General features: G+C 71.4%; 48 protein-coding genes, 1 tRNA gene and 1 rRNA gene (1 of these 50 running past the window's edge). 19 read left to right on the top strand and 31 right to left on the bottom strand.

All coding sequences use genetic code 11. From position 1 onward, the window contains the following. On the bottom strand, nt 1-846 hold the 5' portion of the coding sequence (gene miaA / locus ASD48_RS33565) for a tRNA (adenosine(37)-N6)-dimethylallyltransferase MiaA (protein ID WP_057605656.1). It extends 93 nt beyond the left edge of the window; 846 of the gene's 939 nt are visible here — the first part of the coding sequence; it begins with the start codon at nt 844-846; its stop codon lies beyond the left edge, outside the window. Between the two features lie 181 nt (nt 847-1027). Here miaA and ASD48_RS33560 point away from each other — a divergent pair, with 181 nt between their 5' ends. Together ASD48_RS33560 and ASD48_RS33555 are read left to right on the top strand one after the other, a co-directional pair. Beyond that, entirely contained in the window at nt 1028-1351 is a 324-nt protein-coding gene (locus ASD48_RS33560) for a hypothetical protein (protein WP_057605655.1), read from the top strand. 24 nt (nt 1352-1375) lie between these two features. Further along, nucleotides 1376-1645, top strand: a complete 270-nt coding sequence (locus tag ASD48_RS33555) for an antitoxin (RefSeq protein WP_057605654.1) — start codon at nt 1376-1378, stop codon at nt 1643-1645. Between the two features lie 195 nt (nt 1646-1840). Here ASD48_RS33555 and ASD48_RS33550 read toward each other — a convergent pair whose 3' ends face one another. The 4 genes from ASD48_RS33550 to ASD48_RS33535 all read right to left on the bottom strand — a co-directional run bounded on the left by ASD48_RS33550 (nt 1841) and on the right by ASD48_RS33535 (nt 5982). Then, entirely contained in the window at nt 1841-2554 is a 714-nt protein-coding gene (locus ASD48_RS33550; protein ID WP_057606089.1) for a class III extradiol dioxygenase subunit B-like domain-containing protein, read from the bottom strand. A 62-nt stretch (nt 2555-2616) separates the two neighbouring features. After that, a complete protein-coding gene (gene miaB / locus ASD48_RS33545) occupies nt 2617-4146 on the bottom strand; it encodes a tRNA (N6-isopentenyl adenosine(37)-C2)-methylthiotransferase MiaB (protein ID WP_199876097.1) in 1530 nt (509 codons plus the stop codon). A 151-nt stretch (nt 4147-4297) separates the two neighbouring features. Beyond that, a complete protein-coding gene (locus ASD48_RS33540) occupies nt 4298-5002 on the bottom strand; it encodes a response regulator transcription factor (RefSeq protein ID WP_057605652.1) in 705 nt (234 codons plus the stop codon). Beyond that, nucleotides 5002-5982 carry a sensor histidine kinase gene (locus tag ASD48_RS33535; RefSeq protein ID WP_057605651.1) on the bottom strand — a complete coding sequence of 327 codons (981 nt, stop codon included), beginning with the start codon at nt 5980-5982 and terminating at the stop codon, nt 5002-5004. Before ASD48_RS33535 ends, ASD48_RS33540 begins: the two co-directional genes overlap by 1 nt. Before the next feature lie 392 nt (nt 5983-6374). Here ASD48_RS33535 and ASD48_RS33530 point away from each other — a divergent pair, with 392 nt between their 5' ends. Next, entirely contained in the window at nt 6375-6860 is a 486-nt protein-coding gene (locus ASD48_RS33530) for a TrkA C-terminal domain-containing protein (RefSeq protein ID WP_057605650.1), read from the top strand. 4 nt (nt 6861-6864) lie between these two features. Continuing rightward, nucleotides 6865-8088 (top strand): cation:proton antiporter, encoded by a 1224-nt coding sequence (locus tag ASD48_RS33525; RefSeq protein ID WP_057605649.1) that lies wholly within the window; start codon nt 6865-6867, stop codon nt 8086-8088. 131 nt (nt 8089-8219) lie between these two features. Here ASD48_RS33525 and ASD48_RS33520 read toward each other — a convergent pair whose 3' ends face one another. After that, entirely contained in the window at nt 8220-8627 is a 408-nt protein-coding gene (locus ASD48_RS33520; protein WP_057605648.1) for a MazG nucleotide pyrophosphohydrolase domain-containing protein, read from the bottom strand. A 98-nt stretch (nt 8628-8725) separates the two neighbouring features. Here ASD48_RS33520 and ASD48_RS33515 point away from each other — a divergent pair, with 98 nt between their 5' ends. Beyond that, the gene (locus tag ASD48_RS33515) at nt 8726-9724 is read left to right on the top strand and encodes a TAXI family TRAP transporter solute-binding subunit (RefSeq protein ID WP_057605647.1); all 999 of its coding nucleotides are present in this window, start codon (nt 8726-8728) and stop codon (nt 9722-9724) included. A gap of 172 nt (nt 9725-9896) precedes the next feature. On the opposite strand, the gene ASD48_RS33510 is transcribed toward ASD48_RS33515, so the two are convergent. Beyond that, the gene (locus ASD48_RS33510; protein WP_057605646.1) at nt 9897-11303 is read right to left on the bottom strand and encodes a HAMP domain-containing sensor histidine kinase; all 1407 of its coding nucleotides are present in this window, start codon (nt 11301-11303) and stop codon (nt 9897-9899) included. A gap of 12 nt (nt 11304-11315) precedes the next feature. Continuing rightward, nucleotides 11316-12002 (bottom strand): response regulator transcription factor, encoded by a 687-nt coding sequence (locus ASD48_RS33505; RefSeq protein WP_057606088.1) that lies wholly within the window; start codon nt 12000-12002, stop codon nt 11316-11318. 314 nt (nt 12003-12316) lie between these two features. Here ASD48_RS33505 and ASD48_RS33500 point away from each other — a divergent pair, with 314 nt between their 5' ends. The 8 genes from ASD48_RS33500 (at nt 12317) to ASD48_RS33470 (ending at nt 18998) form a co-directional block, all read left to right on the top strand. Next, entirely contained in the window at nt 12317-13093 is a 777-nt protein-coding gene (locus ASD48_RS33500; RefSeq protein WP_057605645.1) for an amino acid ABC transporter ATP-binding protein, read from the top strand. A 64-nt stretch (nt 13094-13157) separates the two neighbouring features. Then, nucleotides 13158-14018 (top strand): glutamate ABC transporter substrate-binding protein, encoded by an 861-nt coding sequence (locus ASD48_RS33495; RefSeq protein WP_057605644.1) that lies wholly within the window; start codon nt 13158-13160, stop codon nt 14016-14018. Nucleotides 14019-14129: 111 nt separating this feature from the next. Next, a complete protein-coding gene (locus tag ASD48_RS33490; protein ID WP_057605643.1) occupies nt 14130-14795 on the top strand; it encodes an amino acid ABC transporter permease in 666 nt (221 codons plus the stop codon). Next, nucleotides 14792-15706, top strand: a complete 915-nt coding sequence (locus tag ASD48_RS33485) for an amino acid ABC transporter permease (RefSeq protein ID WP_057605642.1) — start codon at nt 14792-14794, stop codon at nt 15704-15706. Before ASD48_RS33490 ends, ASD48_RS33485 begins: the two co-directional genes overlap by 4 nt. A 175-nt stretch (nt 15707-15881) precedes the next feature. Further along, the gene (locus tag ASD48_RS33480; protein WP_057606087.1) at nt 15882-17504 is read left to right on the top strand and encodes an FAD-dependent monooxygenase; all 1623 of its coding nucleotides are present in this window, start codon (nt 15882-15884) and stop codon (nt 17502-17504) included. Nucleotides 17505-17834: 330 nt separating this feature from the next. Then, on the top strand, nt 17835-17948 hold the full coding sequence (locus ASD48_RS46230) for a putative leader peptide (RefSeq protein ID WP_348983243.1): 114 nt from the start codon (nt 17835-17837) through the stop codon (nt 17946-17948). Between the two features lie 94 nt (nt 17949-18042). Continuing rightward, nucleotides 18043-18573, top strand: a complete 531-nt coding sequence (locus tag ASD48_RS33475; RefSeq protein WP_057605641.1) for a cysteine dioxygenase — start codon at nt 18043-18045, stop codon at nt 18571-18573. After that, nucleotides 18570-18998 (top strand): rhodanese-like domain-containing protein, encoded by a 429-nt coding sequence (locus ASD48_RS33470; RefSeq protein WP_057605640.1) that lies wholly within the window; start codon nt 18570-18572, stop codon nt 18996-18998. Before ASD48_RS33475 ends, ASD48_RS33470 begins: the two co-directional genes overlap by 4 nt. A 21-nt stretch (nt 18999-19019) precedes the next feature. On the opposite strand, the gene ASD48_RS33465 is transcribed toward ASD48_RS33470, so the two are convergent. The 5 genes from ASD48_RS33465 to recA form a co-directional block, all read right to left on the bottom strand. After that, complete coding sequence (locus ASD48_RS33465; protein ID WP_057605639.1) at nt 19020-19994, bottom strand: sugar ABC transporter substrate-binding protein; 975 nt, start codon at nt 19992-19994, stop codon at nt 19020-19022. 175 nt (nt 19995-20169) lie between these two features. After that, nucleotides 20170-22707, bottom strand: a complete 2538-nt coding sequence (locus tag ASD48_RS33460) for an FtsX-like permease family protein (protein WP_057605638.1) — start codon at nt 22705-22707, stop codon at nt 20170-20172. Further along, nucleotides 22704-23501 (bottom strand): helix-turn-helix domain-containing protein, encoded by a 798-nt coding sequence (locus ASD48_RS33455; RefSeq protein WP_057605637.1) that lies wholly within the window; start codon nt 23499-23501, stop codon nt 22704-22706. Before ASD48_RS33455 ends, ASD48_RS33460 begins: the two co-directional genes overlap by 4 nt. Nucleotides 23502-23612: 111 nt before the next feature. After that, complete coding sequence (recX, locus tag ASD48_RS33450) at nt 23613-24398, bottom strand: recombination regulator RecX (protein ID WP_057605636.1); 786 nt, start codon at nt 24396-24398, stop codon at nt 23613-23615. A 3-nt stretch (nt 24399-24401) separates the two neighbouring features. Continuing rightward, nucleotides 24402-25532, bottom strand: a complete 1131-nt coding sequence (gene recA / locus ASD48_RS33445) for a recombinase RecA (protein ID WP_057605635.1) — start codon at nt 25530-25532, stop codon at nt 24402-24404. A 355-nt stretch (nt 25533-25887) separates the two neighbouring features. Between recA and ASD48_RS33440 the strand changes: the two genes are divergently transcribed. Continuing rightward, complete coding sequence (locus ASD48_RS33440; protein ID WP_199876095.1) at nt 25888-26730, top strand: hypothetical protein; 843 nt, start codon at nt 25888-25890, stop codon at nt 26728-26730. A gap of 11 nt (nt 26731-26741) precedes the next feature. Here ASD48_RS33440 and ASD48_RS33435 read toward each other — a convergent pair whose 3' ends face one another. Both ASD48_RS33435 and ASD48_RS33430 read right to left on the bottom strand, forming a co-directional pair. Next, complete coding sequence (locus ASD48_RS33435; protein WP_079074132.1) at nt 26742-28013, bottom strand: AI-2E family transporter; 1272 nt, start codon at nt 28011-28013, stop codon at nt 26742-26744. Between the two features lie 60 nt (nt 28014-28073). Further along, the gene (locus ASD48_RS33430; RefSeq protein ID WP_057605634.1) at nt 28074-28268 is read right to left on the bottom strand and encodes a DUF3046 domain-containing protein; all 195 of its coding nucleotides are present in this window, start codon (nt 28266-28268) and stop codon (nt 28074-28076) included. Nucleotides 28269-28347: 79 nt separating this feature from the next. Here ASD48_RS33430 and ASD48_RS33425 point away from each other — a divergent pair, with 79 nt between their 5' ends. Then, nucleotides 28348-29292: a hypothetical protein gene (locus ASD48_RS33425; RefSeq protein ID WP_057605633.1), complete on the top strand. Its 945-nt coding sequence runs from the start codon at nt 28348-28350 to the stop codon at nt 29290-29292. Between the two features lie 54 nt (nt 29293-29346). Here ASD48_RS33425 and ASD48_RS33420 read toward each other — a convergent pair whose 3' ends face one another. The 3 genes from ASD48_RS33420 to ASD48_RS33410 are packed head-to-tail and all read right to left on the bottom strand — an operon-like array spanning nt 29347 to nt 31282. Continuing rightward, nucleotides 29347-29655: an AzlD domain-containing protein gene (locus ASD48_RS33420; protein ID WP_057605632.1), complete on the bottom strand. Its 309-nt coding sequence runs from the start codon at nt 29653-29655 to the stop codon at nt 29347-29349. Then, entirely contained in the window at nt 29652-30407 is a 756-nt protein-coding gene (locus tag ASD48_RS33415; RefSeq protein ID WP_057605631.1) for an AzlC family ABC transporter permease, read from the bottom strand. The genes ASD48_RS33420 and ASD48_RS33415 overlap by 4 nt, the downstream gene beginning before the upstream one ends. Then, nucleotides 30308-31282, bottom strand: a complete 975-nt coding sequence (locus ASD48_RS33410; RefSeq protein ID WP_242432813.1) for an AraC family transcriptional regulator — start codon at nt 31280-31282, stop codon at nt 30308-30310. Before ASD48_RS33410 ends, ASD48_RS33415 begins: the two co-directional genes overlap by 100 nt. Nucleotides 31283-31592: 310 nt before the next feature. On the opposite strand from ASD48_RS33410, the gene ASD48_RS33405 reads away from it, so the two are divergent. From ASD48_RS33405 to ASD48_RS33395, 3 genes are all read left to right on the top strand, one after another. Further along, nucleotides 31593-36584: an ATP-dependent helicase gene (locus tag ASD48_RS33405; RefSeq protein WP_057605630.1), complete on the top strand. Its 4992-nt coding sequence runs from the start codon at nt 31593-31595 to the stop codon at nt 36582-36584. A gap of 50 nt (nt 36585-36634) precedes the next feature. Then, nucleotides 36635-37477, top strand: coding sequence for a DNA-formamidopyrimidine glycosylase family protein (locus ASD48_RS33400; RefSeq protein ID WP_057605629.1), 843 nt, complete (start codon nt 36635-36637; stop codon nt 37475-37477). 192 nt (nt 37478-37669) lie between these two features. Next, the gene (locus ASD48_RS33395; RefSeq protein WP_057605628.1) at nt 37670-38434 is read left to right on the top strand and encodes an SDR family NAD(P)-dependent oxidoreductase; all 765 of its coding nucleotides are present in this window, start codon (nt 37670-37672) and stop codon (nt 38432-38434) included. 79 nt (nt 38435-38513) lie between these two features. Here ASD48_RS33395 and ASD48_RS33390 read toward each other — a convergent pair whose 3' ends face one another. The 10 genes from ASD48_RS33390 to ASD48_RS33345 form a co-directional block, all read right to left on the bottom strand. Continuing rightward, nucleotides 38514-38795, bottom strand: coding sequence for a hypothetical protein (locus ASD48_RS33390; protein WP_107104482.1), 282 nt, complete (start codon nt 38793-38795; stop codon nt 38514-38516). Between the two features lie 174 nt (nt 38796-38969). Further along, nucleotides 38970-39440, bottom strand: coding sequence for a DNA starvation/stationary phase protection protein (locus ASD48_RS33385; RefSeq protein ID WP_057605626.1), 471 nt, complete (start codon nt 39438-39440; stop codon nt 38970-38972). A gap of 207 nt (nt 39441-39647) precedes the next feature. Further along, nucleotides 39648-40028, bottom strand: coding sequence for a helix-turn-helix transcriptional regulator (locus ASD48_RS33380; protein WP_020125026.1), 381 nt, complete (start codon nt 40026-40028; stop codon nt 39648-39650). A gap of 109 nt (nt 40029-40137) precedes the next feature. Next, entirely contained in the window at nt 40138-40683 is a 546-nt protein-coding gene (locus ASD48_RS33375) for a CinA family protein (RefSeq protein ID WP_057605625.1), read from the bottom strand. Beyond that, nucleotides 40680-41480: a CDP-diacylglycerol--glycerol-3-phosphate 3-phosphatidyltransferase gene (pgsA, locus tag ASD48_RS33370; protein ID WP_057605624.1), complete on the bottom strand. Its 801-nt coding sequence runs from the start codon at nt 41478-41480 to the stop codon at nt 40680-40682. Before pgsA ends, ASD48_RS33375 begins: the two co-directional genes overlap by 4 nt. Next, nucleotides 41477-42946 carry a 30S ribosomal protein S12 methylthiotransferase RimO gene (gene rimO, locus ASD48_RS33365; protein ID WP_079074130.1) on the bottom strand — a complete coding sequence of 490 codons (1470 nt, stop codon included), beginning with the start codon at nt 42944-42946 and terminating at the stop codon, nt 41477-41479. The genes pgsA and rimO overlap by 4 nt, the downstream gene beginning before the upstream one ends. 89 nt (nt 42947-43035) lie before the next feature. Then, on the bottom strand, nt 43036-43875 hold the full coding sequence (locus ASD48_RS33360; protein WP_057605622.1) for a RodZ domain-containing protein: 840 nt from the start codon (nt 43873-43875) through the stop codon (nt 43036-43038). A 255-nt stretch (nt 43876-44130) separates the two neighbouring features. Then, on the bottom strand, nt 44131-46854 hold the full coding sequence (locus ASD48_RS33355) for a DNA translocase FtsK (RefSeq protein WP_199876093.1): 2724 nt from the start codon (nt 46852-46854) through the stop codon (nt 44131-44133). 164 nt (nt 46855-47018) lie between these two features. Next, nucleotides 47019-47708 carry a response regulator gene (locus ASD48_RS33350; RefSeq protein ID WP_057605621.1) on the bottom strand — a complete coding sequence of 230 codons (690 nt, stop codon included), beginning with the start codon at nt 47706-47708 and terminating at the stop codon, nt 47019-47021. A gap of 270 nt (nt 47709-47978) precedes the next feature. Then, entirely contained in the window at nt 47979-53447 is a 5469-nt protein-coding gene (locus ASD48_RS33345) for a HAMP domain-containing protein (RefSeq protein ID WP_107104471.1), read from the bottom strand. A 375-nt stretch (nt 53448-53822) separates the two neighbouring features. Between ASD48_RS33345 and ASD48_RS33340 the strand changes: the two genes are divergently transcribed. Then, nucleotides 53823-56564, top strand: a complete 2742-nt coding sequence (locus ASD48_RS33340) for a SpoIIE family protein phosphatase (protein ID WP_057605619.1) — start codon at nt 53823-53825, stop codon at nt 56562-56564. Between the two features lie 59 nt (nt 56565-56623). Here the strand turns inward: ASD48_RS33340 and ASD48_RS33335 are convergent. The 3 genes from ASD48_RS33335 to rrf form a co-directional block, all read right to left on the bottom strand. Next, a tRNA-Thr gene (locus ASD48_RS33335) sits at nt 56624-56699 on the bottom strand. Between the two features lie 76 nt (nt 56700-56775). Beyond that, on the bottom strand, nt 56776-57438 hold the full coding sequence (locus tag ASD48_RS33330) for a DegT/DnrJ/EryC1/StrS family aminotransferase (protein WP_057605617.1): 663 nt from the start codon (nt 57436-57438) through the stop codon (nt 56776-56778). 114 nt (nt 57439-57552) lie between these two features. Then, nucleotides 57553-57669, bottom strand: a 5S ribosomal RNA gene (gene rrf / locus ASD48_RS33325). Nucleotides 57670-57671 lie beyond the last annotated feature (2 nt).

Here is a 57671-nt window from a genome sequence, read left to right as displayed (position 1 = left end):
ATCGCGCCTGAACCACGAATCCTGACGGCGCGCGAAGCGCTTGGTGGCACGGACCGTCTCGGCGCGCGCCTCGTCCTGTGTGCACTCGCCGGCCAGGGCGGTGAGGACCTGCTGGTAGCCGAGCGCCCGCGAGGCCGTGCGCCCCTCACGCAGGCCCTGCGCCTCCAGCGCGCGGACCTCGTCCACCAGCCCCGCGTCCCACATCCGGTCGACGCGGCGGGCGATGCGCTCGTCGAGTTCGGGGCGCGCCACGTCGACCCCGATCTGGACGGTGTCGTAGACCGAGTCGTGACCGGGCAGGTTGGCCGTGAAGGGCTTGCCGGTGATCTCGATCACCTCGAGGGCCCGCACGATACGGCGGCCGTTGCCGGGCAGGATGGCGTGCGCGGCCTCGGGGTCGGCGGCGGCCAGCCGGGCGTGCAGCGCACCCGAACCGCGCAGCGTGAGCTCCTCCTCCAGCCGTGCCCGGACCTCGGGGTCGGTGCCGGGGAACTCCAGGTTGTCGACGGCGCCCCGGACGTACAGCCCGGAGCCTCCGACGAGGATCGGCCAACGGCCCTCGGCGAGCAGGGCGTCGATCCTTTCCCGGGCCAGCCGCTGGTACTCGGCGACGGAGGCGGTCTCCGTCACGTCCCAGACGTCCAGGAGGTGGTGCGGAACGCCGCCGCGCTCCTCGGGCGTCAGTTTGGCGGTACCGATGTCCATCCCTCGGTAGAGCTGCATGGAGTCGGCGTTGACGACCTCGCCGCCGAGCCGCCGGGCCAGGAAAACGCCCAGATCGGACTTTCCGGCTGCGGTCGGTCCGACGACGGCAATGACGCGGGGGGCGGGGGATGCGCTGCTCACGGCACCAGTCTCGCAAACCCCGGCCACCGCCCTCGAACGAGTTACGTGACGACGCCGGACCGAGGTCGTTGCCCGTTGCGAGATTCCCGCCACCCTTCGCGGAGGCGGTGACCCCGGTGACGCAAACGGACGCACCGGCCAACGCGGGATTTCGCCCGCACGAGTACCGTATGGAGTGGTTATGGGCGTATTGGCGCGAATTTTTCGGAGGTCGAAGGCGACGGAGGAAGCGACGGCGGAGACGGCGAGCGCCGCCGACCCGTCGACCGGAACGTCGGTGGACGGCGTCGAGGCGGAGCAGACGGGTGAGCCCACGTCGGCGCGGGAGTCGGCCGGGGCCAACGCCGAGGCTGAGGCTGAGACCGCAGGGAACGCCGCCGAGACGGAGACGGAAAAGACGACGGAACCGGTTGCCGTCGCCGGCACCGACGGGGTCGAGATTCCCCGGCAGCAGTCCGCCGAAGAGGCGGCCGACAGCGAAGCGGGCGAAGGCGCCCGCGCGTAGCGGAACCCGCGAGGAAGGTGCCCCATGGGTCTTTTGCACAATTTGAAGGCCAGACTCTCCCCGGCCAAGGGCAAGGTCTCGGACCTCGCGCAGCAGCACGGGGACAAGGTGCAGCACGGTCTGGACACGGCCGCGAGGGTCGTCGACGAGAAGACCAAGGGCAAGTACAGCGACCGGATCCAGTCGGGCACCGGCAAGGCCAAGGGCGCCGTGGACCGGCTCGCGCACAAGGACCGGTCCGCTGGGGGCGGCGACACCTTCACCCCGCCGAACACTCCCCCGCCGGCCTCCTGAGCGACCCCTCACGCCGGCCCATCGATCGGCGGACGGCCGCGCGCGGAAACGCTCGCGGCCGTCCGCCGTTCCACCGGCCGGCACTGCTTCACCGGCCGGCGCCGTTCCACCCGACGGCGCCGTTGCGCCGGTCGGCACCCTTCCACCGGTCGGCGCCGCCCGGCCGGAAGCCGTACGAGGCCGCCGTCAGCCGCCCTACGACCAAGTCGCGACCACGTATCCCACCCCGTAGGGCGCGTCCTCGTAGAGCAGCGCGCCCGCCAGCCCGGCGTCGTCGGCCGCGCCCGCCAGCACCTGCCAGGGCGCCCGGCCCGAGGCCTTGAGTTCGTACGCCAACTCGGCGTCCAGCGCCTTCAGGGCCGCGAGGTCCGCCGTGCCGAGCGCCCGTGCGACCTCGGCGTCGAACGGTGCCGCACGCTCGTCGAGGTATCCCGGCGCCTTCAGCGTCCGGCACGCGCTGGCGTCGCCCATGACCAGCAGCGCGACCCGGTCCGCCGCGTCGAGACCCCGGCCGACTTCGACGCACCGCTCGGCCGCGAGCGGTTCCCCGACGCCGAGTCCCTCGACCGGGGCGGCCGACCACCCCGTCCGGTCGAGCAGCCAGGCGGCGACGGCGAGGGACGGCGGCAGTTCGCGCGCGGACGACGGGTCCCCGCCGCCACGGCCCAGCCGCACGGAGAGATCCACCCCGAAGCCGGCGAACGAACCCCGGGCGCCCTCCGGGTGCGGGCCGCGCCCGGACTGCTCGGCCGGTCCGACGACCACGAGCCGGTCCGGCCGGGCGGCGGCCAGCACGGCCAGCGCGTCCGAGCAGGCGGCTCGCGCGGTGTCCAGCTCGGCAGCGGCGCCCGCGGCGACCTCGGGTACCAGCAGGGGCGGACAGGGACAGACTGCGGCGGCGACAAGCATGATCGGCAGGGTAACCCCGTACGAGAGCGGCGGGGCCACCGACCATGCGTGGCGCCGGCCGTCTAGTCGCAGCCGCTGCCGCTGCCCGTGGCCACCGGCAGCGGCGCGGGCACGCCGATCTTGGGCAGGCCGAGCAGGACGCCCGCCGGCTTCGCGGCCTTCTCGGCGGTGCGCTTCTCCCAGGCGTCCCCCGCGCGCGTGCGGCGCACCTCCAGGACAGGGCCCTCGGCCAGGAGATGGTGCGGGGCGGCGTACGTCACCTCGACGGTCACGACGTCGCCGGGGCGCACCTCCTGCTCCGGCTTGGTGAAGTGGACCAGGCGGTTGTCGGGGGCGCGGCCGGAGAGGCGGTGGGTGGCGCCGTCCTTGCGGCCCTCGCCCTCGGCCACCATCAGCTCCAGGGTGCGGCCGACCTGCTTCTTGTTCTCCTCCCAGGAGATCTCCTCCTGCAGGGCGACGAGACGCTCGTAGCGCGCCTGCACGACCTGCTTGGGGATCTGGTTCTCCATGGTCGCGGCCGGGGTGCCGGGGCGCTTGGAGTACTGGAAGGTGAACGCCTGCGCGAAACGGGCCTCGCGGACCGCGTGCAGGGTCTGCTCGAAGTCCTCCTCGGTCTCGCCGGGGAAGCCCACGATGATGTCGGTGGTGATCGCCGCGTGCGGGATGGCGGCACGGACCTTCTCGATGATCCCGAGGTACCGCTCCTGCCGGTACGAGCGGCGCATCGCCTTCAGGACCGTGTCCGAGCCGGACTGCAGCGGCATGTGCAGCTGCGGCATCACGTTGGGCGTCTCGGCCATGGCCGCGATGACGTCGTCGGTGAAGTCGCGCGGGTGCGGGGAGGTGAAGCGGACGCGCTCCAGACCCTCGATCGCGCCGCACGCGCGGAGCAGCTTGCTGAAGGCCTCGCGGTCGCCGATGTCGGAACCGTAGGCGTTGACGTTCTGGCCGAGCAGGGTGATCTCGGAGACGCCCTCGCCGACCAGCGCCTCGATCTCGGCGAGGATGTCGCCGGTGCGGCGGTCCTTCTCCTTGCCGCGCAGGGCCGGGACGATGCAGAAGGTACAGGTGTTGTTGCAGCCGACGGAGATCGACACCCACGCCGCGTAGGCGCTCTCGCGGCGCGTCGGCAGGGTGGAGGGGAACGCCTCGAGCGACTCGGCGATCTCGACCTGGGCCTCTTCCTGCACGCGCGCGCGTTCCAGCAGGACCGGCAGCTTGCCGATGTTGTGCGTGCCGAAGACGACGTCCACCCAGGGCGCCTTCTTCACGATGGTGTCGCGGTCCTTCTGGGCGAGACAGCCGCCGACCGCGATCTGCATCCCGGGACGGCTCGCTTTCCTCGGCGCGAGCCGGCCGAGGTTGCCGTAGAGGCGGTTGTCGGCGTTCTCGCGCACCGCGCAGGTGTTGAAGACGACGACGTCCGCGTCACCGTCGGACCCCTCGGGGGCGCGCACATACCCGGCTTCTTCGAGCAGCCCGGACAATCGCTCGGAGTCGTGGACGTTCATCTGGCACCCATAGGTGCGGATCTCGTAGCTCTTGGGTGTGTGAACGTCCACTGCGAGGCTCCGGTCGCTGCTGCTGGTCATGGCTCAAGGGTAGGCGCTCCCCGAAGAACGCCCGCCTGCCCCCGTTCGCGGGACCGGCACCGGTTCCGTCGCTGCCACTTCCGCTGCCACTTCCGCTGTCGCGGTCGGCAGGCGGGCTCTCACCGAGGGGGACGCGCGGCCGCGCTGGGCGTCAGGGGTCGATGAGGCCCGCGCGGATCGCGTAGCGGGTGAGTTCCAGGCGGTCGCGCATGCCGAGTTTCTGCAGGAGGTTGGCGCGGTGCCGTTCCACCGTCTTGGCGCTGATGAACAGCAGCGCGCCGATCTCCCTGGAGGTGTGCCCCTCCGCGACGAGCTTGAGGATCTCCTCCTCGCGCTCGGTGATGGGCCGCTCGGGCAGCCCGTCGACACCGTCGCCGCGACGCAGCCGGTCCAGGTACGAGCGGACCAGGGCCCGCTCGGCGCCCGGGTAGATGAACGGCTCGTCCCGCACCACCGCGCGGCACGCCTCGACCAGGTCCCGGTCGGCGACCGACTTCAGGACGTACCCGCCGGCTCCTGCCTTGAGCGCCTCGAAGAAGTACTGCTCGTTGTCGTACATGGTCAGGATGAGGATGCGCAGGGCCGGGAGGCGGCGGGAGAGTTCACGGGCCGCCTGAAGGCCGGTCATGCGGGGCATGGCCACGTCGAGGACGGCCAGGTCGATGTCACCGGCCCGGGCTCGCTCCACCGCCTCGGCACCGTCCCCGGCCTCGGCGACCACCGTCAGGTCGGGCTCGCCGTCCAGGATGAGCCGTACCCCCCTGCGTACGAGGGTGTGGTCGTCGGCGAGCAGGACGCGGGTCGGAGAGGACACCGGAACCGGACCGGGTGCGGCCGATCCCGTGCCGCCCGCCATCAGAGGCCTCCGCCGGGGGCCGCCGCGTCCGCCCGGCCGGGCACCGCGGCCGCCCGCAGCCGGATGTCCGTCCCGCCGCCGTCCCCCCTGGACGACACCGTGAGGGTCGCCCCGATCAACAGGGCCCGCTCGCGCATCCCCCGGATCCCGGCGCCCTCGCCGGCCGCCGCGCCCAGACCCCGCCCGTTGTCCTGCACGAGGAGCTCGACGCCGTCGGTGACCGGGCGCAGGCGCAGTTCGGCGCGGTCGGCGCCGGAGTGCCGGGCGGTGTTGGTGAGGGCCTCCTGGGCCACGCGGTAGAGCACGAGTTCCGTCTCCTCGGTCAGCGGGGGCAGCCCGGTGCGAAGCTCGTGGCGCACCGTCAGTCCATGGGTGGTGAACTCGCCCGCGAGCGAGCGCAGGGCGCTGAGCAGTCCGAGTTCGTCGAGGACTCCCGGGCGCAGCCGGCGGGCGATACGGCGGATCTCGTCGAGGCCGGCCCGGGTGGCCTCCTGCGCCTGGCCCAGCTCCTCGCGCAGGTCCCGCGGGGCCCGGTCGGCGACACGTTTGAGCTGGAGCAGTACGGCGGTGAGGGTCTGGCCGACCTCGTCGTGGAGTTCACGGGCGATGCGGTGGCGTTCGCGTTCCTGGGCGGACAGCGCCCCGGCCGCGCTGGCGGCGCGCTCGGCCTCCAGCCGGTCCAGCATGGCGTTGTACGTCGTGATCAGCTCGGCCGTCTCGACCGGTCCCGAGACCACGGCACGGGCTCCGGGGTGCAGCAGGTCGGCGTCGGCCATGGCCCGTCCCAGCCGCCCCAGCGGGGCCAGTCCTACGCGCAGCACGACCGCGTTGACCGTCAGCAGCGCGGCCAGACCCGCGAGCACGACGAGCACCTCGCCCGGCAGTATGGGCGTGGAGACGGTGACCGGGCCCAGCAGCAGCGCGGCCGCGACGATCAGACCGACGGCGTCGAGCACGAAGATCCGCCAGAACAGTGACATGTGCGCGGCTCCTCCTTGCCCTGCTTGCCCTGCTTGCCCTGCTTGCCCCACTCGCCCGACTCGCTTGTCGTGTCCGTCCGGCTGGTCGTGGCCGTCTCGTGCGGCTCGAACCGCTCTCTCCGCCCCTCCAGCCCCTGAGGCCCCTCCGGGTTGTCCGGGTTGTCGGGGCTGACCGGGCCGACCGGTCTCCGGCGTTTGTGGGCGCCCGGACCGGGCCCGGCCGCTTCTCCATGGCACTGCCGTGACCAGCCTCCGCGCCCACCGGCGGCCCTGTCCATCCGTCACGACACCCATGTCGTCACCGTACGGGGGGATGGCAGCATGGCGGTTTTGGGCACTCGTCCCAGACCTCACAGGCAACGACCGGCAAACGACCAGCAAGGGGAAGAAACGTGTCTGCTCCACGCCTCCGGACGACACCGCTGCCAGGCATCGGCGTCCAGTACGACCTCGTGACGCGGGAGCAGCGCCACCTGTCCGTGGTGGCCCATCGCGACGGCACGCGGACGGTCGGCCTCTATCAGGCGGACGACCCCGACTCCTGCGCCCATTCCCTGCGGCTGACCGGTGCCGAGGCGGGCTCGCTGATCGACGCGCTGATGCCGTCCCACCACAGCGCGAGCCTGCTGTACACGACGGACCTGGGGCTGGTCGCCGAGCGCGTCGAGGTCGCGGCCACCTCGCGCTGGAACGGACGGCTGCTGGGCGACACCCGGATGCGCACGGAGACCGGCACCTCCATAGTCGCGGTGCTGCGGCGGGCCGAGGCGATCCCGTCGCCGACGCCGGACTTCCGTCTCGCGGGCGGCGACACCCTCATCGTCATCGGCACCCGCGAAGGTGTGGACGCGGCCGCGGCCATACTCGGTCGGGAGTGATCGGGTGCACTCCGCGGTCCTGCTGATCGAGTTCGGTTCCATCATCCTCGGCCTCGGCCTGCTCGGCCGGTTCGCCGCCCGTTTCCGGTTCTCGCCGATCCCGCTGTACCTGCTGTCCGGTCTGGCCTTCGGCGAGGGCGGGCTGCTGCCGCTCGGCGCGAGCGAGGAGTTCGTCGCCACCGGTGCCGAGATCGGCGTCATCCTGTTGCTGCTGATGCTCGGCCTGGAGTACACGGCCAGCGATCTCGTCTCCAACCTCAAGGCCCACTATCCGGCCGGTCTCGTCGACTGCGCCCTCAACGCCCTGCCGGGCGCGGCCGCCGCGCTGCTGCTGGGCTGGGGGCCGGTGGCGGCCGTGGTGCTGGCGGGCGTCACCTGGATCTCCTCGTCCGGGGTGATCGCCAAGGTGCTGGGCGACCTGGGCCGGGTCGGCAACCGGGAGACCCCGGTGATCCTCAGCGTCCTGGTCCTGGAGGACCTGGCCATGGCGGTCTACCTGCCCATCGTCACCGCCCTGGTGGCCGGCGTCGGGCTGGCGGCCGGCAGTGTCACCCTGGCGATCGCGCTGGGCGTCGCGGGGCTCGTGCTGTTCGCGGCGGTGCGCTACGGCCGGGTCATCTCCCGGTTCGTGTCGAGCGACGACCCGGAGAAGCTGCTTCTCGTCGTGCTGGGGCTCACCATCCTGGTAGCCGGGGTGGCGCAGCAGCTCCAGGTGTCGGCCGCCGTGGGAGCGTTCCTGGTGGGCATCGCCCTGTCCGGAGAGGTCGCCGAGGGCGCGCACACGCTGCTGAGCCCGCTGCGTGACCTGTTCGCCGCCGTCTTCTTCGTCTTCTTCGGCCTGCACACCGACCCGGCGAGCATCCCTCCCGTCCTGCTGCCCGCCCTCGCGCTGGCCGTCGTCACCGCCGCGACCAAGATCGCCACCGGCTACTGGGCGGCCCGGCGGTCCGGGATCTCGGTCAAGGGGCGCTGGCGTGCGGGCGGCGCGCTGGTGGCGCGCGGGGAGTTCTCGATCGTCATCGCGGGGCTGGCGGTGACCGCGGGGATCGAGCCGTCCCTCGGGCCGCTGGCCACGGCGTACGTCCTGATCCTGGTCGTGCTGGGCCCGCTGACCGCCCGCTACACGGAGCCGGTGGCCGCTTGGTGGGTGCGGCGCCGGACGCCCCACGACCAGGGCGCCCCCGAGCGGCTTCCCGAGGCGAGGACGCAGACGGCGGTGGGCGACTGACGGCTCATCGCCGGCCAGTGGGAAACGGTTGCCAGGCCCACCCCCTCTTTCTCACACCCCAGGTCCCTGGGCCGTGAACGGGAGTGGAAGCCGGCGGGCGACGGGTCACCCACCTGACCGGTCCGCCGGCTTCAGGCCGCGCCGCCGGGAGTCCAGCCCTGGCGGCGTAGCACCGCGGACACGTCCGGTATCTCGTAGTGCTCCCCCTTGAGGACCTTGCCGTCGGCGCGACGGGCGACCTGGCCGTCGGGGCCCAGCTTGGTCATGTTGGACCGGTGGATCTCGGCGATCACCGCGTCGAGGTCGATCCCGTGCACCAGGGCCGTGCCGTAGGCGACGTAGACGACGTCGGCCAGCTCGTGCGCGAGCCGGTCCAGCGGGCCGCTCACCGACACCTCGGCGACCTCCGCCGCCTCCTCGGCGAGGAGTTCACCACGGTGCGCGGCGAGGCGGGGCGACACCTCCATCGGCGTGCTGCGGGCGTCGAGCCCGAAGGCGCGGTGGAACTCACGGACCAGTTCGGCGGGCGAGGAACTCATGCACCGACTGTAACGACGGCCACTGACACTCCCGTCCGGAACCGGCCTGTGAGCCCCGCCCTGGTCAGCACCGCGTTCCGGCTGGCAGGATCGCGCCCATGTCCCCGTTGTTCTCCCGTATCGGCAGGCGCCGTGCCCTCCTGGGCACCGCAGCCGGTGTCGTCGTCCTCGGGCTGCTGCTGTGGTGGCTGCTGCCGCTGGGCGAGGACCCGCCGAGCGGGTCGATCACCTTCAGCACGGGCACGACGAGCGGCGTCTACTACGAGTACGGCAGTCGCCTGCGCGCGGAGCTCGCCCGTGACATGCCCGACCTGGACGTGAACCTGACGACCAGCAACGGATCGCAGGAGAACGTCGCGCGCCTGGCGACCGGCGAAGCCGACTTCACCATCGCCGCGGCCGACGCGGTGGAGACGTACGAACGGCAGCACCCCGGCTCGGCCGCCCGGCTGCGCGGGGTGGCCCGTCTGTACGACGACTACGTCCAGCTCGTGGTGCCGCGTGACTCCGACGTGCGGTCCGTCGCCGACCTGCGAGGGAAGACCGTGGCGACCGGGCTGCCCCGCTCGGGCGTGCGGCTGATCGCCGAGCGGGTGCTCAACGCGGCGGGCCTGGACCCGGCGCGGGACATCAAGGCCGTGTCGCGGGGCATCGACACCGGCCCCGAGGAGCTGAAGAAGGGCAAGATCGACGCCTTCTTCTGGTCCGGCGGGGTGCCGACGGCCGGGCTGGAGAAGCTGGCCGACACCTTCACCTTCCGGTTCGTGCCGATCGGCCCCGACCTGGTCGCCAAGATGCACGACCAGGACGACTCCACCGGGTTCTACCGGGCCACGAACATGCCGGAGTCGGCGTACCCCACCATCCAGAACGGCTCGACGGTGGCGACGATCGCGGTGTCCAACCTGCTGATGACCCGGACGGACATGGCGCCCCGGCTCACCGAGTGGCTGACCCGGACCGTGATCAAGAGCCGGGACGGCATCGGTGCGCATGTGCACTCCGCGCAGCTGGTCGACCTGCGTACGGCCATCTACACCGACCCGCTGAAGCTGCACGAGGGCGCCCGGCGCTACTACCGCTCCGTCAAGCCCTGAGGCCCCCGCTAGTGCTGCGACCGGAAAGGTTCACCGGCTCGCGACGCCCGGCACGGCACCTCGCGGCGTTGTCGCACCACCCGAGTACATCCAGTACGCGGGTGATGCTCCGCCTTGCGATGCGCCGCACCGGACGCCGCGAGCTTTCCGGTAAACCTTTCCGGCCACAGCACTAGGACGTAGGCGACCTCGGCACCGACACGGTCGCCGTCAGTCCACTGGGCTCGTGATGGCCGTACGAGAGGGAACCGCCACTCGCCGCGAGCAGGGCCCGGGAGATGGACAGGCCAAGGCCCGAGCCCTTGATGTTCTGGTGACGGCCGCTGCGCCAGAAACGGTCGCCCACGCGGGTGAGTTCCTCGTCGGTCAGCCCGGGACCGTTGTCGGTGACGACGACGGTCGAGGTCCCCCCGTCGGCCGTGACCGCGACCGTGACGCTCTCCCCCTCCGGGGTGAACTTCACCGCGTTGTCGATCACGGCGTCCAGCGCGCTGGACAGCGTCACCGGGTCGGCCCACGCCGTGGTGGGCGGGCAGTCACCGACCAGCCGGACGCCCTTGGCCGCCGCGGTGGGCGCCCAGGCGGCCACGCGCTCGGCGGCCAGCGCGCCGATGTCGGTGACCCGCAGGTCGGCCTCCGCGTGCTCGGCCAGTGCCAGGTCGAGCAGGTCGTCCAGGACCTGGGCCAGGCGCTTGCCCTCGTTCTGGACGGAGGCGATCTCCTCGTTGCCCTCCGGGAGCTCGTATCCGAGCAGTTCGATGCGCAGCAGCAGTGCGGCGAGCGGATTGCGCAGCTGGTGCGAGGCGTCGGCGACGAAGGCGCGCTGCTGCTCCAGCACGTCCTCGACGTTGTCCGCCATCTCGTTGAACGCCCCGGCCAGCCTCCGGAGTTCCGGGGGCCCGCCGGCCACCGCGACACGGGACTTCAGGCGGCCGCTCGCGATCTCGTGGGTGGTGGCGTCCAGGACCCGCACCGGCCGCAGCACCCAGCCGGTCAGCCGCAGGGCGGCGCCGATGGCCAGCAGCATCGCGGCGATCTCGCCCGCGCCGACGACCAGCCAGCCGTGCAGGATCCGCGACCGCATCGGCCCGGTGGGCGAGTCGGTGACGACGACGGCGACGACATCGCCGTCCCGGATGACCGGCGACGCCACGACGAGCCGGTTGCGCTGCCATGGCCACACCTGCCGGGGGTCGTGGCTGCGTCGGCTGAGCAGCGCCTCCTCGAAGGCTTCCCGCACCTCCCCCGTTTCGGGGAGGTACCAGTCCCCCGGGGCATGAGCCATGGGGGTGTCGGTGCCGTAGAAGACACCGGCGCGAATGCCGTAGACGTCGTAGTAGCTGTCGAGCTCCCGGCTGAGCGTCGCGCGCCGCTCGTTCGTGGCCGACGCGGAGTCGTTGACGCCCGTCGAGGCGGTGACGAACTGGGCGAGCGCCGCGAACCGCGCGGTGTCGTCGATACGGTCGACGACGACGCTCTGCTGCTGGGCGCCCGCCACGCTGACGGCCAGCGGCACCCCGAGAGCCAGCAGTACGGCCGCCATCAGCACGATGAGCAGCGGCAGGAGACGTGTACGCAACCGCGGTCCCCGCTATGCGCCCGGCGCGACGAGCCGGTAGCCGACGCCGCGCACGGTCTCGATCAGCGCGGGCATGCGCAGTTTGGCGCGCAGCGAGGCCACGTGCACCTCCAGGGTGCGCCCGGTCCCCTCCCAGCTGGTCCGCCACACCTCGCTGATGATCTGTTCCCGGCGGAAGACCACACCGGGACGCTGGGCGAGCAGCGCCAGGAGGTCGAACTCCTTGCGGGTCAGCTGGACCACGGAACCGTCCACGGTGACGCGCCGGGTGGGCAGTTCGATGTGCACCGGGCCCAGGAGCAGCGCGTCCTCCCCGCCGGCCTCCGGGTCCTCGTGGACGGTGCGGCGGCTGACGGCGTGGATACGGGCGAGCAGTTCCCCGGTGTCGTACGGCTTCACCACGTAGTCGTCGGCGCCCAGGTTGAGGCCGTGGATGCGCGAGCGCACGTCGGAGCGGGCGGTCACCATGATCACCGGCGTGGCGGTGCGCTTGCGGATCTTGCCGCAGACCTCGTAGCCGTCCTGGTCGGGAAGGCCCAGGTCGAGCAGGACGACCCCGAAGCCGGGGCCCTCCGGGACGAGGGCCTGGAGGGCCTCCTCGCCGCTGCGCGCGTGGGTGACGTCGAAACCGTGCCGCTTCAGGACGGCGGACAGCGCGGCGGCGACGTGGTTGTCGTCCTCGACGAGCAGCAGTCTCATGCCGGCCTCCTCCGGTTCATCGGGCATACGGTCTGACTCACTAAAACAGGCGTTCGGTTCTCCGGTCGGGAAAACGCGGGCACACGCGTGTGTGCATCATGGCAGTCACGCTGATGGACGAGGACGCCGTCAAGAGGGTTCCGGTTGCGCCCGGCTACCGTTATCCGCCCGATACGCCCGCAGGTCACAAGTGCTACGACACGTGTCCGATTGCTATCGGATCGTGATGCTCAGATTCCCCTCAGATGTAATGACGCTGGTCGCGGCAGGTCACTACTGTCCTCCGAAACCGAGGAGGACGGAGCACCATAGCGATGACCGAAGTATCGGTGACCAAGGAAGACGCGGTCGCGAGCGGTGAACTGGTCGTCCTGAGGAGCGTCAACAAGCACTTCGGCGCGTTGCACGTCCTCCAGGACATCGACCTCACGATCGACCGCGGCGAGGTCGTCGTGGTCATCGGACCCTCCGGGTCCGGCAAGTCGACCCTGTGCCGCACCATCAACCGCCTGGAGACGATCGACGAGGGCGCGATTACCATCGATGGGAAGCCACTGCCCCAGGAGGGCAAGGCGCTGGCCCGGCTCCGCGCCGACGTCGGCATGGTGTTCCAGTCGTTCAACCTGTTCGCGCACAAGACCGTGCTCGAGAACGTGATGCTCGGCCAGATCAAGGTCCGCAAGACCGACAAGGCGAAGGCCGAGGAGAAGGCGCGCGCCCTCCTCGACCGGGTCGGTGTGGCCACCCAGGCCGACAAGTACCCCGCACAGCTCTCCGGCGGTCAGCAGCAGCGCGTCGCCATCGCGCGGGCGCTGGCGATGGACCCGAAGGTCATGCTCTTCGACGAGCCGACGTCGGCTCTGGACCCCGAGATGATCAACGAGGTCCTCGAAGTCATGCAGCAGCTGGCCCGGGACGGCATGACGATGATCGTCGTCACCCACGAGATGGGTTTCGCACGATCGGCTGCAAACCGCGTGGTGTTCATGGCGGACGGACGCATCGTCGAAGAGGCTGCGCCCGACCAGTTCTTCAGCAATCCGCGCAGCGACCGTGCCAAGGACTTCCTGTCGAAGATCCTCCACCACTGACCTGCATCACTGACGGAGCCCGCACCGCACGCAGTACCTCACCACTCTTCTAAGGAAGTTCCCCATGAAGCTTCGCAAGGTCACCGCCGCCTCCGCCGTAGCCCTCGTCCTCGCCCTGACCGCGACCGCCTGCGGTGGCGACGACAACAAGGACGACACCGGCAGCGGCAGCTCCAGCGGCGGCAGCGGCAAGATCAAGGTCGGCATCAAGTACGACCAGCCCGGCCTCGGTCTGAAGAAGCCCGACGGTTCCTTCGCCGGCTTCGACGTGGACGTCGCGACGTACGTCGCCAAGCAGCTCGGCTACGAGCCGGACCAGATCGAGTTCGTCGAGACCAAGAGCGCCGACCGCGAGAACGCCCTCGCGCGCGGTGACGTGAAGTTCATCGCGGCCACCTACTCGATCAACGACGAGCGCAAGAAGAAGGTCGACTTCGCCGGCCCGTACCTGCTGGCCCACCAGGACCTGCTGGTCAAGTCGGACTCGAAGATCGCCAAGGGCGACGACCTCAACGGCAAGAACCTGTGTTCCGTGACGGGTTCGACCTCTGCGCAGAACGTGCAGAAGTCGATCGCCCCGAAGGCGAACCTCAAGGAGGTGAGCTCCTACTCGGAGTGCATCGCCGGTCTCCAGAACGGCTCCGTCGACGCGGTCACCACCGACGACTCGATCCTCGCCGGCTTCGCCTCGCAGGACCAGTACAAGGGCAAGTTCAAGCTCGCGGGCCTGAAGCTCAGCAACGAGAACTACGGCGTCGGCGTCAAGAAGGGCGACACCGCGACCGTCGACAAGATCAACAAGGCGCTGGAGCAGATGGTCAGCGACGGCTCCTGGCAGAAGGCCGTCGACGCCAACTTCGGCCCGGCCGGCTACAAGAACGAGGCCGCCCCGAAGATCGGCGTCATCGTCCCGAACGCCTCGTAACCACAGCTCAGCCAAGCGGGGTATTTCGCGGTGCGCCGCCGTCCGTCGCGATCACGGCGGCGGCGCGCCCCGCCCTCCACATACGCCACCCACCCGGAAGCGCGGGAGATCGTGTTCGACTTTCTTGAAGGTTACGACGTCCTAGGGGCGTTCTGGATGACGGTGAAACTCACCGCCCTCTCCGCCGTGGGCTCCCTGATCTGGGGCACGCTGCTGGCCGGCATGCGGGTCAGCCCGGTCCCGCTGATGCGCGGGTTCGGCACCGCCTACGTCAACATCGTCCGGAACATTCCCCTGACGGTCATCATCCTCTTCAGCTCGCTCGGCCTGGCCGACGTCTTCGGTATGACCCTGGGCGCCGAGGACTTCAAGGTCCAGGGCTTCCGGCTCGCCGTGCTCGGCCTGGTCGGCTACACCGCGGCCTTCGTGTGCGAGGCGATCCGCTCCGGCATCAACACGGTGCCCATGGGGCAGGCGGAGGCGGCCCGGGCCATCGGGCTGAGCTTCACCCAGACCCTGACGCTCATCGTGCTGCCGCAGGCGTTCCGTTCGGTCATCGGCCCGCTGGCCAACGTCCTGATCGCCCTGACCAAGAACACCACGGTGGCGGCCGCCATCGGCGTCGCCGAGGCCGCCTACCTGATGAAGACGATGATCGAGAACGAGGCGCAGACGCTGCTCATCGGCGCGGTCTTCGCGTTCGGGTTCGTGGTACTGACCCTGCCGACCGGCCTCATCCTGGGCTGGCTCAGCAAGCGACTGGCGGTGAAGCGATGAGCTCGGTCCTCTACGACACTCCCGGCCCCCGTGCCAAGCGGCGCAACGTCCTCTTCTCGGTGATCTTCACCGTCCTGCTCGCCCTGCTCCTGTGGTGGGTGTGGCAGAAGATGGACGAGAAGGACCAGCTCACCTCCGCGCTGTGGAAGCCGTTCACCGAGTCCGAGGCCTGGACGACGTATCTGCTGCCCGGCCTCGAGAACACGCTCAAGGCGGCCGCGCTCTCCATGGTGATCGCCCTTCCGCTCGGCGCGGTCTTCGGTATCGCCCGCCTGTCCGAGCACCGGTGGGTGCGGGGCGTGTCCGGCACGGTGGTCGAGTTCTTCCGGTCGATCCCGGTGCTGCTGCTGATGCTGTTCGCCAACGAGTTCTACGCCCGCTCCACGGACGTCACCAGCGAGGACCGGCCCCTCTACGCCGTCGTCACCGGCCTGGTGCTCTACAACGCCTCGGTCCTCGCCGAGGTCGTCCGGGCCGGCATTCTCTCCCTGCCCAAGGGACAGACGGAGGCCGCGTACGCCATCGGCCTGCGCAAGGGCCAGACCATGACCAGCATCCTGCTTCCGCAGGCGGTCACCGCGATGCTCCCGGCGATCGTGAGCCAGCTGGTGGTCATCGTGAAGGACACCGCGCTCGGCGGCGTGATGCTCGGGTTCCCCGAACTGCTCAACTCCCGCGGCACGCTGGCGGCCAACTACGCCAACGTGATCCCGAGCTTCATCGTCGTCGCGGTCATGTTCATCGTGCTGAACTTCATCCTCACCAGCTTCGCGAGCTGGCTGGAGCGGTACCTGCGGCGCAGCAAGCGCAGCACGGGCGCGGTGCTCGGCGTCGACAAGGTGGACGATCTGAACGCGGCCGAGGTCGGCGGCGGCTTCGGCACCGGCGCGAACGCGGGTGGCGGCATCTGACGCGCGATCAAGTGGTGTGACCTGTACGGAGGCAGTGGCGTGCGCGCCGCTGCCTCCGTCACTTGACGCAAGCAGCGGCAATGGGTTGCATACGTTCTGTGATCGTGCACCCTGCTCCTACCTCTTGTTCCCTTACGTCCCTGAGGACACCGTCGTGGGCAGGGGGCGGCACGCCGTGGACCCGGTGATCATCGTCGGAGCGGGGCCGGTGGGGCTCACGCTCGCCCTTGCGCTGGCGCGCCAGCAGGTGCCGTCCGTGGTCCTCGACGAGGGCCCCGGCAAGGACGAACCACGGCTCGCGCGCACCGTCGTCCTGCGCGAGGACACCGCCGCCCTGATCGAGCGGCTCACCGGAACGTCCCTCGAGGGCGTCGGGGTCCACTGGGCCGGATGGCGGTCGATGCGGCGCAAGCAGGTGACGCGCGAGGTCAGGTTCGACGACGCGACGGATCCCGCCCCCCTGCACATCGCCCAGCATGTGCTGACGGGCGTCCTGCGCGCCGCCCTGGTCGACCAGCGGCTGGTGAAGATCGCCGTGGACAGCCGCCTGGACGGCATCGAGCAGGAACCTTCCGGTGTCACGGCGCACACGCGCGGTCCCCGGGGCACCTGGTGGCGTGGCAGTCATCTGGTCGGCTGCGACGGCCCGCGCTCGACCGTCCGCAAACTCCTCGACATCCGCTTTCCCGGCCGTACCGCGGTGGAACGACACGCCGTGGCCGCGCTGCGCACGGAACTTCCCTGGCCCGACGAGGCGTTGCTCCACCGGACACCGCCGTGGCGGGTGTCCGGCCCCTCCGCCGGGGAAGTCACCGGACGCCCGCTGCCGGACGGCGTCTGGCGCCTGGACTGGCTGCTGCCGCCCGGCAAGGACCTCGTCACGCCCGAGCTGCTGGTGGCCCGCATCCGCGAGACCCTGGCGGGCTGGAGCGGCGGTTCCACACCCGCATACGAGCTGCTCGACACCGGAGTCCACACCGTGCACCACCGGGTGGCCCGCCGCTGGCGCGTGGGGCGGGTCTTCGTCGCCGGGGACGCCGCGCACCTGCTCGGCGCGTTCGGCACCCAGGGCCTCGACGAGGGCCTGCGGGACGCCGACAACCTTGCCTGGAAGCTGGCCCTGGCCTGGCACCACGGGTCGCACGAGTCGCTGCTCGACAGCTACCAGGCGGAGCGGCGCGGGGCCGTCGCCGCCCGGCTGCGCGCCGCCGACCAGGCGCTGCCGGTGCTGCGCGGCGGCGCGGGGATAAGGGCGTACGTCCCCGGCACGGCCCGCGGTCACGACGTGCTGCTCACCGACGGTCACCTGGGCCGCGGTCCGCTGGGCGCGCCGGGCTCCTACGAGAGCTCGCCGATCGCGCCCCGCCACCTTGAGGCCGAGGTGCCGGTGGACACGCCTCCCGGCGCGCAGGTCGAGGACGTGCGGGTGACCGCCGAGGACGGCTCGTTCGTACGGCTGCGGGACCGGCTGGGGCGCGGTGCCCTGCTCGTCGTGCTGATCGCGCCGGGCACCGGCGTGTGGGAGCGCAGACACTGGGTGGGCGCCGGGATCATGCCGCGGCTGGCCGCCGCCGTGACGGCCCTGCCGAGCCCGGCCGAGCTGCTGGTGGCCGAGAGCTATCCGGGCGCCGGCGCGCACACCGTCCTGCTGATCCGGCCCGACGGCCATCTGGTCACCGCGCTCGACGGAGTACGCGCGGCCGACCTGTACGCGGCGGCGGAGGCGACGGTGGGCGGGCCCGCGGGCTCACGGGAGACGTCCGACGCGGGGGCCACGGCCGGCTCCGCGGCCAAGTGACGGTACGGCCCCCGGCCGGGTGACGGGACGCCCTAGACGCCCCCGCCCGGTCGCCCGCCCGCACGCGAACCGGAAGACCACCGGACCCGGCCACCGGACCCGGCCAACGGACCCGACGACCGGACCCGACGACCGGTCGGAGACCGATCGAGGAATGGTCGAGGGATGGACGAAGGCCGGTCGAGGACTGGACGAGTACCGGTCGAGAACCGGGAGGCGAGGACCCGACGGGACCGGAAGGAACGGGACAAAAAAGGAAGCCGTGCGACGAACGCGCGATCGCACCCGCTGTGACCGTGCGGTCCACTTGGTGACAGTGAGTTGACCGGGGTGCACCGGCGTGGTGTACTCCGGATCGTGACCGACACCGATGTGCGCCTGTGGCGGAGGGTCCATATGGACCTCGTCCGCTATGCGGGCTGCGTGTGTCGCCCGTCCTGCTGAATTCGCGTCCCCTGTCCCACCGGCGCGTGCCGCCGATGCGTACGTCACCCGTGCGCGGCCGCGCGCTCCCGCGAACGTTCTCAGGACGGTCTCCATGTCTGTCTCTTCCCCCTTGCCCACCACCGCCGTCGCCGCACCCACGCAGGCGGACCTCCTCGACTTCGTCCGCCGTACGGCCGCCGACGCCGAGCTGATCGCCTCGCTCCCGCTCGATCCGGAGGGCCGCACCTGGGTGCGCCTGGAGGGCCCCGGCGGCAGCGAGGCCTGGCTGATCGGCTGGCCGCCCGGCACCGGCACCGGCTGGCACGACCACGCCGACTCGGTCGGCGCCTTCCTGACCGCGCGGGGTGAGCTGAAGGAGTACTCGCTCGCCGCACGGCTGCCCACCGACGGCTGGAAGACCCTGGAGCTGACGGACGACGTGGACCGGGAGCGCACACTGCCGGCCGGCCGTGGCCGCTCCTTCGGACGGCACCACGTCCACGAGGTCATGAACCGGTCCACCGAGGAACACGCCATCTCCGTCCACGCCTACTATCCCCCGCTGCCGCGCATCCGCCGCTACAGCCGTACGGGACACGTCCTGCGGCTGGAGCAGGTCGAGCGCCCGGAGGACTGGCAGTGAGCGGCCCGGACATAGCCCGGGAGGGGCGACCGGACGGCGAACGGCCGACGGGTGTGGACGAGTTGCTCGAGCGGGTGCGTGCGGGGTACGCGCGCGTGGAGGCGCGAGAGGCGTACGAGGCGGCCCGCGCGGGTGACGCACTGCTGATCGACATCCGGTACGCGGCCCTGCGCGAGCGGGACGGTCTGATCCCCGGTGCCCTGGTCGTCGAGCGCAACGAACTGGAGTGGCGCCTCGACCCCCAGGGCAGTCATCGCCTCCCCGAGGCCACGAGTCATGAAGTGCGGGCGGTGGTGATCTGCAACGAGGGCTACGCGTCGAGTCTCGCCGCCGCTTCCCTGCACCAGCTGGGGCTGCACCGGGCCACCGACCTCGTCGGCGGTTTCCAGGCGTGGCGGGCGGCGGGCCTCCCCGTGACGTCGTAGCGGGGCTGCGGCGCGCCGGGCTCAGTCCAGCGGGCAGTACAGCGGGGCCGTGTCCGCGTTGTCCCGGGTGACCAGGCGGACCGGCGTCTTGTCGATCCTGTCGGCCCTCTGGTCCTTGCGGAGCAGGGAGACGACGTTCTGCACCGCCAGTTCACCGGTGTCCGCCGCCGAGTTGGAGACGGTGGCGGCGAGGCTGCCGGCCTTGAGCGCGGCCAGTGCCTCGTCCGTGCCGTTCACCGTCACGATCCTGACGTCCTCGGCCCCGGCCGCGTCGAAGGCCTTGCGGGCGGCGAACGCCATCTCCTCATTGGCGACGAAGGCGTAGTCCAGGCCGGGACTCTCCTTGATCATGGCCGCGGCGACCGTCCGCGCCTTGACGGGGTCGTACATGCCGGGCCGGCTCGCGACCACCTCGGCATTGTCCGGCAGCCTCCGGGTGAAGGCCTCGGTGAGCAGGTCGGAGGCGGCGCCGGGGGCTCCCGCGATCACCGCGACGCTCACCTTGCGGCCGGCGGCGTCCCGCTCGATCCACTCGGCGTCCAGCTCCCCCACCTCCTTCAGATCGACCACGACGGCCCCCAGCAGGTCGGACGTGTCGTCGGGGACGACCGAGGTGAGGAAGATCGGCACCCCGGCCGCCTTCGCCTCGGCGATGTCCCCCTTGAGGGCGTCGACGTCGACGGTCTGCACTATCAGCGCGTCCACCTTGCGGGCGATCATGGCCTCGATGTTGGAGACCTCCGTGTCCCCGTCCTGGCGGGAGTTGGCCGTGAAGAGATGGACGCCGTTGTTGTGGGCCGTCCGCTCGACGGACTCCTGGAGGCACGTATGGAACTCGGTGGTACCGCCGTTGACGAAACCCAGCGTGATCCTGCCCTTCACCGCACCCGCGGGCGCGGTGGCCTGCGAGGGCCACACTCCACAGCCGGTGAGCAGCAGACCGGCGCCGAGGACCGACACGACGAGCGGTCTTCGGGAGCGGGTGGGCACGGGCATGGCGGGGCCGCCTTTCGGGAGGTGCGGGAGACAACCCCCGCTGGAGAGGCGGGGATGCACAGGCAGCGGCAGACGGTACCGGCAGGCCGGACGAGCTCACCCCTCCGGGAGCGCAAGGTAATCCTGCGCTCCCCGGGGGTCTCGGAGATCACGCCTCCCGGCAGGGAAGCATCGCTCACTCCTGCGCGGTCGCCACCGTCACCGCGCGCACCCTCAGCGCCACGCGTCCCGGCACAGCGGTGGCGACCAGCGCGAGAAGCCCCGCCCCGGCGACCACGGTGGCGTACACGAGCGGTACGACCGCCGGGGCCGCCCGCCCGGTCATACCGACGCTGAACGCGGTCAGGACCGCCAGGGCGATGGCACTGCCCAGGGCGACGGCGAGGAGCAGGACCGACAGGGCCTCGGTACGCAGCATGCGCAGCACCTGACGACGGGTCGCCCCCGCGAGGCGCAACAGCGCGAACTCCCGGACCCGTTCGGCGACCGACATGGCGAGCGTGTTGACCACGGCGATGGCCGTGAACGCCAGCACGAGTCCCATGGCCAGGAAGTTGACCTCGGCGTTCGCCTGCTCCCGCTCGGCCCGCAGCGAGTCGGCCGCGGCCGGCGACATCACCTTGAGTCCCGGGAACTCACGCAGCGTGGTCGCGAGTTGTGTCTGTGTACGGGCCGTGCTGACGAGCAGGGAGGAGGCGAGCGGGTTGTCGACATGGTCGGCGACCAGGTCGTGCGCGAAGGTGAGGTCTCCGAAGCCGAGACCCCTGGCGTAGACGGCGGCGACGGTGAGTACGGCGGGGGTGCCGTCGCCGAGCGTGAGCCTCAGGGTGCTTCCCGGCGCCAGACGGAGCTGGTCCGCGGCCAGTTCACTGACGGCGACGGTGTGCTCGGTGAGCCCGTCGAGGGAACCGGCGGTGACGTCCGGGTCCCAGGTGCGGCTGACGGCGGCCGGAGTGACGCCCTGCGCCGCGTACTTGTCGAGGCCGACCCGGACGGTCGTACGGACCACTTCGGTGACGACATCGTGGTGCGCACGCAAGTGCCGAGCCGCTTCGCCGGGCACACCGGGCCCCTGGGAGGTGACGACCCAGTCGGCGCGCACGCCCTCGCGGACCTGGGCGCGGGCCGCGTCGTTGAGGGTGGGCTGGACGAACAGCACCGTGCAGGTCATGCCGATGAGCAGGGTGACAGGGGTGACGACGGAGGCCATGCGGACGGCGTTTCCGCGGAGGTTGGCGGTGGCGAGCCTGCCTCCGGGACCGGTCAGGCGCAGCGGACCGGCCAGGAGAAACGCGGCCGCCCTGACCAGAAGCGGCCCGAGCAGCGCGACGGAGGTGGACAGCACGACGACGGCGAGGAATGTCACGGGCGTCGAGGCGGGCTCGGTGCGCAGGAAGCCGAGCACGGTGACGAGGACGGCCCCGGCCGCGAGCAGCAGCAGGCCGGCGAGGAGGCGCCCCCAGCCGGGGCGGGCGCGCTCGGTCCGGGCCTCCGCCAGCGCCTCGGCCGGGCGGATCCGGGCCACGCGGCGGGAGGCGATCCGCGCGGAGGCCCAGGCACCGAACAGGGTGGCGGCGACGGCGGCGAGCGGCGGGAGCGCGCTCACGGTGTGCTGCAGCGTGGCGGGCACCGCGCCCAGGGCGACGAACCTGCCGTGCAGCCAGGCCCCCAGGGGAAGCCCGAGGAGCGCGCCGGCCGTGCCCGCGGCGAACGCGACGATCAGGGCCTCGCGCCCGAGGAGGCGGCGGATCTGCCCGGAGGTGGCGGCGATGGCCCGCAGCAGGGCGAGTTCGCGGTGACGCTGCTGGACGGAGAGCGTGAAGGTCCCGACGACCACCAGGACCGCCACGAGCAGCGAGGTGCCGCCCATCGCTCCGCCCATGCTGACCAGCTTGATGCGGGCCGCGCCGGCGTCCAGGAACTCGACTGGCCCTCGGTCGTCACCGGTGCTGACCTGCGCTCCGGTGCCGTGCAGCGCCGTGGCGACGGCCTCGCGGAGCCGGCCCGGGTCGGTGCCCGGCCTCGCCAGCACGCCGAACGCGGTGACCTGCCCGGGGTGTGCGGCGAGACGGCGGGCCTCGCCGGTGGAGAAGAAGAGGGCGCTCTGGTGGCGTACGGCTGTGGCGGGGGCGGCGATGCCGGAGACACGGTAGGTGCGCGGGGCCTGCGTCGACTGGACGGTGAGCCGGTCGCCGTGGGCGAGGCGGGATCGTGCGGCGAGGTCACTGTCGACGACCACGTCGGTGGCGGCTGCCGGAGCGGCGCCCGCGGTGAGCCGGTAGGGCGTCAGCGCGGCGGAGTCCCAGGCATGGCCGTAGGCGGGCCTGCCGTCGGCGCCCGAGGCACCGGCGGGGAGCAACGGTTCGGCGAGGAAGGTGAGTTCGGGGATCACTCGAGCGACACCGGGTGCGGTGGCGAGTCTGCGCTCGAGGTCGGCCGGGAGCCAGGCGCGTTCGGCGATGGGTTTGGCCTTGTGCTTGACCTTGGTCTTGCCCTTCTTGTGCTTGACGGTGGTCCGGTGGACGTTCTGGTCGGCGGAGACCACGACCGGCGCCGAGGCATAGCGCTCGGTGCGGATCGTGCCCCGCAGCCCTGTCTCCAGGAGGGTGCCGCACGCGCTGATCAGGGCGGCCGCGCACAGCAGCGCGAGGAAAGCGCCCAGGAAGCCCGCCTTGCGGGCACGAACGGTCTTCAGGGCATAGCGCAGCATCATGCGGGATCGGCCTCTCTTCCCTCACCGGCGGAGGGGGTCACGGAAGGGGTGGGACCGGAAGAGGAGGCGGGGCCGGCGGGGAAGGCGAGAAAGCGGGTGAGCAGGGTGCGCGCGCCGGGGGGTGTCGCCGATTCGGGTCGCTTGTAGCGGTTGAGGAGAGCGATGTACTCCTCGAAGAAGTCCCGGAGTTCGGGCAGTGTGAGCCGGATGGTGCCGCGCGAGTAGGGGAACGCGTCCGCCCACGGGTCGTCGTCCTCCGCGTCCCTCTGGAGCCGCTCGAAGAGGTCCAGATCGGCTGCGTAGGCATGGTGGTTCAGCTCGTCCATGACGAGCCGCATCTCGGGACTCCGACGGCTGCGCGGGGGGAATCGGCGGTCTCCGGGGACCGCCCGCCACCAACGCTCCCGATGCGTGGACGGCTCCGCGTGCCTCGCGGCGGCCGGGGGCTCCTCCCGGTGTGCGGGCTTCGCTTCGTCCCGGTGTGCGGGCTTCGCTTCCTCCCGGTGTGCGGGCTTCGCTTCGTCCCGGTGTGCGGGCTTCGCTTCGTCGGTCTCCTCGACGAATCCGTACCTGGCCAGCTCGCGCAGGTGGTAGCTGGTGGATCCGGTGTTCAGGCCGAGGGCGCGGGCGAGGGTCGCCGAGGTGGCCGGGCCGTGCAGGGTGAGGTGTTCGAGGATGCGCTGACGGCGTGGCTGGGCGAGCGCCCTGAGAGCGGCGAGGTCGCCCAGTTCCAAGGGGGCCGCGGAGGCGGGTTCCGCTTCCGGGGGCTCGTGGGCACCGGGTTCCTGGGGCATGGGTACACACTCGCCTGTGCACAGACGCCTGTGCACTGCGGTGCTCCGGCGTCTTCAGTGGGGGGTTGTCCCCACCCCGCTACGGGGAGTCCCGCGTTCGGGACCCCTCGTTCAGAATCCCTCGCCGTCCAGGAACTCCGTGTCCTGGCCCTCCTCCTCCAGCGCCTGCCGGACCACTCGCAGGGCCATGCCCTCGGGATAGCCCTTGCGCGCGAGCATGCCGGCGAGGCGGCGCAGCCTCTTGTCGCGGTCGAGGCCGCGGGTCGAGCGCAGCTTGCGGGCGACGAGCTCGCGTGCCGTCTCCTCCTCCTGCTCGGAGTCGAGTCGGCCGACCGCCTCCTCGATCAGCTCCGAGTCGACTCCCTTGGTCCGCAGCTCCCGGGCGAGCGCCCGCCGGGCCAGCCCCCTGCCGTGGTGCCGGGACTCCACCCAGGCGTCCGCGAAGGCGCCGTCGTTGATCAGCCCGACCTCCTCGAACCGCGAGAGCACCTCCTCCGCCACGTCGTCCGGGATCTCCCGTTTGTGCAGGGCGTCGGCGAGCTGCTTCCGGGTGCGCGGGGTCCCGGTGAGCAGGCGCAGGCAGATCGCCCGTGCCCGCTCAGCCGGGTCCCCTGAAGACGCCTCCTGCTCGGCCCTCGACGAGGAGGAGGTGCCTTCGTCCTCGGCGGACGGTTCTCCGAAGCCACGCCGACGGCGCCCACCGCGTGGACCTCCGTCGCCGCCGCGCCGCGCCCGACCGCCACGGGGCCGGCCGTCGCCGTCCGCCCCCTCACCGCGGCGCGAGCCGCCCTCCGGCCGGTCGCCGCCGGCCTGGGCGGGGCCGTCGTCGGCCCCGCCTCCCGCTCCCCGAGGGGTGTCGGGGTGGACGTACTCGGCCCAGTCCGTTCGTCGCGTCACGGATCAGCTCTTGGCAGCCGCGGCCTTGGTCTTGGCCGTCTTGGCCGCGGCGGCCGGAACCGCCTTGGCGGCGTCGTCCGCGGGCGTGCCCGTGGCAGCAGCGGCGACCGCGGCCGGCTCCGCGGCGGGCTCCTCCGGACGCACGCCGACGCCCAGCTTCTCCTTGATCTTCCGCTCGATCTCGTTGGCGAGGTCGGGGTTGTCCTTCAGGAAGTTACGGGCGTTCTCCTTGCCCTGTCCCAGCTGGTCGCCCTCGTACGTGTACCAGGCGCCGGCCTTGCGGACGAAGCCGTTCTCCACGCCCATGTCGATCAGACCGCCCTCGCGGCTGATGCCCTGCCCGTAGAGGATGTCGAACTCGGCCTGCTTGAAGGGGGGCGCGACCTTGTTCTTGACGACCTTGACGCGGGTGCGGTTGCCGACGGCGTCCGTACCGTCCTTCAGGGTCTCGATGCGTCGGATGTCGAGGCGCACCGAGGCGTAGAACTTCAGCGCCCGGCCACCGGTCGTGGTCTCCGGGGAGCCGAACATCACGCCGATCTTCTCGCGGAGCTGGTTGATGAAGATCGCGGTGGTCTTGGACTGGTTGAGCGCGCTGGTGATCTTCCGCAGTGCCTGGCTCATCAGACGGGCCTGGAGACCGACGTGACTGTCGCCCATCTCGCCCTCGATCTCGGCGCGCGGGACGAGCGCGGCGACGGAGTCGATGACGATGAGGTCGAGGGCGCCGGAACGGACCAGCATGTCCACGATCTCGAGGGCCTGCTCGCCGTTGTCGGGCTGCGAGAGGATCAGGTTGTCGATGTCGACACCGAGCTTCTTCGCGTACTCGGGGTCGAGGGCGTGCTCCGCGTCCACGAAGGCGACCTGTCCGCCCGCCTTCTGCGCGTTCGCCACGGCGTGCAGCGTCAGCGTCGTCTTACCGGAGGACTCCGGGCCGTACACCTCCACCACGCGGCCTCGCGGCAGCCCGCCGACCCCGAGGGCGACGTCGAGTGCGGTCGACCCGGTGGGGATGACCTCGATGGGCTCGTTCGGTCGCTCGCCGAGACGCATCACGGCGCCCTTGCCGAACTGCCGTTCAATCTGTGCGAGTGCGGCATCCAATGCCTTCTCGCGGTCGGTTCCTGCCATGGGTTCCACCCGGTTTGCTTGAGTCGATCGCTTCACGTCAAAGACGCTAACGCCTGCCACTGACAATGCGCCCCGACGCCGGTCCGGCCTGTGGATAACTCGGGTGCCTATCCGCCCAAACCTGGACGGAACACCCGACCAGAGTCTCACCGGAGCCTCAATAAGAATGGATGTTCGATTTCCGTGTCAAGCGCACCACGCGGCACTTCCGAGGCTACGTTCACCCGCCGACACCACCCCCGATCCCTCTCACGCCGGCCTCCGTCCCGCACGCCCCCGGCTACTTCCCCGGGCGTACGGCGGGTGCCTTCGGCAGGACGACGACGGCGTACGTCGTGACCGGGACGCTCGGTGCATGGACCAGCAGAAGACCGGCCCCGCACGCGGCGCAGCGGAATCCGGGCACCCGATCCCGCACCCCCACCCCCTGGACGGCCAGGACCACGCGTCCCTCCGGTACCCCCGACAGCGCCGATACCACCTCTACGAGGCGACGGCCCTCCTGCTGATCCTCTCCGGGCTCGTCCACCTCGTGGTGTTCGCCGTCGACGGCGGCCCCTGGAACGGACCCGTCTCCTGGCGCAAGCCGGTGACCTTCGGGCTCTCCTTCGGGGTGACGCTCCTCGCGGTCGTCCGGGTCACCTCGTATGTGCGTGTCGGACCACGGCTGCGCGCCGCGCTGCTCGGGGTGTTCGCCGCCGACTGCGTGTTGGAGGTCGCCGGCATCACCCTCCAGGCGTGGCGCGGAGTGCCCTCGCACCTGGACATGGAGACACCCTTCGACACGGCCGTGTCCATGACGCTGGCGGTCGGCGGCGGGGTTCTCGTGGTGCTGCTCGCCGGGTTCGCCGTGGCGTCGTTCCGGCACCGGCCGACGGGCCCGGCCGGGATGTCTCTCGCGGTGCGCTCCGGTTTCGCGATCCTGCTCGTCGCGCTCGCCTCGGGGGCGGCGATGATCGCGCGCGGTGTCGTGCTCACCCGCACCGGACACCAGGAGGCGGCGTACCACTCGACGGCCTCGCTCAAGCCCCTGCACGGGGTGGGCCTGCACGCCGTCCTGGTACTGCCCGCCCTGGCCTGGCTGCTCTCCCGCACGCCCTGGAGTGAGGCCGGCCGCCGCCGGATCGTGGCCGCGGCGGTGGGTTGCTACGCGGCCGCGGTCGCCGCGGCCGGAGTGTGGGCGGTCCTCGCGTACTGACCGCCGCTCTCTCAGCCCGACGAGTCCCGCGACCCGTCCCGCGCCCCGTCCTGCCGGTGCCGCGCCCGCCCCCACAGCCGCCGCGCGCGCGTGAGCGGGCCCGGCCCCTCCCCGCGTCCCCGGTGTCCGTGGACGCGGGGGTCGTCCGTGACGTCGTAGCGCTTCACATAGGCGCCCAGGAACGCCTGGAGCGTCGCGACGGCCGGGATGGCGACCAGCGCGCCGACGGCGCCGAGGAGGGCGGTGCCCGCGATGACGGAGCCGAAGGCGACGGCGGGGTGGATGTCGACGGTCTTCGAGGTCAGCTTGGGCTGCAGCATGTAGTTCTCGAACTGCTGGTAGACCACGACGAAGATGAGCACCCACAGCGCGTACAGCGGCGAGACCGTGAAGGCGATCAGCATGGGCAGGGCGCCCGCGAGGTAGGTGCCGATGGTCGGGATGAACTGCGAGACCACGCCCACCCAGACGGCGAGCACGGGCGCGTACGGGATGCCGAGCGCCTCGAGCAGGACGTAGTGCGCGACGCCGGAGATCAACGCCATCAGTCCGCGCGAGTACAGATAGCCACCGGTCTTGTCGACGGCGATCTCCCACGCCCGCAGCACCTCGGCCTGCCGGGCGGGCGGCAGGACGGAGCACAGCGCGCGACGCAGGCGGGGTCCGTCGGCGGCGAAGTAGAACGAGAACAGGGCGATGGTCAGCAGCCGGAAGAGACCGCCGAGGACCTGCGTGGAGACGTCCAGCACCCCGGCGGCACTGTTCTGGGCGTACTTCCTCAGCCAGTCGGAGTGGAGCAGGCCCTCCTGGATGTCCACGCGCCTGAGCTCGGTGTGGAACGTGGTGTTGATCCAGTTGATCACCGAGTCGAGGTACTCCGGGAAGCCCTCGATCATCTTGATGATCTGTCCCGCGAGCATCGAGCCGAGCAGTGTGAAGAAGCCGGCGGCCACGATGAGCAGGCCGAAGAAGACCAGGAAGGTGGCCAGCCCCCTGCGCATCCCGCGGGCCGACAACCGGCTGACCGCCGGTTCTATGGCGAGGGCGAGGAAGAACGCGATCAGGATGTTGAGCAGCAGACCGATGAGCTGGTGGAAGGCCCAGAGGCCCAGCTGGAACACACCGAGGAGAGCGAGCGCGAGCACCATGGCGCGCGGAAGCCAGCGCGGCATGCGCGCGCCCTGCTCGGCGCCGCCGTCGGCCGGGGGCGGCCCGGTGGGCGGCGTCGCGCCGAGCGGGGATGTGTGCCGGGCGACCTGCCCGGTCTCGTCAGTGGGTGCCACGGGGCAAGTCTCGCCTACGGCACCGACAATCGGAGAACTGCCTCCGATCTTCCTGGGGGATCAGCGCATCTCCTGTGGAACGTTCATCACCGTGCACACCACGCGCCACACGTCCTTGGCCTCCCAGCCGGCCGCCAGCGCCTCGTCCACCGTGCGTCCGCCGAGTTCCGCCATCACGTGATCGCGCGCGAACGTCTCCGCGTACCCCGCACCGAAGTGCTCGTCCATTCGCTGCCAGAAGACCGTCAACCGCATGACACCAGTATCCCGCGCGCGGGGGTGCCCCTCGCCGGGACCGCCTGCCGAGACCGCTTTCCGCCCTACGGTCTGACGCATGGCCGAATCCGGAGCATCCCCACTCCCCCCGACGCCCACGGCGCGCTCCCCGCTCTTCCGCGCCGAGCACTTCGTCTGGCTCACCGCGCGCGTGCTGGAGCAGCGCCTCTTCGCGCACGACTTCCTGAACGGCGCCGCCGACCCCGTCGAGACCGCCCTGGACGCCTACCTCAACGAGGACGGTGGATACGGCCACGCGCTGGAGCCCGATCTGCGCGGCCCCGTGAGCCAGCCCCTGCACACCTTGCGAGCGCTGCGCGTCCTGGACTCCGTCGGGCGCCTCGGCGGCCGGCGCGTGGAGCGGGTGTGCCGCTATCTGACCTCGGTCTCCACCGGCGACGGCGCACTGCCGGCGATCCATCCCAGCCAGCGCGGATACCCGGCGGCCCCCTTCATCCCGATCGTGGACGACCCGCCCAGCGAGCTCCTGTCCACCGGACCGGTGGTGGGTCTGCTGCAACGCAACGACGTCTGGCACGCGTGGCTGTTCAGGGCCACGGACTTCTGCTGGCAGGCGATCGACTCCCTGGAGCGGTCCCATCCCTACGAGATCGAGGCCGCCGTGGCCTTCCTTGACTCCGCCACCGACCGCCCGCGCGCGGAGGCGGCCGCCGACCGGCTGGGCCGCCTGGTGCGTGCGCACCGGCTCGCCGCACTGGACCCGGACCACCTCGACGCGTATCCGGTCGCACCCGGCTACGCCCCCGGCGAGCACCACTTCCCGTACGACTTCGCGCGGACACCGCACTCCCTCGCGCGGGCGTGGTTCACCGACGACGAGATCGCACGCTCCCTGGACCACCTCGCCGACGATCAGCAGCAGGACGGCGGCTGGCCCGTCCGGTGGCGCCGCTGGGCGCCCGGCACCGCCCTGGAGGCCCGCCCCATGGTGACGATCGAGGCCCTGCGCACCCTCAGGGCCTACGGCCGCGCCATCGGCTGACCCCGCCCGTCCCGGCGGCACCCGCCGCTCCCCCGGACCGCCCCTCCCGGTCCCTCATCCGCCCAGGGCCCGCACCCCCGCCGTCACCACCACGGCGGCCGCGACGACCAGCAGGAAGGGAGCCCGCAGTAGGAGGGCGACGACGGCCGCGGCCAGCCCCGCGGCCCTCGCGTCCAGCACGAGCGCGTGCCCGTCCGCGAAGGTCTGCTGGGCGGTGAGGGCGGCGAGCAGGGCGACGGGGAGCAGGGCGGCGAACCGCCTGACGAGGGGCCGTTCGAGAAGGCCCGCGGGGACGAGCAGTCCGGCGAGCTTGACGGCGTAGCAGCCGAGAGCGGTCGCGCCGATCGCGATCCAGGTGTTCAACGCTCCTCCTCCCCCGGGCCGACCCGCCCGGCCGTCCGACCGGCCCCTCGCCGGCCCTCGAAGTACAGGACGACCGGCGCGGCGAGCGCGGCCATCAGCACGGGCACTCCGGCCGGGAGCACGGGCAGCAGGCCGAGTCCCAGCAGCACCGCGAGCCCGGCGACGGCCCGCTCGGCGGTGGTCTTCACCATGGGCGCGAGCAGCGCGAGGAAGACGGCGGGCCCGGCCGCGTCGAGCCCCCAGGCGTCGGTGTCCCCGATGGCCTCGGCGCCCAGGGCACCCAGCAGCGTGGTGAGGTTCCACAGCACGTAGAGCGTGAGCCCGGTGACGCCGAAGCCGATCCGCGCGGCACGCCGCCCGGTCTGGGCGAGCGAGACCGCCGCCGTCTCGTCGATCACCCATTGGGCGGCGAACGGGCGCAGCGCGCGCGGGAGCGCCAGCGACTGCGACAGACGCAGGCCGTAGAAGGCGTTGCGCACGCCCAGGAAGAAGGCGCCCGCGGCCGCCGTCAGGGGATTGCCACCCGCCGCCAGTGCCCCGACGAGCGCGAACTGGGACGCCCCCGTGAAGACGAGGAGACTGAGCGCGCAGCTCTGCCACACCGAGAGTCCGCTGCCCGCCGAGGTCACCCCGAAGGCGAACCCGGAGAGTCCTACCGCGATCCCGACCCCGAGGGCGTCCCGTACGACGGCGGCGTCCGGCCGTCCTCCGCCGTCGGCGCGTATGTCCGTGAGAGCTGTCTGTTCTGCCACGTCCCCGAGGGTAGGAGCAGCCCTCCGGGCGGGTCTTGTACGTTCTTGCGCTCCCGCTGGTAGGCCCCCGGAGGGACTCCGACGATCCGGGCGAAGTGGCGGTTGAGGTGCGGCTGGTCGGTGAACCCCACCGCGACGGCCGCCTCCGCGGGGGCGGTCCCCGCGTCCAGCAGCCGCCGTGCCCGCCGCACACGGGCATCGGTCAGCCAGGCATGGGGCGGCATCCCGTACGCGTCCCGGAAGGCGCGCAGCAGCGCGAACGAGCTGGTCCCCAGGTCCGCGGCGAGCTCCTCCAGCGTCGGCGGACCGGCCAGCCGCTCCTCCAGCACGCCACGCGCGCGTGCGGCGATCCGTGCCCCGGCCGTCCTCACCTCCCGCTGCGGCAGCGGTCCGCCGTTGAGCCGCAGCAGCCGCGTCACGGCCACCCGCAGCAGTGTGTCGGCGGCCAGCGCGTTGCCCTCCTCGGCGGCTCGGAGCACCTGGTGCACCAGAGCGACGGCGTACGCGTCGTCCAGCACGGGGCTGACGAATCCCGGGGTGCCACGAAGGGTCGTGGTCTCGGCCGCGATCTCGGCCACCACGTCGGGCGACGGATACACGGCCCCGTACCGCCAGCCCTCCGGCACGCCGGCCCGCCCGGTGTGCGGCGTGTCCGGGTTGACCAGCGCGAGCGTCCCCGCCCCCGCGTACTGATCGGCCCCACGGTGGTGGAAGACCTCCACCCCCTCGGCGATGGCGGCGATCACGAAGTGCTCGTGGGTGTGCCGCACGAAGGTCTTGCGGACATACCGGGCCCGCAGCAGATCGACACCGGGCAGCTCCGCATACCGCCAGTGCCGCGCCCGCTCAGCCGAACCAGAACCCGAATGCACCACCCACCCATTCTCCGCGACACACCATCGGTCCACCGCGCCCCGGGCCCGCCGAGCGCCCCCGCGCCGTCGGATCACAGCGTCACCGGCTGCGCGCCGGGCCATGGCACGTGGCACGCCCCGCACCCCGCCCCCACCCCGCCGCACCCCGCCRCACCCCGCCGCACCCCGCCGCACCCCGCCGCACCCCGCCGCACCCCGCCGCAAGGCGAACACCGACGAACGAGGCGGCAGGGCACCGACAATCCGGTCGAGGAACCCCGCATCTGCGCAGGTCACAGCAATTGTCAGTGGCCGGGTGCAGGATGGACGCATGGTCAGCTCCGCACACCGAGCCCTCGACGGCTTCTCCCCCGCAACCCGCGGCTGGTTCACGGGGGCGTTCTCCGCGCCCACCGCGGCCCAGGCGGGCGCGTGGCAGGCCATCGGCGAGGGCGCGGACGTGCTGGTGGTGGCCCCGACCGGCTCCGGGAAGACCCTGGCCGCCTTCCTCGCCGCCCTGGACCAGCTCGCCTCGACACCTCCTCCGGCCGACCCGAAGAAGCGCTGCCGGGTCCTCTACGTCTCCCCGCTCAAAGCCCTCGCGGTCGACGTGGAGCGCAACCTGCGCAGCCCCCTCACCGGCATCCGTCAGGAGTCCGTGCGTCTCGGCCTGCCCGAGCCCGAGGTCAAGGTCGGCATCCGCTCCGGCGACACCCCGCCCGCCGAGCGCCGCGCGCTGTCCACCCGCCCCCCGGACATCCTGATCACGACCCCCGAGTCGCTGTTCCTGATGCTGACGTCGGCCACGCGCGACGCGCTGACGGGCATCGAGACGGTGATCCTGGACGAGGTGCACGCCGTGGCGGGCACCAAGCGCGGCGCGCACCTGGCGCTCTCCCTGGAGCGGCTGGACGAACTGCTGCCGAGGCCGGCCCGCCGCATCGGCCTCTCGGCCACGGTCCGGCCGGTCGACGAGGTGGCGCGGTACCTCTCCCCGCAGCGCAAGGTGGAGATCGTCCAGCCGAAGTCCGGCAAGGAGTTCGACCTCTCGGTCGTCGTCCCGGTCGAGGACCTGGGCGAGCTGGGCGGCTCCCCGGTCGCCGAAGGTTCGGAAGGGGCGGAACGCCCGTCGATCTGGCCGCACGTCGAGGAGCGGATCACCGACCTCGTCCAGGCCCACCGCTCCACCATCGTGTTCGCCAATTCCCGCCGTCTCGCCGAACGCCTGTGCAACCGGCTCAACGAGATCGCCTACGAGCGGGCCACCGGCGAGCCGCTGGACGAGCATCACTCGCCCGCGGAGCTCATGGGTGGCTCGGGCGCGGCCCAGGGCGCCCCGCCCGTCATCGCGCGCGCCCACCACGGCTCGGTCTCGAAGGAACAGCGCGCGCTCGTGGAGGAGGACCTCAAGGCGGGCCGGCTGCCCGCCGTCGTGGCGACCTCCAGTCTCGAGCTCGGCATCGACATGGGCGCGGTGGATCTCGTCATCCAGGTCGAGTCACCGCCGTCGGTGGCCTCGGGCCTCCAGCGCGTCGGCCGCGCGGGACACCAGGTGGGCGCGGTGTCCACCGGTGTGGTCTTCCCGAAGTACCGCGGTGACCTCGTCCAGGCGGCCGTGGTCACCGAGCGGATGCGCACCGGCTCGATCGAGTCCCTGAAGGTCCCCGCGAACCCCTTGGACGTCCTGGCGCAGCAACTCGTCGCCATGACCGCGCTCGACACCTGGCAGGTCGACGACCTGCTGACCACCGTCCGCCGTGCCGCCCCGTTCGCGTCGCTCCCGGAGTCCGCGTTCACCGCCGTCCTGGACATGCTGGCCGGCCGCTACCCGTCCGACGCCTTCGCCGAGCTGCGGCCCCGGGTGGTGTGGGACCGCGTCGCCGGCACCGTCACCGGCCGTCCCGGCGCCCAGCGTCTCGCCGTCACCTCCGGGGGCACGATCCCCGACCGCGGCCTGTTCGGCGTCTTCCTGGCGGGAGCCGACCCCAAGAAGGGCGGCGGCCGGGTCGGCGAGCTCGACGAGGAGATGGTGTACGAGTCGCGCGTGGGCGACGTCTTCACGCTCGGCACCAGCTCCTGGCGCATCGAGGACATCACCCGCGACCGCGTCCTCGTCTCCCCCGCCCCCGGCGTCCCCGGCCGCCTGCCGTTCTGGAAGGGCGACCAGCTGGGCCGCCCGCTGGAGCTCGGCCGCGCGGTGGGCGCGTTCCTGCGTGAGGTCGGATCGCTGCCCAAGGAGGACGCCCGGCTCCGGCTGCTCACCGCGGGCCTGGACGCCTGGGCGGCCGACAACGTGATCTCCTACCTGGACGAGCAGCGCCAGGCCTGCGGACACGTCCCGGACGACCGCACGATCGTCGTGGAGCGCTTCCGGGACGAACTGGGTGACTGGCGGGTCGTCGTCCACTCCCCCTTCGGGGCCCAGGTCCACGCCCCCTGGGCCCTCGCCCTGGGAGCCAAACTCTCCGAGCGCTACGGCATGGACGCCCAGGTCATGCACGCCGACGACGGCATCGTCCTGCGGCTGCCGGACGCCGACCTGATGAGCCTGGACCTGCTCGACCGGGAGCCATCGAAGGCGGGCACGGAATACGACGCCGAGCAGGCACCGGTCGGCGCGGCCGACGTCGTCTTCGACAAGGGCGAGGTCGACCAGATCGTCACCGATCAGGTCGGCGGCCCGGCCCTGTTCGCGGCCCGCTTCCGCGAATGCGCCGCCCGCGCGCTGCTGTTGCCGCGCCGCAATCCCGGCAAGCGCACCCCGCTGTGGCAGCAGCGCCAGCGAGCCGCCCAACTGCTCCAGGTGGCGAGCGAGTTCGGCTCGTTCCCGATCGTCCTGGAAGCGGTCCGCGAGTGCCTCCAGGACGTCTTCGACGTTCCCGGACTCGTGGAGCTGATGGGCGACCTGGAGGCCCGCAAGGTGCGCCTCGTCGAGGTCACCACTCCGGAGCCGTCGCCCTTCGCCCGCTCCCTCCTCTTCGGTTACGTCGCCCAGTTCCTGTACGAGGGGGACTCCCCGCTCGCCGAGCGCCGTGCGGCCGCCCTCTCCCTGGACTCACGTCTGCTGGCCGAGCTGCTCGGCCAGGCGGAGCTGCGCGAACTGCTCGACGCCGAGGTCCTCACCGAACTGGAGCGGGAACTCCAGTGGCTCACCGAGGACCGCCGGGTGAAGGACACCGAAGGCATCGCGGACCTCCTGCGCCTTCTCGGCCCGCTCACCGACGCCGAGCTGACCGAGCGTGGTGCCGAACCGCACTGGGCGCGGGAGCTGGCCGCCGCCCGCCGTGCCATCCGGGTCCGTATCGGGGGCGCCGACCACTGGGCCGCCGTCGAGGACGCGGGGCGGCTTCGCGACGCGCTCGGCACGGCCCTCCCGGTAGGTGTGCCGGAGGCCTTCACGGAGCCGGTCAAGGACCCGCTCGGCGACCTCCTCACGCGGTACGCCCGCACCCACGGACCGTTCACCTCGGCAGGCGCGGCCGCCCGCTTCGGCCTCGGCGTGGCGGTGACCGAGGGCGCCCTCCAGCGGCTCTCGGCCGGCGGACGCGTCGTCCAGGGCGAGTTCCACCCGGCGGGCATCGGCCAGGAGTGGTGCGACGCGACGGTCCTGCGCAGGCTGCGCCGCCGCTCCCTGGCCGCCCTGCGGCACGAGCTGGAGCCGGTCCCGCCGCCCGCGCTGGCCCAGTTCCTGCCCCAGTGGCAGCACATCGGCAAGGGCCACTCCCTGCGCGGCACCGACGGACTGGTGCGCGCCCTCGAGCAGCTCCAGGGCGCCTCGGTGCCCGCCTCGGCCCTGGAGAGGCTCGTCCTGCCGTCCCGCGTGCGGGACTACACCCCCGCGATGCTCGACGAACTCACCGCGGCCGGAGAGGTCGTCTGGGCCGGAGCGGGCGCCCTCCCCGGCAAGGACGGCTGGATCTCCCTGTACGTGGCGGACGCGGCACCCCTGCTCCTGCCGCCGCCCCACCCGCTGGAGCTGACGGCACTGCACCAGTCGGTCCTGGACGCCCTCGCCGGGGGCTACGGCCTGTTCTTCCGGCAGATCGCCGACCAGGTCCGCGCCACCACACACCCCGAGGCCACCGACCCGCAGCTCGCCGACACCGTCTGGGACCTGGCCTGGTCCGGTCGGCTCACCAACGACACGCTCACGCCCCTGCGCGCCCTGCTGGGCTCGGGGCGCACGGCCGGCTCCACGGCCCACCGCGCCAAGCGCAGCGTCCCGCGCGGCCGCTACGGCTCGCTGACGGCCGCGGCCCGCCCCGCTTCCCGCGGCGGTCCTCCGACCGTCGGAGGTCGCTGGTCCCTCCTGCCGGCCCACGAGTCCGACCCCACGGTCCGCGCCCACGCCCTCGCCCGTACCCTCCTGGACCGGCACGGCGTGGTGACGCGGGGCGCGGTCGCGGCCGAGGGCGTCGAAGGCGGCTTCTCGGCGACGTACCGGATCCTGTCCGTCTTCGAGGAGAGCGGCCAGGCCCGTCGCGGGTACGTGGTCGAAGGCCTCGGCGCGGCGCAGTTCGCCATGGACGGCGCCGTGGACCGGCTGCGCGCGGTGGCCAACGCCCGCGACCGCGGCCAGCCGCTGCCCGGCCCGGACCCGACGACGAGCCCCTCGGACGCATTCGCCTTCCCCGACGACTTCCCGGCAGACACCTGGGACGTCCCCGGCCTCGACACCCGACCGCCCTCCCCCCTCGACGCCCCGACAGCCCCCGCGTCGCCGGACGCGTACGTCTCCCCCCACGACCTCGCCTCTCCGGGCGCCGGTGGCCCGCGCGGGGGCAGCGGCTTCCCGAACGGCTCGGGCGGTCCGAACGGCACAGGCTGGCAGAACGGCTCGGACCACACGACCGGCTCGGGCTTCCCCGGCCACCGCGACCCCCGGCGCGCCCAGAACAGCAGCCGCTACGGCACCACCTCCGCCGTCTCCCGCGCCGTCGTCCTCGCCGCCGCCGACCCGGCGAACGCGTACGGCGCCGCCCTGGGCTGGCCCGAGCCACCGAGCGGCGCCGGGCACAAGCCGGGCCGCAAGGCAGGCTCCCTGGTGGTGCTCGTGGACGGCGAACTGACGCTCTACATGGAGCGCGGCGGCAAGACCCTGCTGGCCTGGCCGTCCACTGCGGACGGCGAGAACACCCCCACCGACGACCCGCGCCTGCACACCGCCGCGGAGGCCCTGGCGGAGGCCGCGCGTGCGGGCTCCCTCGGCACGGTCACGGTGGAGCGCGTCAACGGCGCCTCGGCCCTCACCTCCCCCCTCGGCGCCCTCCTGGAAGGAGCGGGCTTCATCGCGACCCCTCGCGGTCTGCGACTGCGCGCCTGACCACCACGCCCCCGCCCCGCCCGGAGCGACTCGCATGTCACCCTTGACCCATGCCCGAAGGTGACACGGTCTGGCAGGCCGCGAGGCGCCTGCACGACGCCCTCGCGGGCAAGGTGCTGACGCGCTCCGATCTCCGCGTGCCCAAGTACGCCACCGCCGACCTCACCGGCCGCACCGTCCTGGACGTCACCCCGCGCGGCAAGCATCTCCTCACCCGCGTGGAAGGCGACCTGACGCTCCACTCGCACCTGCGAATGGACGGCTCGTGGAAGGTGTTCACGAACGACCAGCGCTGGACCGGCGGCCCGGCGCACCAGATCCGGGCGATCCTCGGCACCCACGACCGCACCGCGGTCGGTTACCGCCTCCCCGTCCTCGACCTGTTGCGCACCGCCGACGAGTCACGAGCCGTCGGGCACCTCGGCCCCGACCTGCTGGGCCCCGACTGGAACCCCGAGCGAGCCCTCGCCAACCTTCTCTCGGACCCCGCCCGCTCCCTCGGTGAGGCCCTCCTCGACCAGCGCAACCTCGCCGGCATCGGCAACGTGTACAAGAGCGAGCTCTGCTTCCTCCTCGGCGTCACCCCGTGGCTCCCCGTCGGCACGCTCCCCGCCGACCGTGCCGCGAAGCTGCCCGCCCTCGCGAAGAGGCTCCTGGAGGCCAACCGCGACCACCCGGTCCGCAACACGACGGGCCGCAGCGGCCAGAACCTGTTCGTCTACGGCCGTGCACCCCGCCCCTGCCTGCGCTGCGGAACACCGGTCCGGGTCGCCGACCAGGGCGACGGCTCCCGCGAGCGCCCGACCTACTGGTGCCCCGCCTGCCAGACCGGCCCGGCCCCGGCACCGGGCTCCCCGCCGACGCGCCGCCTCCGCCCACGCACCTCCCGGTGACGACCCTCGCCGACCGCTCCCCGCATCCTCGCCGACGAACCGAACGAGCCGGACGAGCCGGACGAGCCGGACGAGCCGGACGAGCCGGACGTTGCAGATGAACCAGTCGAGCCGGACGAGGCACCGCCAAGCATCCGTGCGAGCAAGCCGCCGCAATTGACGGACCGTCAGAAACCCTCGTACCGTCCCTTCATGGCCGTCAAGGCGTACGACCTCACCGGACGCACCGCATTCGTCACCGGCGCCGCGAGCGGAATCGGCCGCGCCTGCGCCGTACTCCTCGCCCAGGCGGGCGCCACCGTGCACGGAGCGGATCGCGACGAGCAGGGCCTGCACGAAACGGCGACACTGATCAAGGACCGGGGCGGCACGGCCCGCACCCACCCTCTCGACGTCACCGACCGCGTCCAGATCCGGCAGGCCGTCGAATCCTGCGAGCGGCTGGACATCATGGCCGCCGTGGCCGGGATCATGCACAGCAGTCCGGTCCTGGACACCCGGGACGAGGACCTCGACCGGGTCCTGGCCGTCAACTTCAAGGGGGTCCTGTACGCCTGCCAGGAGGCGGCCCGCCTGATGCTGGCGCGCGGCAACGGCGGCAGCATCGTCACCATGGCCTCGGGCGCGGTGGACACCGGCGGCCCCGGGCTGCTCTGCTACGGCGCCGCAAAGGCGGCCGTGGTCCAGTTGACGAAGACTCTGGCGACGGAGGTCGGCCGGTACGGCATCCGCGTCAACGCCGTCGCCCCGGGCTGGATCCGCACCCCCATGACCGACCGCCACGACGCCGGCGCACAGGCGCACACCGAGGCGCTCATGGCCCGCATGTCGCCCCTGGGCCGGGTCGGTGAACCGGAGGACATCGCCCACGCCGTTCTCCACCTGGCCTCCGACGCGTCGGCATTCACCACGGGCCAGATCCTCCGCCCGAACGGCGGCGTGGCCATGCCCTGGTAACCACCGGCCCCACGGCCCCTCGGCGAACCACCCGACAGCCACCACTCCCACGCCCTCCCGGTAAGGCGCCTCCCCGCACCTACTCCCGCGCCTCCCTCTCCGCGCCGCCACCGAGACGCTCGCCCCCCGCGGCCCCCCGCCAAGCAGCCCTCCATCGCCCCTCCCCGACCGCCCCCACCGCACGTGCCTTGGCCACGCAGTGCACGGGCAGCAGGCTCAGCCCCCACCCTCCGGCGGCGACCGCCCCTTCCAGCACCCCGGCGTCCGGCGCCACGGCGAGCCTCAGCACGGCCCACCACCACACCGCGCCCAACCCGAGGCCGAGCCCCAGCACGGCCCCACGCTCCGCTATTCGCCCCACCACGGCCGTCACCTCCAGCCCGAGCCGGCCCGAGCCTCACCACGACACCCAGAAACCCCCGGTGCCTCCGCAGAGGCCGACGCTAGACGTCCGTCCCGACCCCCGGCAGGGCGCACGGGCGGCACATCGGCGCAGGAGCGGGCGAGCGGGGTCGCCGCCCGCCTCCCGGCCGACTCACACGCTCTCCGCCTGGAACATCCAGTGGTGCTTCTCGAGGTCGCCCGTGATCCCGATGAAGATGTCCTGGCTCACCGGATCCGCGTCACCCGTGGCCGCCACCCGGCCCCGCATCCGGGTGATCACCGCGCCCAGAGCGGCGACGAGCGTGCCCACCGCGTCGGCGTCCTTGATCCAGCCGCCCGCCACCGCGCTGATCCCACTGCCGGCCGCCACGGTGGCCGCACGTCCGTCCGGTGAGACGCCCAGCGCCGACGCACGTTCTGCCACGGTGTCGGAGTGGGCGCGGGCGACGTCCACGACCTCGTCGAGTTGCAGGTGGACGGACCGGAAACGGGGCCCGACGACATTCCAGTGGACCTGCTTGGCGACCAGCGACAGGTCGACCAGGTCGACGAGCGCGCCCTGCAACGCCTCCGAGACGGTCTTCAGATCGGCGTCGGACAGGGGACTCTTGACGACGTACATCGGTACCTCCGGTGGTTGGCCCCCGAGATGCCCCTCCACGATGACCTCGGCACCCCGCACCGGCAAACGGACGACAGACGCGAAAAACCCCGACCGCACCCTCTCCGGGTCTCCCCGGAGAAGCCCCGGCCGGGGCCTCACACATGCTTTCCTACGTGCCTGTGTCGCGTCACACGCCCACGCGTCACACGCCCGTGCGCGTGAATGTCACGCGGCGACCACGTCCACCGCCTCGGCGGGGGCCTTGATGGTCACCCGCTCCGGTGGCACACCGGTCACCGACACGGAACCCAGCATCGGACGAACCGACGCCGGTACAGGCTCGCGGGGGGTGGCGGCAGCAGACTGAGCCAGCTCGGCGAGAGCGAGTTCGTCGCTCACTTCCCGCATGAGCTCGGACATCCGTACGTCCAGCGCGTCGCAGATGGCGGAGAGCAGCTCGGAGGAAGCCTCCTTCTGCCCCCGCTCCACCTCGGAGAGATAGCCGAGTGAGACTCGGGCGGACGAGGAGACTTCGCGCAGAGTACGGCCCTGGCGCTGGCGCTGCCGACGCAGCACGTCACCCAGCAGGCGACGGAGCAGAATCATCGGTGGCTCCCTCCTCGGACCGCGTAGCCGCATCCTTCACGCCCCACCGTACCGCCTTGCGCTGCGGCCGTGCGGGGAGCGATGTCGTGTTCACTCAGGGCTGCAAACATCAAAACCCCCCGTTCTGTTCCGTATCCTGTGCCCGCTCATTCCCGGTGTGTTCGCCCGCAAGCTCTGTCAGGAGCAGTGCGAGTACGCTCCGTACACTCTCTCTACGAATTTCCGCCCGGTCGCCGTTCAACCGCAGGGCCTCCACTTTTCCGCCGCCGGCGGAACCGGAGTCCGCCCGGAACGGGCCGTCCACCGCCACGAAAACCGTCCCCACAGGCTGTCCGTCCTGCGGGTCGGGGCCGGCGACGCCGGTGGTCGCGATGCCCCAGTCGGCTCCCAGCGCCTTCCGCACTCCGGCGGCCATCTGGGCCGCGACCTGCGCGTCCACGGCCCCGCGCGCGGCCAGCAGGTCCGCGTCCACCGCGAGCAGCGCGTGCTTGAGATCGGTGGCGTAGGCGGTGACGGAGCCACGGAAGACCTTGGAAGCGCCGGGGACCGAGGTGATCTCCGCCGCGACCAGGCCACCGGTCAGCGATTCGGCCACGGCGAGCGTCACTTCGTTCACCGTGAGTAGTCGCACCACCTCGGTGGCCGGGGAATTCACGCTTGCGTCTCCTCCAACGCGGCCTTGCGCTCGGCGATTCCCTGCCTGCGCAGCACAACGGCCTGCCTTACGTAGTCGAGCCCGGTCACGACCGTCAGGACGACCGCCGCGGCCATCACCCACCACCGCAGGGTGGCCAGCCAGCCCGTCAACGCCAGGACGTACATCCCGACCGCCACGCCCTGGGTGAGCGTCTTCAGCTTGCCGCCCCGGCTCGCGGGGATGACGCCGTACCGGATGACCAGGAAACGCAGGAGCGTGATCCCGAGTTCCCGGCCGAGGATCACGATCGTCACCCACCACGGCAGGTCGCCGAGCGAGGAGAGGCAGATCAGCGCCGCTCCCATGATCGCCTTGTCGGCGATGGGATCGGCGATCTTCCCGAAGTCGGTGACGAGGTTGTACGTCCGCGCGATGTGCCCGTCGAACAGGTCGGTGATCATGGCGATCGCGAAGGCCGCCCAGGCGAACGCGCGCCATGCCGGGTCATAGCCGCCGTCGGCCAGCATCAGCGCGACGAAGCCGGGCACCAGGATCAGCCGAAGCATCGTCAGCAGGTTGGCGATGTTCCAGACGCTCGCCTGGTTGACGGCGGCCGCCGCCAGCTTCGCGCCCCTCGGCGGCCTGCCGGCATCCTCCGGGTCGGCGATCGCGGCCGCATCGGCAGTCGCCTCGGAGGGAGCCACCACGGCGCCCGCCGTAGGTGCGGCCTGCGAAGCCTGGGGACCCTGTGAGGTCTGCGAAGCCGGTGAGGCCTGCGAGGAGCCGCCCGCAGCCGATGCCGGAACACCCGTCATCTGCCCGCCTCCTCGCTACACCCGAACGAGCCCGGCAGGGGCTCGGCCACCAGGTCGACACCTTCCGTGCCGACCACCTTCGCCTCGACCATACGACCGACGCTCAGGTTTCCGCCCGATGTGAGCAGCACCTGTCCGTCCGTCTCCGGAGCCTGGTGCTCCCCGCGGCCGTGCACGCCCTCCTCGTCCACCGACTCGACCAGTACGTGCACCGTCTCGCCGACCCGCTCCTCGGCCCGCTGCGAGACGAGCTCCTCGGCGAGCCGGGAGACCCGGGCGAGCCGCTCGGCCACGACGTCCACGTCGAGCTTGTCGTCGTACGTCGCGGCCTCGGTGCCGTCCTCGTCGGAGTAGCCGAAGACGCCGATCGCGTCGAGGCGCGCGCCGTTCAGGAAGCGCTCCAGCTCGGCCAGGTCGGACTCGGACTCGCCGGGGAAGCCCACGATGAAGTTGGAGCGCACACCCGCCTGGGGCGCCTTGCTCCGGATGGTGTCGAGGAGCTCCAGGAAGCGGTCGGTGTCGCCGAAGCGGCGCATCGCGCGCAGCACGCCGGGCGCCGAGTGCTGGAAGGACAGGTCGAAGTAGGGCGCGATCTTCGGCGTCGAGGTCAGCACGTCGATCAGGCCGGGCCGCATCTCGGCCGGCTGGAGGTAGCTGACCCGCACCCGCTCGATGCCGTCGACCTCCGCCAGCTCGGGCAGCAGCGACTCCAGCAGCCGGATGTCGCCGAGGTCCTTGCCGTAGGAGGTGTTGTTCTCGGAGACCAGCATGACCTCCTTGACACCCTGCTCGGCCAGCCACCGCGTCTCGTTCAGCACGTCGCTCGGCCGCCGCGAGATGAAGGAGCCGCGGAAGGACGGGATGGCGCAGAAGGAGCAGCGCCGGTCGCAGCCGGAGGCGAGCTTGACCGAGGCGACCGGGGCGCCGTCGAGCCGGCGGCGCAGGGGTGCGCGGGGGCCGGAGGCCGGGGCGACACCCTCGGGGAGATCGTTCGGTCCGTGGCCGGGCAGGGCCACCGAGGCGGCCGACTCCTGCCGCTCCGCCGGGCTGATCGGCAGCAGCTTGCGCCGGTCGCGCGGGGTGTGGGAGGCGTGGATGCCGCCGTTCAGGATGGTCTGGAGGCGGTCGGAGATGTCGGAGTAGTCGTCGAAGCCGAGCACCCCGTCGGCCTCGGGCAGGGCGTCGGCGAGTTCCTTGCCGTACCGCTCGGCCATGCAGCCCACGGCCACGACGGCCTGGGTTCTGCCATGCCCCTTGAGGTCGTTGGCCTCCAGGAGGGCGTCGACGGAGTCCTTCTTGGCGGCGTCGACGAAGCCGCAGGTGTTGACGACGGCCACGTCCGCGTCCTCGGCGTCCTCCACGAGCTGCCAGCCGTCCGCCTCCAAACGGCCTGCGAGCTCCTCCGAGTCCACCTCGTTACGGGCGCAGCCAAGGGTGACGAGTGCGACGGTACGGCGTTCAGGCATGGGCTCAAGACTACTTTGTCCCACCGACACCGAACGTCGACGGGGTTGGCGATCTTCGCCAACCCCGTACACCCGAAGGCACGCCTGGCCTATCCGACCTTGGGGTCGCCCTTCGTGTACGTCAGCCGCTCCACGGCGCCGGGCCGGAAGTCGTCGTCGAGCTTCTTGCCGTTGACGTAGAGATCGATCGCGCCGGCGTCACCGAGGACGAGGTTGATCTTCTCGCTGTCCTGGAAGGTCTTGGAGTCGCCCTTCTTGAGGAGCCCGTCGAAGAGCAGCCGGCCGTTGTGGTCCTTGACGGCGACCCAGCTGCGGCCGTCGGTGGCGCTGACCTGGACGGTCACCTTGTCCTGGGGGGCCGCGGCGATGGCGCTGTCGGAGGGCTCCGGCTTCTCGTCGACGGGCTTGTCGGTCTTCGTCGTGGGTGAGGCGGTCTTGCCGGTCGCGGGGGTGGTGCCCTCGGCGACCTGTTCCTTCGACCCGTCGTCGTCGCCGCCCGTGAAGGCGGTGAAGCCGACGAAGCCGACCACGGCGACGATCGCGGCGACCATGGCCGCGGTCCAGTTCGGCCCGCGTCGCTCGGGGCGGATGCGTTCCGCCTCGAAGAGGGGCGCGGCCGGGGTCGGTGCCGGACGGCCGCCGTGGGTGTCGTCGTACCGCTCGATCAGCGGGGCGGGGTCGAGGTGGACGGCCCTGGCCAGGGTCCGGATGTGCCCGCGGGCATAGACGTCCCCGCCACAGGCGGCGAAGTCGTCGGACTCGATGGCGTGGACGATGGCGATGCGGACCCGGGTGGCGGAACTGACGTCATCGACGGTCAGCCCGGCCGTGATACGGGCCTGCTTCAGGGCGCGGCCGATGGAGAAGGGGGCTTCCTCGGACGGGTCTTCGAACGGACGCTCGTCTTCAGGGGAGTTGCCGATGGACACGGGGGCGCCTTTCGAGCGTGTAGCCACCTGTGCTGGAGGTTCAGTCTAGGGGGGGTGCCAAAGGGAGGGGCAACCGGGCGGTACGACTTTGTACGCCATCGGTATGGCCGGTCACACCGATGACGGGCCGGTTACGGCCCCGGCGGGGAGCCGCACCTGTCCTCTCGCTCAACTGGACGTATGCCAAAGGGAAACGGTTGCCCACTGCTCTCTAACGGGTGAGTCACGGCCGGCCGCCCCTTCCCTGACTGACGTCTACCCCCCAGAATCCCCCCGGATCACGGCGAGGACGCCGTCCAACTCGTCCGGCTTCACGAGAACGTCACGCGCCTTGGAACCCTCGCTGGGCCCGACGATGTTCCGCGACTCCATGAGGTCCATCAGCCGGCCGGCCTTCGCGAAGCCGACGCGCAGCTTGCGCTGGAGCATGGACGTCGATCCGAACTGGGTGGAGACCACCAGCTCGGCCGCCTGGCACAGTAGGTCGAGGTCGTCGCCGATGTCCTCGTCGATCTCCTTCTTCTGCTTGGTGCCCACCGTGACGTCGTCCCGGAAGACCGGCGCCATCTGGTCCTTGCAGTGCTGGACGACGGCCGCGACCTCGGCCTCGGTCACGAAGGCACCCTGCATACGGGTCGGCTTGTTCGCGCCCATCGGCAGGAACAGCCCGTCGCCCTTGCCGATGAGTTTCTCGGCGCCGGGCTGGTCGAGGATGACGCGCGAGTCGGCGAGCGAGGAGGTGGCGAAGGCGAGCCGCGAGGGCACGTTCGCCTTGATCAGACCGGTCACGACGTCGACCGACGGGCGCTGGGTGGCGAGCACCAGGTGGATGCCGGCCGCGCGCGCGAGCTGCGTGATCCGCACGATCGAGTCCTCGACGTCACGCGGCGCGACCATCATCAGGTCGGCGAGCTCGTCGACGATCACCAGCAGATAGGGGTACGGCTGAAGCTCGCGCTCGCTGCCCTCGGGCGGCTTGACCTTGCCGTTCCTTATGGCCGCGTTGAAGTCGTCGATGTGCCGGAAGCCGTACGCCGCCAGGTCGTCGTAGCGCAGATCCATCTCCCGCACGACCCACTGCAGGGCCTCGGCGGCCCGCTTCGGGTTGGTGATGATCGGCGTGATCAGGTGGGGGATGCCCTCGTAGGCGGTCAGCTCGACCCGCTTGGGGTCGATCAGGACCAGCCGCACGTCCTCCGGGGTCGCGCGGACCATGATCGACGTGATCAGGCAGTTGATGCAGGACGACTTGCCGGAACCGGTGGCCCCGGCCACCAGGACGTGCGGCATCTTCGCCATGTTGGCCATCACGTAGCCGCCCTCGACGTCCTTGCCGAGCGCCACCAGCATCGGGTGGTCGTCCTCGGCCGCGTCCGCGAGCCGCAGCACGTCGCCGAGGTTGACCATCTCCCGGTCCGTGTTCGGGATCTCGATGCCCACCGCGGACTTGCCGGGGATCGGGCTGATGATCCGCACGTCGGGGCTCGCGACGGCGTACGCGATGTTCTTCGCCAGCGCGGTGATCCGCTCGACCTTCACGGCCGGGCCGAGCTCGATCTCGTAGCGCGTGACCGTCGGCCCGCGCGTGAAGCCCGTCACGGCCGCGTCGACCTTGAACTCGGTGAAGACGTTCGTCAGCGAGGCGACGACGGCGTCGTTGGCCGCGCTGCGCGCCTTGCCGGGCCCGCCCCGCTCCAGGAGGTCGAGCGAGGGCAGCGAGTAGGTGATGTCGCCGGACAGCTGCAGCTGCTCCGCGCGCGGCGGGAGATCGCGTGCCTCCTGGGGGGCCGACTTGGTCAGGTCGGGAACCGCTCCCCCGTCCGTCTTGAGCTTCTGCTGCCTGGGCCGGGAGGCCGGGGCCGGAACGGGCGTCGGCGTGGTCGGCTCGCCGTCGCCGCCGCTCACCCCCTGGGTGAGGTCGGCGACGATCCGCGAGGGCGGCATGCCGTGCAGGACGGCGCCGTCGAGGTCGGCCGCGGCGGCCGCGGCGATGTCCACGGCGTCCAGCCGCCGGTCCATGGCCGGCTGCGGCACCGCGGAGCGCCTGGGGCGGCCGCGCCGCCGCGAGAGCGCCTCCTGCTCGGCGTCCTCGGGGTCGTGCGGCTCGGTGGCGCCCGAGCGCCTGCGGGGGCGCCCAGGCAGCGCCTCGCGCCACTGCTCGTCGTAGCGCTCGTCGTCGTCGAGGTCGTCGTACTCGTCCGCCGCCGGGTCGTGCAGCACACCCAGCCGCACCCCGAGCTGCCGCAGCCGCTGCGGGATGGCGTTGACCGGGGTCGCCGTGACGACGAGCAGCCCGAAGACCGTGAGCAGCACCAGCAGCGGTACGGCGAGCACCTCGCCCATGGTGTACGTCAGCGGGGTCGCCGCGCCCCAGCCGATGAGTCCGCCCGCGTCCCTTATCGCCTGCATGCCGTGGCTGCGGGCGGGCGCGCCGCAGGCGATGTGGACCTGGCCGAGCACACCGATGACGAGCGCGGACAGGCCGATCACGATACGGCCGTTGGCCTCGGGCTTCTCGGGGTGCCGGACGAAGCGCACGGCGATGACCGCCAGCAGGATCGGCACCAGCAGGTCGAGTCGGCCGAAGGAGCCGGTCACCAGGATCTCGACGAGGTCGCCGACAGGACCGCGCAGGTCGGCCCAGGTCCCCGCGGCGACGATCAGCGCGAGGGCGAACAGCAGCAGCGCGACGCCGTCCTTGCGGTGCGCCGGGTCGAGGTTCTTCGCGCCGTTCCCTATGCCGCGGAACACGGCGCCCACGGCGTGCGCCAGTCCGAGCCAGATGGCGCGCACCAGCCGGTAGACGCCTCCCGTGGGACTGGGCGCCGGGGCGGGCACGGGTTTCCTGGCCGCGGCTTTCCTGGCGGGCGCCTTCTTCGCCGGGGCCTTTTTGGCGGCGGCCCGCTTCGCCGGAGCCTTCGCGGGAGCAGCCGCCTTCTTGGCGGGCTGCTTCTTGGCTGCGGACGGACGTGAGGCCATGGGTGTGAGGTTACCGGTGGAGACCACAGCGGACACGTGTGCCCACTGCTTCACCCGTTCGTGTCGCTCTCCCGAAGGCGCGGAACTGACACGTCCGCCTTCGGTGGAGGTGGAACTGACGCGCCCTCATGCACAACTCGATGCGTCGCACGCGTCAGTTCCGTTCAGTTCGGCGACGGCAACGCGGCCGTGCCGCCGCCGGTGCCCGGCTCCAGGGCGTCCAGCGCCCTGCGCAGACCGGTGAGTTTGCGCTCCAGGTGCGCCGCCGTGGCCACCGCCGCCGCGTCGGCGGACTCGTCGTCCAACTGCTTGGACAGGGCCTCGGCCTGCTCCTCGACGGCCGCGAGCCGAGCGGAGAGCTCCGCGAGCAGACCCGCGGACTCCTTGACGCCACCGCCCGCGGCGGCCTTGCCGCCACCGCCCTCCAACTGCAACCGCAGCAGCGCCGCCTGTTCGCGCAGCTGGCAGTTCTTCATGTAGAGCTCGACGAACACCGAGACCTTCGCACGCAGCACCCACGGGTCGAACGGCTTGGAGATGTAGTCCACCGCACCCGCCGCGTACCCGCGGAAGGTGTGGTGCGGCCCGTGGTTGATCGCGGTGAGGAAGATGATCGGGATGTCCCTGGTCCGCTCCCGCCGCTTGATGTGCGCGGCCGTCTCGAAGCCGTCCATTCCCGGCATCTGAACATCCAGCAGAATGACCGCGAAGTCGTCCGTCAGCAGTGCTTTCAGCGCCTCTTCCCCGGACGATGCCCGCACCAGCGTCTGATCGAGCGCAGAGAGGATCGCCTCCAGCGCCAGCAGATTCTCCGGCCGGTCATCGACCAGGAGGATCTTGGCCTTCTGCACCATGGCCCGCCCTCCTCGCCCCGGCAGTGCACCGGGCGCCGCCCCTGGGGACGACTCCTTTGCGCCGCCCTTCCTTGTGCCGGTCATGGTAGCCGCACCCCGACCGTCGCCACACCCTGTCACCGTGATGTCACTGTGCACGTAGCAGGAACGCAGCGGAAGACCAGAAGGTTCCCCGAATTCCGCCCCGCTACACGACAGCGGACACCCTGAGTCAGCAACTCCGGGCGCCTCCCGAAGGTTCCCGTCACGCCGCAGGTCCCCTCGTCCGTCTCACTCGTCCCGCATCCACTGCCGCATCACCGACAGCAGGTGATCGGGATCGACCGGCTTGGTCACGTAGTCGGAGGCACCCGACTCGATCGCCTTCTCCCGGTCGCCCTTCATCGCCTTCGCGGTCAGCGCGATGATCGGCAGCCCGGAGAACTGCGGCATCCTGCGGATGGCCGTGGTCGTCGCGTAGCCGTCCATCTCGGGCATCATGATGTCCATCAGGACGACCGCCACGTCGTCGTGCTGCTCGAGCACCTCGATGCCCTCACGGCCGTTCTCCGCGTACAGCACCGACAGGCCGTGCTGTTCCAGGACGCTGGTCAGCGCGAACACGTTGCGGATGTCGTCGTCGACGATCAGCACCTTCTCGCCGCCGAACCGGATGCCCCCGCGCGCGTGCGCCGACGTCTCCTGCGCCCGGGCCGGCCACTGCTCCGGGCGTCCCACCTGCTCGCCGCCGCTCACCAGCCGGCGCCGCCGCCGGAAGAGAGCCGCGGGCCCGTTCTGCGCGTCCTGGTACGACCGCACCTCGGCCGGCGTCTCGATCTCCACGTCGGACAGCTCCGACAGCTCGCGCGCCCCGTTCTCCGAGGCCACCAGGTCACCCGCCTCCAGGGCGGGCACCACCTGCTGGTAGCCCTGCGGAGGCAGCTCGCTGGGGTGCAGCGGCAGATACAGCGTGAACGTCGAGCCACGGCCCGTCTCGCTCTGCGCGTGGATCTCACCGCCGAGCAACTGCGCGATCTCCCGCGAGATCGACAGCCCGAGGCCGGTACCGCCGTACTTGCGACTGGTCGTGCCGTCGGCCTGCTTGAACGCCTCGAAGATCACCCGCATCTTGCTCGCGGCGATCCCGATACCGGTGTCGGTCACCGAGAACGCGATCAGCGGCGCGTCCGCGTCGGTCAGCGAACCGGCCTCCAGCAACTGCTCCCGGATCGCCACCGGCACCTCCGCCCCGGCCGGCCGGATGACCAGCTCGACCGACCCGGAATCGGTGAACTTCACCGCGTTGGACAGCAGGTTGCGCAGCACCTGGAGCAGCCGCTGCTCGTCGGTGTGCAGCGTGGCCGGCAGCTCCGGCGACACCCGCACGGACAGGTCGAGGCCCTTCTCCGCCGTCAGCGGACGGAAGGTGGCCTCCACGTAGTCGACCAGCTGGACGAGCGCGATACGCGTCGGCGAGACGTCCATCTTGCCCGCCTCGACCTTCGACAGGTCGAGGATGTCGTTGATCAGCTGGAGCAGGTCGGAGCCCGCGCCGTGGATCGTCTCGGCGAACTCGACCTGCTTCGGCGTCAGATTGGTGTCCGCGTTGTCGGCGAGCAACTTGGCCAGGATCAGCAGCGAGTTGAGCGGTGTGCGCAGCTCGTGCGACATGTTGGCGAGGAACTCGCTCTTGTACCGCATCGACACCGCGAGTTGCTCGGCACGCTCCTCCAGGACCTGCCGCGCCTCCTCGATCTCGGTGTTCTTCACCTCGATGTCGCGGTTCTGCTGGGCCAGCAGCTCGGCCTTCTCCTCCAGTTCGGCGTTGGACGCCTGGAGGGCCTTCTGCCGCTGCTCCAACTCGGCCGACCGTTCGCGCAGTTGCTCGGTCAGCTCCTGCGACTGCTTCAGCAGCTGCTCCGTCTTGGTGTTGACGGAGATCGTGTTGACGCTGGTCGCGATCATCTCGGCCAGCTGGTTCAGGAAGTCCTTCTGGATCTGCGTGAACGGCGTGAACGACGCCAGCTCGATCACCCCGAGCACCTGGCCCTCGAACAGCACCGGCAACACGATCACCTGCGCGGGCGGCGCCTCACCGAGCCCCGAGGAGATCTTCAGATAGCCGCTCGGGGCGTTCGCGACGAGAATCGTCCGCTTCTCCTCCGCCGCCGTCCCGACCAGCGCCTCACCGGGCCGGAACGACGTCGGCATGGAGCCCATCGAGTAGCCGTACGAGCCCAGCATCCGCAGCTCGTACAGGTCCGTGCCGCCTTCGGCCGGCGGCATCGCCAGGAAGAACGCGCCGTGCTGCGCGGCCACCAGGGGCGGCAGCTCGCTCATGATCAGCGAGGCCACGTCCTGGAGGTCGCGGCGGCCCTGCATCAGGGCGGACACGCGCGCGAGGTTGCCCTTGAGCCAGTCCTGCTCCTTGTTGGCGATCGTGGTGTCGCGCAGGTTGGCGATCATCTTGTTGATGTAGTCCTGGAGTTCCTGGATCTCCCCGGACGCGTCCACGTCGATCTTCAGGTTCAGGTCACCGCGGGTCACCGCGGTCGCCACGCGCGCGATGGCACGTACCTGCCGGGTCAGGTTCCCGGCCATCTCGTTCACGGACTCGGTCAGGTCGCGCCAGGTGCCGTCGACGTCACGCACGCGTGCCTGGCCGCCCAGCTGCCCCTCGGTGCCCACCTCGCGGGCCACCCGGGTGACCTCCTCGGCGAACGACGACAGCTGGTCGACCATCGTGTTGATGGTCGTCTTCAGCTCGAGGATCTCCCCGCGCGCGTCGATGTCGATCTTCTTCGTCAGGTCACCCTTGGCGATGGCGGTCGTGACCATCGCGATGTTGCGCACCTGACCGGTCAGGTTGGACGCCATCCCGTTCACCGAGTCGGTGAGGTCCTTCCACGTGCCCGCCACACCCGGCACATGCGCCTGCCCGCCCAGGATGCCGTCCGTACCCACCTCACGGGCCACCTTGGTGACCTGCTCGGCGAACGAGCTCAGCGTCTTCACCATGGTGTTGAACGTGTCGGCGAGCTGCTGGACCTCACCACGCGCCTCGATCGTCACCTGCCGCGTCAGGTCGCCGTTGGCGACGGCCGCCGCGACCTGGGAGATGTTGCGCACCTGCATGGTCAGGTTCTTGGCCATCAGGTTGACGTTGCCGCTGAGGTCCTTCCAGATGCCCGTGACCCCCGGCACGTGCGCCTGGCCGCCCAGGATGCCCTCGGTGCCCACCTCGCGGGCCACCCGGGTCACCTGCTCGGCGAACGAGGACAGCTGGTCCACCATCGTGTTCACGGTGGTGACGAGCTCCAGGATCTCGCCCTTGGCGTCGACCGTGATCTTCTTCGACAGGTCGCCCTTGGCGACCGCGGTCGTGACCTCGGCGATCTGACGCACCTGGATCGTCAGGTTGTTCGCCATGAAGTTCACCGACTGGGTGAGGTCCTTCCAGGTGCCGGAGACACCCTGCACCTCGGCCTGTCCGCCGAGCTGCCCCTCCGTACCCACCTCGCGGGCGACCCGCGTGACCTCCTGCGCGAACGACGACAGCTGGTCGACCATCGTGTTCAGCGTGTTCTTCAGCTCGAGGATCTCCCCGCGCGCGTCCACGGTGATCTTCTGCGACAGGTCACCGCGGGCCACGGCGGTGGCGACCTGCGCGATGTTGCGCACCTGCGCGGTGAGGTTGCCGGCCATGCCGTTCACCGAGTCCGTCAGGTCCCGCCACACACCGGCCACGCCGGGCACCTGCGCCTGCCCGCCCAGCCGGCCCTCGGTACCCACGTCCCGCGCCACCCGGGTCACCTGGTCGGCGAAGGCCGAGAGCTGGTCGACCATCGTGTTGATGGTGTTCTTCAGCTCGAGGATCTCCCCGCGCGCGTCCACGTCGATCTTCTGCGACAGGTCACCCCGGGCCACGGCCGTCGTCACCTGCGCGATGTTGCGCACCTGGGAGGTCAGGTTCCCGGCCATCGAGTTGACGGAGTCCGTCAGCTCCTTCCAGGTGCCCGACACACCGTCCACCCGGGCCTGACCGCCCAGCCGGCCTTCGGTGCCCACGTCCCGGGCCATCCGGGTCACCTGGTCGGCGAACGACGACAGCTGGTCCACCATCGTGTTCACGGTGTTCTTCAGCTGGGCCATCTCGCCGGAGACGTCCACCGTGACCTTCTGCGACAGATCACCGTTGGCCACGGCCGTGGTGACCTGCGCGATGTTCCTCACCTGTCCGGTGAGATTCCGGAACGCCGTGTTGACGGAGTCCGTCAGGTCCTTCCAGGTACCCGCAGCGCCCGACACCTGCGCCTGACCGCCCAGCTCACCCTCGACCCCGATCTCCCGCGCCACGCGCGTCACCTCGGCGCCGAAGGCCGACAGTTGGTCGACCATCCCGTTGACGGTGTTCTTCAGCTCCAGCATCTCGCCGGCCACGTCCACCGTGACCTTCTGCGACAGATCTCCGCTGGCCACGGCCGTCGTCACGGCCGCGATGTCCCGCACCTGCGTGGTGAGGTTCCTGAAGACGGTGTTGACGGAGTCCGTCAGGTCCTTCCAGGTACCCGCAGCGCCCGGCACGTTCGCCTGGCCGCCCAGCTGGCCCGCGGCCCCCACCTCGTTGGCCACGCGCGTGACCTCGTCCGCGAAGGTCCGCAGCGTCTCGGTCATCTGGTTGATCGTGTCCGCGAGCTGCGCGACCTCACCGCGCGCCGACACCGTCACCTTCTGCGACAGGTCACCGTTGGCGACCGCCGTCGTCACTTCCGCGATCCCGCGCACCTGGGCCGTCAGGTTCCCGGCCATGGTGTTCACCGAATCGGTGAGCTCCTTCCACACGCCGTCCACGCCGGACACCTGCGCCTGGCCGCCTAGGATGCCCTCGGTACCCACCTCGCGGGCGACCCGGGTGACCTCGACCGAGAACGCCGAGAGCTGGTCCACCATCGTGTTGACGGTGTTCTTCAGCTCAAGCATCTCGCCCTCGACGTGAACCGTCACCTTCCGGGACAGATCACCCTTGGCCACGGCCGTCGTCACCAGCGCGATGTCCCGCACCTGCGCCGTCAGCCGGTACGCCATCGTGTTGACGGACTCGGTGAGGTCCTTCCACGAACCGGACATCCCGCGCACCTGGGCCTGACCGCCCAGCTTGCCCTCGGTCCCCACCTCACTGGCCACACGCGTGACCTCGTCGGTGAAAGTGGAGAGCTGGTCCACGAGGTTGTTGACCGTCCGCCCGACCTTCAGGAACTCGCCGCGCAGCGGATGCCCGGTCCCCGTCCCCTCCGGCGTGTGCGTCCTGAGCTCCATCCGCGGCGACAGATCGCCCTCGGCGACCGCCGACAGCACCCGCCCGACCTCGGAAACAGGCCGTACGAGGTCGTCGACCAGCGCGTTCGAGTTGTCGACCGCCGTCGCCCAGGACCCCTCGCAGGCGCCCGTCTCCAGGCGCTCGGTGAGCTTGCCCTCACGTCCCACCATGCGCCGGACCCGCGACAGCTCACCCGTGAGATGCAGATTCCGGTCCGCGACCTCGTTGAACACGGCCGCGATCTCCGACATCACGCCGTCGCCGGACACCGTGAGCCGCTTGCGGAAATTGCCGTCCCGCATGGAACCGAGGGCTCCCAGCAGCCGGTCCAGGGCCGCCGTGTCCACGACGGTCGTCCCGCCGCGTGGTGTACGCGGCCTGCTCAGAGACTGTCCGCCTTTCGCGCGCGTCTTAGTGCCCCGCGTCGCTGCGCCAGACTCCACTTGTCCCTCCCACAGGGATCGACCGTTACCGCTGTGCCTGGGTGCTACTGCTCGCCCTACCTGTCACCACTCGGTATTCCGCCCGATGAAACCAGGCGGACCCGGGAGGCTGCTGCCCCCTGTACTCAGAAGACACCCAGTCTGCCCGGACCTTCACAAGAAGCTTGCCCAGTGTTTCACCCTTGCCGAACCAGGCCATAACAGTTCGGCAGCTTCGCACATCGTCCGCACACCCTCGGGCGGAAACACTGGCGACCGGCATCCGTAGGGGCCGGGAAGGTAAGTAACCTTGCATGCGGCTGTCCAGCCACGCCGGTCCGACCGGCCTGGGCGGTGGCACGAGCACGAGCGGGCATCGGAGGGGCGGCCGCACACATGACCACCGGACTGATCCCGGGGGGACAGACCCCGGACCCCCGGCCTTCCAGCACGCGCCCGCCCCATCAGCGAGGCGACCTGTCCGGCCAGGGAGCCCTGCACGTCGACGACCGGCCGAGGAGTTCAGTGATCACCGCGCGCGCGGCTGCCAGCTTCGAGCCCGTCGGGAGATCGGTGGCGACCGCCCGCGCCTTCGTCCGCGACACCCTCCAGGGCTGGGGCTTCGCCGACATCATCGACGACGCCGTGGTCCTCACCAGCGAACTGGTGACCAACGCCGTCGTCCACGCGGGCACCCACGCCGACGTCCTGTGTCTGCGCAGCGCCGACGGCGTACGCGTCGAGGTGTCCGACCGGTATCCCGAACGTGAGATCCCTCTCCAGGGTTCCCTCGCCACCATGGGCAGCCCGGACCGCGAAGGCGGCCGCGGCCTCCAACTCTGCGCGGCCATCGCCGGCCGCTGGGGCGTCGAGTACACCCCCACCCACAAACAGGTCTGGTTCCAGCTCGACCTCCCCGACCGCCCGGTCGGCACCCGCACGGCAGGACCGTCCCTCCCGGCCGACCTCCTCCCGCTCGCCGACAGCCGGGTGCGTGTGGCGGTCGTCCAGATCGACCGCACGGGCGCCATCTCGGCCTGGAACGAGGACGCCGAGGAACTCTTCGGCTACTCGGCCGACCAGGTCACCGGCAAGCCCCTCACCGACCTCGCCGCCTGGCCGCACACGCCCGGCACCAGCACCGGCATCGTCGAGGCCCTCCAGCTCTCCCGCTGGGAGGGCAGCTACGGCATCCGCGGCGCCAACGGCCGGGTCACGCCCGTGTACGCCTCCCACCTCCGCGTCCGCGACACCGACGGCGAGCCCTCCACGGTCTGCCTGCTCGTCCGCGACCACGAGCGCGCGGTCCTCCAGACCCCGTCGCGCGGCCCGGCCACCGACCCGGCCACCACCTCGGACGGCCAGAACACCGATCCCTTCGAGGTGTTCATCGGCTCCCCGGCCCCGGACGACCTCGACGGCCTCCTCCAGCGCACGGTGGAGCGCGCCCGCGACATGCTCGACGGCGACTCCGCCTTCCTCCTCCTGGCCACCGACGACGAGACGGAACTGGAGGTCCGCGCCTCCACGGGCCTGCCCTCCGCCCGCCAGCGCTTCGCGCGCGTGCCCGTCGAGGCGGGCCCCGGCCGCTACGGCTCGGCCCGCATGCCGGCCGTCCACGAGGATCTCCTGGCCGTCCCCGGCGCCGTACCCCTGCTGAACGGCACGGGCATGCGCTCGGTCGTCACGGTCCCGCTGAAGGTCGAGGGCCGGCTGACGGGCTCACTCGGCGTCGCGGCGGAGGCTTCCGGCCGCTACTCCAACGAGGAGGCGCTCCGGCTCCAGTTCGCGGCCGACCGCATCGCCCTGGCCGTGGAGTCGGCCCGCCTCGGCGAGCTGGAACGCCTGCGCCGAGGCTCCCTCAGCTTCCTCGTCGAGGCCTCCGACCTCCTCGCGGGCACCCTGGACCGCGACCAGACCCTGGCCCTGATGGCCCAGATGACGGTGCCGACCCTCGCCACCTGGTGCGCGGTCTACACGATCGCCGACCAGGCCTCCGACCCCTACCTGTCCTACGTCCTGCACGAGGACGAGGAGTTCATCGACGGCATCAAGTCACTGCTCTCGAAGATCGCACCGCCCGACCCGGTCCCCACCCCCGGCGCCCGCGTCTGGGCGGCCCCGGCCGCCGCGGCCCACGACGCGGCCCTGCGCAGCTCCATGCGCAGCCTGGGCCTGACCGGCGGCCCGAACCACCAGGTGGCCTCCGGCATCGGCCCCACGCTCGCCACCGCCTCGGCGGTGGGCGGCGAGACGGTCGTGCTCCCCCTGGTCGCCCGCAACCGCGTCATCGGCATGCTGACCCTGGGCAAGCCCACCGACGAACACTTCCGCCAGGAAATCCTGGAACTGGCCGAGGACTTGAGCCGCCGGGCGGCCCTCGCCCTCGACAACGCCCGCCTCTACTCCGAGCGCACGGCGATCAGCCAGGCCCTCCAGCGCAGCCTGCTGCCCCCTGAGCTCCCCGAGATCGACGGTGTCGAGGTCGAGGTCATCTACCGCGCGGCCGGCGAGGGCAACGAGGTCGGCGGTGACTTCTACGACGTGTTCCCCATCAGCGACGGCGCGTACGGCTTCGCCATCGGCGATGTCTGCGGCACGGGCCCGAACGCGGCGGCCGTGACCGGCCTGGCCCGCCACGCCCTGCGCCTCCTGGCTCGTGAGGGACTCAGCGGCCCGGCCGTCCTGGAGCGCCTCAACTCGGCCATCCTCGACGAGGGTGCCCGCAGCCGCTTCCTGACCCTCCTCTACGGCGAGATGCGTCCGCAGGAGGACGGCAGCGCCGAGCTGAAGGTGGTCTGCGCCGGCCACCCGCTCCCCCTGCGCCTGCGCCAGGACGGCACCGTCGAGGCGGCCGCCGAACCGCAGCCGCTGCTGGGCGTCATGGAGGACCTGGAGCTCTACGAGCAGACGGTCACCCTCGACCCGGGCGACGTCCTTCTGTGCGTCACGGACGGCGTCACCGAGCGCCGTGAGGGCACCCGCATGCTGGGCGACGACGGCCTCGCCGACGTCCTCACCACCTGCACCGGTCTCACGGCCGGCGCGGTCGCGGCCCGCATCATGCGCGCGGTGGAACGCTTCGCGTCCGACGCTCCGTCCGACGACATGGCGATCCTGGCCATGCGGGTGGCGTGAGAAAAGAGTCCGCAGGGCATGCAGAAAGCCCCCGCCCGGAAGGGCGGGGGCTTTTTCTCTGGAGCCCTCTAACGGAATCGAACCGTTGACCTTCTCCTTACCATGGAGACGCTCTACCGACTGAGCTAAGAGGGCCGGTCGCCTTTTCGAGGTTTCCCTCGCGGCAACAGAACAGATCGTACCCCGAACTGGCCCGTGTTCCCAAACTCGTTCAGAAGGCGGGTTGAAGCAGTCCGCCGAGCGCGTTGCAGGCGGACACGATCCGCTGCATGTCCCGCTTCGTCAACGAGGCGTCCACCGGCAGAGCGAGGGTCTCGTCCGCCGCGAGTTCGGTCTCCGGCAGCGACACACACCGCCGGAACTCGGGCAGCCGGTGCACCGGAGTCTTCACCGGCACCCGGCACTCGACTCCCTTTCCCCGCAAGGCGCGCGCGAAGGCATCCCGGTCGGGCCGGCCGTTGCCCGGTACCCGCACGACGTACTGCTGATACGTGTGTCCGTCCCCGCCGTCCGGCATGCGCACCCCACGCAACCGTCCGTCCAGGTAGGCCGCCCGCTCCCGACGCTGCGCGATCTCGTCGTACGGCGCCTCGGACTCTCCCTGTTCCAACACCAGCAGCCCGTGCCGCTGCCCCACTCCGTGCAACCGCCCGACCTCCGCCGGCCGGCCGAAGCGGTGCACGACAACAACCGCCGCGGTGCGCGGAGTTACGACCGCTGCGACGGCAGCGGGGTCCAGGCAGTACGTCACGGGATCCACGTCGGCGAACACCGGAAGCGCACCCACCAGGGCGACTGCTTCGGCGACTTCCACATTCCCGAAGGCCGGCACGACGACCTCGTCACCGACTCCGACGCCTGCGGCCCTGAGCATTGCGGCAGTACCCATGCCGTGGATGCTGAAGGCGGAACATGAACTTCAAGTGGCCGAAAACAAAAAAGGGTTGGTCCCTGAACCGAAGTTCAGGGACCAACCCTTTGAATGATTGTTCGGCGGTGTCCTACTCTCCCACAGGGTCCCCCCTGCAGTACCATCGGCGCTGTAAGGCTTAGCTTCCGGGTTCGGAATGTAACCGGGCGTTTCCCTCACGCTATGACCACCGAAAC

It is taken from the genome of Streptomyces sp. Root1310 (assembly GCF_001426425.1).
Classification (GTDB): Bacteria; Actinomycetota; Actinomycetes; order Streptomycetales; family Streptomycetaceae; genus Streptomyces.
This window is presented reverse-complemented; position numbering and strand designations above follow the sequence as displayed.

What these genes read in the sequence shown, in the direction of transcription:
- ASD48_RS33385 (WP_057605626.1), bottom strand. Translation starts at nt 39,440, where the DNA reads ATGTACGTCGTCAAGAGTCCCCTGTCCGACGCCGATCTGAAGACCGTC.
- ASD48_RS33355 (WP_199876093.1), bottom strand. Translation starts at nt 46,854, where the DNA reads ATGGCCTCACGTCCGTCCGCAGCCAAGAAGCAGCCCGCCAAGAAGGCG.
- ASD48_RS33540 (WP_057605652.1), bottom strand. Translation starts at nt 5,002, where the DNA reads ATGGCGGGCGGCACGGGATCGGCCGCACCCGGTCCGGTTCCGGTGTCC.
- ASD48_RS33460 (WP_057605638.1), bottom strand. Translation starts at nt 22,707, where the DNA reads ATGATGCTGCGCTATGCCCTGAAGACCGTTCGTGCCCGCAAGGCGGGC.
- ASD48_RS33515 (WP_057605647.1), top strand. Translation starts at nt 8,726, where the DNA reads ATGTCCCCGTTGTTCTCCCGTATCGGCAGGCGCCGTGCCCTCCTGGGC.
- recA (WP_057605635.1), bottom strand. Translation starts at nt 25,532, where the DNA reads ATGGCAGGAACCGACCGCGAGAAGGCATTGGATGCCGCACTCGCACAG.
- ASD48_RS33475 (WP_057605641.1), top strand. Translation starts at nt 18,043, where the DNA reads ATGTCTGTCTCTTCCCCCTTGCCCACCACCGCCGTCGCCGCACCCACG.
- ASD48_RS33330 (WP_057605617.1), bottom strand. Translation starts at nt 57,438, where the DNA reads ATGCTCAGGGCCGCAGGCGTCGGAGTCGGTGACGAGGTCGTCGTGCCG.
- ASD48_RS33500 (WP_057605645.1), top strand. Translation starts at nt 12,317, where the DNA reads ATGACCGAAGTATCGGTGACCAAGGAAGACGCGGTCGCGAGCGGTGAA.
- ASD48_RS33425 (WP_057605633.1), top strand. Translation starts at nt 28,348, where the DNA reads ATGGCCGAATCCGGAGCATCCCCACTCCCCCCGACGCCCACGGCGCGC.
- ASD48_RS33505 (WP_057606088.1), bottom strand. Translation starts at nt 12,002, where the DNA reads ATGAGACTGCTGCTCGTCGAGGACGACAACCACGTCGCCGCCGCGCTG.
- ASD48_RS33405 (WP_057605630.1), top strand. Translation starts at nt 31,593, where the DNA reads ATGGTCAGCTCCGCACACCGAGCCCTCGACGGCTTCTCCCCCGCAACC.
- ASD48_RS33535 (WP_057605651.1), bottom strand. Translation starts at nt 5,982, where the DNA reads ATGTCACTGTTCTGGCGGATCTTCGTGCTCGACGCCGTCGGTCTGATC.
- ASD48_RS33440 (WP_199876095.1), top strand. Translation starts at nt 25,888, where the DNA reads ATGGACCAGCAGAAGACCGGCCCCGCACGCGGCGCAGCGGAATCCGGG.
- ASD48_RS33495 (WP_057605644.1), top strand. Translation starts at nt 13,158, where the DNA reads ATGAAGCTTCGCAAGGTCACCGCCGCCTCCGCCGTAGCCCTCGTCCTC.
- pgsA (WP_057605624.1), bottom strand. Translation starts at nt 41,480, where the DNA reads ATGACGGGTGTTCCGGCATCGGCTGCGGGCGGCTCCTCGCAGGCCTCA.
- ASD48_RS33555 (WP_057605654.1), top strand. Translation starts at nt 1,376, where the DNA reads ATGGGTCTTTTGCACAATTTGAAGGCCAGACTCTCCCCGGCCAAGGGC.
- ASD48_RS33340 (WP_057605619.1), top strand. Translation starts at nt 53,823, where the DNA reads ATGACCACCGGACTGATCCCGGGGGGACAGACCCCGGACCCCCGGCCT.
- ASD48_RS33485 (WP_057605642.1), top strand. Translation starts at nt 14,792, where the DNA reads ATGAGCTCGGTCCTCTACGACACTCCCGGCCCCCGTGCCAAGCGGCGC.
- ASD48_RS33560 (WP_057605655.1), top strand. Translation starts at nt 1,028, where the DNA reads ATGGGCGTATTGGCGCGAATTTTTCGGAGGTCGAAGGCGACGGAGGAA.
- ASD48_RS33465 (WP_057605639.1), bottom strand. Translation starts at nt 19,994, where the DNA reads ATGCCCGTGCCCACCCGCTCCCGAAGACCGCTCGTCGTGTCGGTCCTC.
- rimO (WP_079074130.1), bottom strand. Translation starts at nt 42,946, where the DNA reads ATGCCTGAACGCCGTACCGTCGCACTCGTCACCCTTGGCTGCGCCCGT.
- miaB (WP_199876097.1), bottom strand. Translation starts at nt 4,146, where the DNA reads ATGACCAGCAGCAGCGACCGGAGCCTCGCAGTGGACGTTCACACACCC.
- ASD48_RS33400 (WP_057605629.1), top strand. Translation starts at nt 36,635, where the DNA reads ATGCCCGAAGGTGACACGGTCTGGCAGGCCGCGAGGCGCCTGCACGAC.
- ASD48_RS33455 (WP_057605637.1), bottom strand. Translation starts at nt 23,501, where the DNA reads ATGCCCCAGGAACCCGGTGCCCACGAGCCCCCGGAAGCGGAACCCGCC.
- ASD48_RS33350 (WP_057605621.1), bottom strand. Translation starts at nt 47,708, where the DNA reads ATGGTGCAGAAGGCCAAGATCCTCCTGGTCGATGACCGGCCGGAGAAT.
- ASD48_RS33395 (WP_057605628.1), top strand. Translation starts at nt 37,670, where the DNA reads ATGGCCGTCAAGGCGTACGACCTCACCGGACGCACCGCATTCGTCACC.
- ASD48_RS33430 (WP_057605634.1), bottom strand. Translation starts at nt 28,268, where the DNA reads ATGCGGTTGACGGTCTTCTGGCAGCGAATGGACGAGCACTTCGGTGCG.
- ASD48_RS33550 (WP_057606089.1), bottom strand. Translation starts at nt 2,554, where the DNA reads ATGCTTGTCGCCGCCGCAGTCTGTCCCTGTCCGCCCCTGCTGGTACCC.
- ASD48_RS33520 (WP_057605648.1), bottom strand. Translation starts at nt 8,627, where the DNA reads ATGAGTTCCTCGCCCGCCGAACTGGTCCGTGAGTTCCACCGCGCCTTC.
- ASD48_RS33380 (WP_020125026.1), bottom strand. Translation starts at nt 40,028, where the DNA reads ATGATTCTGCTCCGTCGCCTGCTGGGTGACGTGCTGCGTCGGCAGCGC.